Source organism: Flavobacterium saccharophilum (genome assembly GCF_900142735.1).
GTDB classification, from domain to species: domain Bacteria; phylum Bacteroidota; class Bacteroidia; order Flavobacteriales; family Flavobacteriaceae; genus Flavobacterium; species Flavobacterium saccharophilum.
Window position 1 is genome coordinate 115344 of the sequence record NZ_FRBY01000006.1, and the last position, 57671, is coordinate 173014.

Annotated in this window: 38 protein-coding genes and 2 tRNA genes (2 of these 40 cut by a window edge); 23 read left to right on the forward strand and 17 right to left on the reverse strand. The window is 34.4% G+C overall.

Features of this window, described 5'->3' with window-relative positions:
• Both BUA98_RS19055 and BUA98_RS19060 read right to left on the reverse strand, forming a co-directional pair.
• Positions 1–2806, reverse strand: the 5' portion of a protein-coding gene (locus tag BUA98_RS19055) for a translocation/assembly module TamB domain-containing protein (protein ID WP_072975132.1). Its footprint begins 2288 nt before the window's first position; the window shows 2806 of its 5094 coding nt (coding positions 1–2806); it begins with the start codon at positions 2804–2806; its stop codon lies beyond the left edge, outside the window.
• 189 nt (positions 2807–2995) lie between these two features.
• Positions 2996–3955 carry a GSCFA domain-containing protein gene (locus BUA98_RS19060; RefSeq protein ID WP_072975134.1) on the reverse strand — a complete coding sequence of 320 codons (960 nt, stop codon included), beginning with the start codon at positions 3953–3955 and terminating at the stop codon, positions 2996–2998.
• A gap of 384 nt (positions 3956–4339) precedes the next feature.
• Here BUA98_RS19060 and BUA98_RS19065 point away from each other — a divergent pair, with 384 nt between their 5' ends.
• Positions 4340–6085 (forward strand): ABC transporter ATP-binding protein, encoded by a 1746-nt coding sequence (locus BUA98_RS19065; protein ID WP_072975136.1) that lies wholly within the window; start codon positions 4340–4342, stop codon positions 6083–6085.
• Positions 6086–6223: 138 nt separating this feature from the next.
• On the opposite strand, the gene BUA98_RS19070 is transcribed toward BUA98_RS19065, so the two are convergent.
• Complete coding sequence (locus tag BUA98_RS19070) at positions 6224–6601, reverse strand: GxxExxY protein (protein WP_072975138.1); 378 nt, start codon at positions 6599–6601, stop codon at positions 6224–6226.
• A 109-nt stretch (positions 6602–6710) separates the two neighbouring features.
• Positions 6711–9341, reverse strand: coding sequence for an alanine--tRNA ligase (alaS, locus tag BUA98_RS19075; RefSeq protein WP_072975140.1), 2631 nt, complete (start codon positions 9339–9341; stop codon positions 6711–6713).
• A 267-nt stretch (positions 9342–9608) separates the two neighbouring features.
• Here alaS and BUA98_RS19080 point away from each other — a divergent pair, with 267 nt between their 5' ends.
• The 8 genes from BUA98_RS19080 (at position 9609) to BUA98_RS19115 (ending at position 17223) form a co-directional block, all read left to right on the forward strand.
• Positions 9609–10586, forward strand: coding sequence for a peptidoglycan DD-metalloendopeptidase family protein (locus BUA98_RS19080; RefSeq protein WP_072975142.1), 978 nt, complete (start codon positions 9609–9611; stop codon positions 10584–10586).
• A 47-nt stretch (positions 10587–10633) separates the two neighbouring features.
• Complete coding sequence (locus tag BUA98_RS19085) at positions 10634–10966, forward strand: MerR family transcriptional regulator (protein WP_026985753.1); 333 nt, start codon at positions 10634–10636, stop codon at positions 10964–10966.
• A 42-nt stretch (positions 10967–11008) separates the two neighbouring features.
• Positions 11009–11596, forward strand: coding sequence for a LemA family protein (locus tag BUA98_RS19090; protein ID WP_072975143.1), 588 nt, complete (start codon positions 11009–11011; stop codon positions 11594–11596).
• 84 nt (positions 11597–11680) lie between these two features.
• Positions 11681–12118: a TPM domain-containing protein gene (locus tag BUA98_RS19095; RefSeq protein ID WP_072975145.1), complete on the forward strand. Its 438-nt coding sequence runs from the start codon at positions 11681–11683 to the stop codon at positions 12116–12118.
• Between the two features lie 2 nt (positions 12119–12120).
• The gene (locus tag BUA98_RS19100; protein WP_072975538.1) at positions 12121–12957 is read left to right on the forward strand and encodes a TPM domain-containing protein; all 837 of its coding nucleotides are present in this window, start codon (positions 12121–12123) and stop codon (positions 12955–12957) included.
• A gap of 140 nt (positions 12958–13097) precedes the next feature.
• Positions 13098–13511, forward strand: coding sequence for an RrF2 family transcriptional regulator (locus BUA98_RS19105; RefSeq protein ID WP_072975146.1), 414 nt, complete (start codon positions 13098–13100; stop codon positions 13509–13511).
• A gap of 246 nt (positions 13512–13757) precedes the next feature.
• Positions 13758–16322 carry a TonB-dependent receptor gene (locus tag BUA98_RS19110; protein WP_072975148.1) on the forward strand — a complete coding sequence of 855 codons (2565 nt, stop codon included), beginning with the start codon at positions 13758–13760 and terminating at the stop codon, positions 16320–16322.
• 148 nt (positions 16323–16470) lie between these two features.
• Complete coding sequence (locus tag BUA98_RS19115) at positions 16471–17223, forward strand: DUF2490 domain-containing protein (protein WP_072975150.1); 753 nt, start codon at positions 16471–16473, stop codon at positions 17221–17223.
• Positions 17224–17356: 133 nt separating this feature from the next.
• Here BUA98_RS19115 and BUA98_RS19120 read toward each other — a convergent pair whose 3' ends face one another.
• From BUA98_RS19120 to era, 3 genes are all read right to left on the reverse strand, one after another.
• Positions 17357–20113, reverse strand: a complete 2757-nt coding sequence (locus BUA98_RS19120; RefSeq protein WP_072975152.1) for an outer membrane beta-barrel protein — start codon at positions 20111–20113, stop codon at positions 17357–17359.
• Between the two features lie 122 nt (positions 20114–20235).
• The gene (der, locus tag BUA98_RS19125; protein WP_026985745.1) at positions 20236–21546 is read right to left on the reverse strand and encodes a ribosome biogenesis GTPase Der; all 1311 of its coding nucleotides are present in this window, start codon (positions 21544–21546) and stop codon (positions 20236–20238) included.
• A gap of 384 nt (positions 21547–21930) precedes the next feature.
• Complete coding sequence (gene era / locus BUA98_RS19130; RefSeq protein WP_026985744.1) at positions 21931–22812, reverse strand: GTPase Era; 882 nt, start codon at positions 22810–22812, stop codon at positions 21931–21933.
• Positions 22813–22928: 116 nt separating this feature from the next.
• Here era and BUA98_RS19135 point away from each other — a divergent pair.
• A tRNA-Met gene (locus BUA98_RS19135) sits at positions 22929–23001 on the forward strand.
• A gap of 216 nt (positions 23002–23217) precedes the next feature.
• Here BUA98_RS19135 and BUA98_RS19140 read toward each other — a convergent pair.
• The 4 genes from BUA98_RS19140 to BUA98_RS19155 form a co-directional block, all read right to left on the reverse strand.
• Positions 23218–24009 carry a CPBP family glutamic-type intramembrane protease gene (locus BUA98_RS19140; RefSeq protein ID WP_072975154.1) on the reverse strand — a complete coding sequence of 264 codons (792 nt, stop codon included), beginning with the start codon at positions 24007–24009 and terminating at the stop codon, positions 23218–23220.
• Between the two features lie 173 nt (positions 24010–24182).
• The gene (locus BUA98_RS19145) at positions 24183–24863 is read right to left on the reverse strand and encodes a DUF6090 family protein (RefSeq protein ID WP_072975155.1); all 681 of its coding nucleotides are present in this window, start codon (positions 24861–24863) and stop codon (positions 24183–24185) included.
• Positions 24864–24932: 69 nt separating this feature from the next.
• The gene (locus BUA98_RS19150) at positions 24933–25640 is read right to left on the reverse strand and encodes a DUF6090 family protein (RefSeq protein ID WP_072975157.1); all 708 of its coding nucleotides are present in this window, start codon (positions 25638–25640) and stop codon (positions 24933–24935) included.
• A 41-nt stretch (positions 25641–25681) separates the two neighbouring features.
• A complete protein-coding gene (locus tag BUA98_RS19155) occupies positions 25682–26500 on the reverse strand; it encodes a DUF5694 domain-containing protein (protein ID WP_072975158.1) in 819 nt (272 codons plus the stop codon).
• Positions 26501–26793: 293 nt separating this feature from the next.
• On the opposite strand from BUA98_RS19155, the gene BUA98_RS19160 reads away from it, so the two are divergent.
• Entirely contained in the window at positions 26794–27489 is a 696-nt protein-coding gene (locus BUA98_RS19160) for a pseudouridine synthase (protein WP_072975160.1), read from the forward strand.
• A 102-nt stretch (positions 27490–27591) separates the two neighbouring features.
• Here BUA98_RS19160 and BUA98_RS19165 read toward each other — a convergent pair whose 3' ends face one another.
• Entirely contained in the window at positions 27592–29604 is a 2013-nt protein-coding gene (locus BUA98_RS19165) for a M13 family metallopeptidase (protein WP_072975161.1), read from the reverse strand.
• A gap of 661 nt (positions 29605–30265) precedes the next feature.
• On the opposite strand from BUA98_RS19165, the gene BUA98_RS19170 reads away from it, so the two are divergent.
• Positions 30266–30337 (forward strand) — tRNA-Glu (locus tag BUA98_RS19170).
• Positions 30338–30477: 140 nt separating this feature from the next.
• Here BUA98_RS19170 and BUA98_RS19175 read toward each other — a convergent pair.
• The 3 genes from BUA98_RS19175 to BUA98_RS19185 form a co-directional block, all read right to left on the reverse strand.
• Positions 30478–31122 (reverse strand): porin family protein, encoded by a 645-nt coding sequence (locus BUA98_RS19175; RefSeq protein ID WP_072975162.1) that lies wholly within the window; start codon positions 31120–31122, stop codon positions 30478–30480.
• A 68-nt stretch (positions 31123–31190) separates the two neighbouring features.
• Entirely contained in the window at positions 31191–37301 is a 6111-nt protein-coding gene (locus tag BUA98_RS19180; RefSeq protein ID WP_086065452.1) for a M4 family metallopeptidase, read from the reverse strand.
• 399 nt (positions 37302–37700) lie between these two features.
• Positions 37701–39320 (reverse strand): tetratricopeptide repeat protein, encoded by a 1620-nt coding sequence (locus BUA98_RS19185; RefSeq protein WP_072975164.1) that lies wholly within the window; start codon positions 39318–39320, stop codon positions 37701–37703.
• A gap of 401 nt (positions 39321–39721) precedes the next feature.
• Here BUA98_RS19185 and BUA98_RS19190 point away from each other — a divergent pair, with 401 nt between their 5' ends.
• The 11 genes from BUA98_RS19190 to BUA98_RS19240 all read left to right on the forward strand — a co-directional run bounded on the left by BUA98_RS19190 (position 39722) and on the right by BUA98_RS19240 (position 55537).
• Positions 39722–42034 (forward strand): family 20 glycosylhydrolase, encoded by a 2313-nt coding sequence (locus BUA98_RS19190; protein ID WP_159433480.1) that lies wholly within the window; start codon positions 39722–39724, stop codon positions 42032–42034.
• Between the two features lie 23 nt (positions 42035–42057).
• The gene (locus tag BUA98_RS19195) at positions 42058–43593 is read left to right on the forward strand and encodes an arylsulfatase (RefSeq protein WP_072975165.1); all 1536 of its coding nucleotides are present in this window, start codon (positions 42058–42060) and stop codon (positions 43591–43593) included.
• Between the two features lie 631 nt (positions 43594–44224).
• Positions 44225–47434 (forward strand): SusC/RagA family TonB-linked outer membrane protein, encoded by a 3210-nt coding sequence (locus BUA98_RS19200; protein WP_072975166.1) that lies wholly within the window; start codon positions 44225–44227, stop codon positions 47432–47434.
• Positions 47435–47455: 21 nt separating this feature from the next.
• Positions 47456–49147 carry a RagB/SusD family nutrient uptake outer membrane protein gene (locus BUA98_RS19205; protein WP_086065456.1) on the forward strand — a complete coding sequence of 564 codons (1692 nt, stop codon included), beginning with the start codon at positions 47456–47458 and terminating at the stop codon, positions 49145–49147.
• 128 nt (positions 49148–49275) lie between these two features.
• Positions 49276–51288 carry a hypothetical protein gene (locus tag BUA98_RS19210; protein ID WP_208858005.1) on the forward strand — a complete coding sequence of 671 codons (2013 nt, stop codon included), beginning with the start codon at positions 49276–49278 and terminating at the stop codon, positions 51286–51288.
• A 149-nt stretch (positions 51289–51437) separates the two neighbouring features.
• Positions 51438–52028, forward strand: a complete 591-nt coding sequence (locus tag BUA98_RS19215) for a Crp/Fnr family transcriptional regulator (RefSeq protein WP_072975168.1) — start codon at positions 51438–51440, stop codon at positions 52026–52028.
• Between the two features lie 436 nt (positions 52029–52464).
• Positions 52465–52773 carry a GNAT family N-acetyltransferase gene (locus BUA98_RS19220; RefSeq protein ID WP_072975169.1) on the forward strand — a complete coding sequence of 103 codons (309 nt, stop codon included), beginning with the start codon at positions 52465–52467 and terminating at the stop codon, positions 52771–52773.
• Entirely contained in the window at positions 52763–53632 is an 870-nt protein-coding gene (locus BUA98_RS19225) for a pirin family protein (protein WP_072975170.1), read from the forward strand. The genes BUA98_RS19220 and BUA98_RS19225 overlap by 11 nt, the downstream gene beginning before the upstream one ends.
• Positions 53633–53653: 21 nt before the next feature.
• Positions 53654–54178, forward strand: coding sequence for a YceI family protein (locus tag BUA98_RS19230; protein WP_072975171.1), 525 nt, complete (start codon positions 53654–53656; stop codon positions 54176–54178).
• Positions 54179–54217: 39 nt separating this feature from the next.
• Positions 54218–54856: an isochorismatase family protein gene (locus BUA98_RS19235; protein WP_072975172.1), complete on the forward strand. Its 639-nt coding sequence runs from the start codon at positions 54218–54220 to the stop codon at positions 54854–54856.
• A gap of 42 nt (positions 54857–54898) precedes the next feature.
• Positions 54899–55537, forward strand: coding sequence for a hydrolase (locus tag BUA98_RS19240; protein WP_072975173.1), 639 nt, complete (start codon positions 54899–54901; stop codon positions 55535–55537).
• An 83-nt stretch (positions 55538–55620) separates the two neighbouring features.
• On the opposite strand, the gene BUA98_RS19245 is transcribed toward BUA98_RS19240, so the two are convergent.
• Both BUA98_RS19245 and BUA98_RS19250 read right to left on the reverse strand, forming a co-directional pair.
• A complete protein-coding gene (locus BUA98_RS19245) occupies positions 55621–56523 on the reverse strand; it encodes an ROK family protein (protein ID WP_072975175.1) in 903 nt (300 codons plus the stop codon).
• Positions 56524–56600: 77 nt separating this feature from the next.
• Positions 56601–57671 carry the 3' portion of a glycoside hydrolase family 125 protein gene (locus BUA98_RS19250; RefSeq protein WP_072975544.1) on the reverse strand. 390 nt of this gene lie beyond the right edge of the window, so the window shows 1071 of its 1461 coding nt (coding positions 391–1461); its start codon lies off the right edge, out of view; its stop codon occupies positions 56601–56603.

The following is a 57671-nucleotide window of genomic DNA, read 5'->3' on the forward strand; positions in this document are numbered from 1 at the left end:
CAATAAAATACTGTTGCTTGTCTTTTGCATCTTTTACTTCCAATGCATAATCCAAAATATTATTTTCGATTTTTCCTGACAAACTTGTGAACGGAATTTTTAAAGAACCACTCTCAATTGTTGCTACAGAAATCTGATATTCCAAAGCATTTTCTTTGGCTTCGATATTTATTTTTCCGTCAGCGATGGTATTATCAGCATATACAATTCTCGGAATCGTTCCTTTAATTTCTAAAGAATCGGCTACATTATTGTATTTTCCTTCAATTTTAAGAGGCTCTAAACCCGTTAATTTTGGAACCAATTTGAAAAGAATTGGATCGTTGTCAACCGTCAATGTGAAAGCCAAACGTTGTTCATCCGATTCTCCATTGACTTTCGGATTTTTTAAATCGATGTATTTTGACAATGATTTTTTTACTGCAGAAACCAATGTGGTTAATTTGTATTTTCCGTCCACTTCAGCTTTCAAAAATTGAGAAGAAATTTTGATATTATTTCGGCTTTCATCAGAGAAAGCAATAACTCTAATGGAATCTAAAACAATTGGTTCTTTATCCTGTAAAACCTGAATGTTCGAAAGAAATACTTTTCCGTTTAGAAAATCAGGATTACTATTGGCAATATCAGCGTCGATATTTCCGCGTAATTTCATTGGTCCGGCGTGAAGGTGCAATTTTTCCAAATCGGCTATATCCAGATTTAATTTTAATTGAACAGACGGATATTTATCTTTTGTATTTCCACTTGCTACTAAATCAAAATTTAAATTAGGGTCTTTCATTCCAGATTTTACTGCGAAAGATCCGTTTTCAATATTTCCTTTTAAAGCTAAATCTCTATAGGTATATTTATTAAAAACTGCTTTCTGAACCAAACCGTCAAAATCTGCCTGAGCCGTTTTTGGATCTAAACCTTTTCCTTTTACTTTCGCTTTAAGCGTAATTTTTCCGATCGAATCATTTTTGATTAATCGACCTAAATCGAAATCTAATAAATAAACTGTTGCATCGTATTTCTCTCTTCTCTTAACGCGCTGGTCAAATAACGCATCGACTTTTGCATTTCCGAAACTACTGTTTAAAGCCAGATTGGTTTTGAAATTCTGTACCGAACCTTTGAATTTTCCCTGCATCCTCAACTGAGAAGGCAATTGAATATTTTTCGGAATGGTTCCTGCCGGCACAAATCCATAAATATCTTTTGAAGTACTTGAGAGTTTTTTAATATCTAAATCGTAATACGCTTTTTGAGCATCAGGCAGCCCTTTGATCTTCCCTGAAAGGGAAACTTTAGTGGTTCCAATTCCACTCATTTCAAACTGCGGAATAGTCAAATCTTTCACTTTTCCACTCAAGCGTGTATTCAAATACAAAATCGCATTTGGATTACTTTTAAACGGATTTGATTTCTGCAAATCGGGAGCAAATAATAAAATGTCTTTAAACCCGATTTTTGATTGCTGTAAATTCGCATCCAGGCTCAAATTGGCAATATCCTTTTTTAAGGCGTCAAGCGAAGGATAGGCCACTTTTATTTTATTCTGGAGAAGGGTTTGTGGTGTTCTTAAATATAAATCCTCTAAAGAAGCATTTTTGGGTCCGTAAAAGAAATTGGTTTTTAAAGACTGAATCTGTAATCCGCTTTTATCGTTCACAGCAAGTGATTTTATATTTCCTGAAATCATATCATTTCCGTAATATAATTTCTCGGCTTTAAAATTGAATTTATCCAAATCCATGTGACTATAATCAATTCCCTTAGAAACCGGTTTCGATTGCATATCATCAAATTTGAAAGCGATATTCTCTAAATTAACATCAGCCAGTTTTACTTTCCAGCCGGATTGCTTGATTGCGGTTGTATCTAAGCTTGGCGCCTGAATTTGTTTATCTTTAGCGCCTAATCTTAAATTCCCTTTTAGATTTTTTAACTCGAATGTATTAAAATCTAAAAACTGATTGTTCATATCAATTTTATTGACTGATAGATCAAGATTGCCCAGTTTTATTCCTGAATCTAATTTGGAATCTTTATTATCATATAACAGATCAATTTTTGATAAACTGATTTTTCCGAGTTTTAAACTGAAATCTTTTCTTTTCGAAATGGTATCAACTGTTTTCACAGAGACTTCAGCAATCTTCTCGACAACATCCTGATTCAAAACCACTTTTAATCCGTTCAAAGCAATATTCGGAATATCAAAATTCATTTTATCCAAATCGAATTCATTGAATTTCGTGTCAAAATGCGTCAGTTTTACACGAACATCATTTTTAGAATAATCATCTTTAAAATTGAATTTGATATTATCGAGATTTACTTTTACAACAGATATTTTGAAAGGCTTGCTATCCGGATCTTTTGGTTTTTCCGGTTCTTTTGATTCGAAAGCTTTTATGATATAATCGAAATTGAAATCACCGCTTTTATTTCTGGAAATGTTGGCTGTAGTATTTTCTAATGAAACCGAGTTGATTTCCAATTCACTGCTGACCAATTTAAACAAATCGACATCTACAACTAAACGTTTACCAGCCAGCAAAGTATCCTTCTTTTGATCTTCAAAATAAAAACCTTCCAAGACTACATCTTTTGGAAATTTAATCGAAATATGATCTAGAGCTACTTTGGTTTTAATCTTATCGTGCAGATAAGTTATCGCTTTGTCCTTAACGAAATTCTGCACCGATGGAACCTGAATTAAAATAATAACAAGCAATAAAAGTGCAATTATAGAGCCCACGCACCAAAGCAGTATACGTAGTGTTTTTTTTAGAAAATGAATGGTTTTCGTATTCATGCGTCAATAAAACACGTTAGATTAAAATTGCGTTATTATAAGGCTGTATTTGTACAGTTTACAAAATTGAAAAATTTAAACTTTAACAATTTACATAATTATGCTCAAATATTCTAGAATTTTACTGACAAATAATTATTTTCCTACTTTTTGAGGTTTGGCCACGAAGGCGCTAAGGCACGATTTTTTTTAGAATCTGATGTTAGGCCATTTTTCGCCTAAAGCATTTATTTTTTGCTGAAGTTTAGCAAGGAATTTTTGATGTTGTTCTGATTCGGGATTGAAGCTTCTGTGGCGAAGGCTTTTTTGAATTTCCGAGACTTCCTGCATTAGAGAAATACTTTCTTCCGTCATATAATTTTCGCTGAATTTATGCCAGATATAATCAATTGCAACTTGGTTTGGATGCAACATATCTTCTGTATAAAAGCGATAATCACGAAGTTCATCCATCATGATTTCGTATGAGGGAAAATAATTGTGAATTGTAAATTGTGAATTGTAAATTTTTAAAACCTGATGCAATGCTGTAAATAAATGCGATTTACTTAGTTGATTTTCTGCGAAACCATCTTTGATATGGCGGACTGGCGAAATTGTAAAAATGAAGTTTACGTTTGGATTTATAGTCTTAATTAAATCGACTGTATTTTGGATGCTTTTTTGAATTACATCAACCGGCAATAATTCTTTTGAGAATTGTTTTTGAGGGACTTTATGGCAATTGGCAACAATCTCGTCGCTTTCCAGATTTCTGTAAATCCAGGCTGTTCCGTACGTTATAATAATATGAGTTGCTTCTTTTAAATGCTTATTGGTTTCTGAAATCGCTTTATTTAAAGTTTCTAATAATTCTTGTCTGTCAGAATTGCTTAAATCTGAGTGTACTTCAAAAGAATGCCACCGCTCATTGTAAAAGAATACGTCTTTTTCTGTGAACTCTTTTTCGTTAACCGTTCTTTCAATTACTTTCTCAATAGAAACCGGATTGAAAATAATTCCAAACGGATTTGTTTCATTCTGAAATTTAAAATAATCAAATTTCTCCGCCATATTCTCTGCAAAACAAGAACCAAACGAAAGCACTTTCGAATTATAATCGATTGGATTATTTGATTTTGATAGCGGGATCTGGGTTCTGAACTGCATATTTATGACTTTTAAACAAAGTTAAAGATTACTGACGACTCTCTGTTTAAAATTGTGAAGAAAAAATCTCGCAAAGCCGCAGAGTCGCAAAGTTTTTAAAATACAGGTGTGCTTAAGTTTTTTAATCAAACGCTGTGTATTAACCAAATTCTTTTTTCAGATTTTTAGATTGAACACCATACACTTCGCGACTCTGCGACTTTGCGTGAAATTGATTAGAGTTAAAGTATCACAATATACTCTGACCCATTTGCCTAAAATTTATTAATGCTAAAATCAACGATAAAAGATAATCAATTATATTAGGTTTTTAATAACATAAATCAACTTCACTAACTAAAACTATTGCTTACTTTTGCATCTCCCATAAATTAAAATTCACTTATGAAATTACTATATTCTTATATAATCAAACATAAAATGCTTCTATTTTTTGCTTTGATTATGGCTTCTATCAACATTTGTTTCAGTTTATCAGACTCTATTATTACCGGTAAGTTAATGCAGGATTGCGGTGTAGGATTACACAAATATGCTGGAAATCCAACTGGTTTTATAAAATCTTTATCGTTCTGGCTTGGGCTTTCGCTTGGTGCTGCGATGATTTCCAGAATTACCAAAAATTTTCAGGATTATTTTACTAATGTTGTGATCCAGCGAACCGGAGCGCAAATGTATACGGATGGAATCAAGAAATCGCTTGATTTACCTTTTGCAGAATTTGAAGATCAGCGAAGCGGCGAAACTTTGAGTAAACTAACCAAAGTACGTTCTGATTCCGAAAAATTAATTACACTTTCGATTTCTTTGATTTTTCAAACCGTAATCGGATTTGTATTCGTGATCGTTTACGTTGCCCGCATTGATTATCGTATTTCGATTATCTTTTTAATCACAGCTCCAATTATTGCTTTGGTAAGTTCTTATTTAGGAAAAAAGATCAAAATTGTTTCTAAGAAAATCGTCAACCAAACCAATGCTTTGGCGGGTTCAACAACTGAAAGTTTACGAAATATCGAACTTGTAAAAAGTCTTGGATTAACTTATCAGGAAGAGAAACGTTTGAACTTAAATACGTTCAAAATCCTTCAGCTTGAACTGGAGAAAATCCGTTTTATTAGAAGTTTGAGTTTTATTCAGGGAACTACGGTTCACTTTTTAAGAACTTGTGTTGTTTTTACTTTGTATTATTTCTTATTTGGAAATAAAATTATTGTGGGAGATTTATTGACCATGGTATTTTTTACTTTTTTCATTTTTGGACCCTTACAGGAATTGGGGAATTTCATTATTGCGTTGAATGAAACGAAAGTTTCGATGGAGAACTTCAAAACCTTATTAAGTGCTCCAAAGGAATTCCGTCCAAAAAATCCAAAACACGTTGGAGCGATTCAGTCATTGCTTTTTTCTAATGTAAGTTTCCAACATAAAACGGCTAAATTCAAAGCGGTTGAGAACATTAATTTCGACATTAAACAAGGCGAAACCGTTGCTTTTGTCGGACCATCGGGTTCTGGGAAAACGACTTTAGTAAAATTATTGGTTGGATTATACACACCAGCCGAAGGTCAGGTTTTATATAATGATATTGACTCTACAGAAATTGATTTATTAGATCTTAGAAAACAATTAGGTTTTGTAACACAAGACGCACAATTATTCTCAGGAACAATTCGCGAAAATTTATTGTTTGTAAAGCCTAACGCAACCGATGAAGAGGTTTATGATGCCTTAAAAAGAGCGAGCTGTGAAAAGTTATTAAGACGCGCCGAAGACGGTTTAAATACCACTATCGGAGAAGGCGGAATTAAAGTTTCTGGTGGAGAAAAACAACGTTTATCCATCGCCAGAGCTATTTTAAGAAATCCTAATTTATTGATTTTTGATGAAGCGACTTCAGCATTAGATTCTATTACGGAAGAAGAAATTAACGCTACGATCAGAAACATTTCAGATAAAAACAGAATCACGGTTTTAATTGCGCACAGATTATCGACTGTAATGCATGCAGATAAGATATTTGTATTAGAACAAGGTAAAATCATCGAACAAGGGAAACATGAAGATTTAATTGTTGAAAGAGGTTTGTATTACGCTATGTGGCGTCAACAGATCGGGGAACGTAAATAAGTTTTTTTTAATCTCGCAAAGACGCAGAGTCGCAAAGTTTTTTTTTAAAGCTTTGCGACTTTGTTATTTAAACCAACTTTTTAAAAGTGTTTTTTTTAATCGCGCAAAGTCGCAAAGTTTTTGGCTGTGTACCTTTTACTAAAGATTATTAACTAATCTTGTAATACCAAATTTAATTAACGGCACATTAAAATTTATCAGCAAACCTAATTTCATTTTTGTTATTTTCAGATACGTCATAGTTTGTTTTGCATGAACTTCTGTTATTTTTTCAATTGATTTAATTTCTAAAATTAATTTATTCTCAATTATTAAATCGGCTCGAAAACCAATATCAAGTTTAATCTCATCCCAAACAACGGGAAGCATTTTTTGTCTTTCTACAAATAAACCCTTTTTAGTTAATTCGTAAAATAAAATTGCTTCATAAACTGATTCTAACAAACCTGGCCCAAGCTTCACATGCATTTTGTAACATACATCAACCACAATAGCTGATATTTCATTTTCAGTCATCTATTTAATTTAAAGTAAAAACTTACAAATATAAATTTATAAAGCAAAAAAAAGCCGCAAAGCTTAAAAAACTTTGCGACTCTGCGTCTTTGCGCGAATATAAAAAATTTTATTTCACAAACTCAACCGCGTGAGCCAAAGCCTCCGCGATTCCATCAACATTTTTACCTCCTGCAGTTGCGAAGAAAGGTTGCCCTCCTCCTCCACCCTGGATGTATTTTCCTAATTCACGAACAACTTGTCCGGCGTTTAAGTTTTTCTCTGCTACTAATTCTTTAGAGATGTAGCAGGTTAGCATTGGTTTTCCTTCTTCAGCTGTTGCTAGTACTAAAAATAAATTTTTAGACGAATTTCCTAATTCGTAAGCCAAGTCTTTTGCTCCTTCCGGATTCAAATCAACTTGCTTTGCTAAGAATTGAATTCCGTTGATTTCCTGCAATTCTTTAGCTAAATCATCTTTCATATTTTTAGCCTTATCTTTTAATAAAGCTTCCAATTGTTTTTTCAATTTAGCGTTTTCATCCTGCAATGAAATAACTGCTTTTATAGGATCTTGGGCATTTTTCAATACACCATTAATTTCTTTTAATTTATCCGCCTGACTTGCAAAATATTCTTTTACAGCATCAGCTGTAATTGCTTCGATACGACGAATTCCAGACGCTACAGCACCTTCGCTTACAATTTTGAAATACCAGATATCAGCGGTATTATTTACGTGAATTCCTCCACATAATTCCATACTGTCTCCAAATTTAATTGCACGAACATTATCTCCGTATTTCTCACCAAACAATGCCATTGCACCTTCTTCAACTGCTTGTTTAAAAGGAACATTTCTTCTTTCAATCAATGGCAATTGCTCCTGAATTCTCGCATTTACGAAATCTTCAACTTGCTGCAATTCTTCATCCGTTACTTTTGAGAAATGCGAAAAGTCAAAACGTAAATTCTTTTGGTTTACCAAAGATCCTTTTTGCTCCACATGCGTTCCCAAAATATGACGCAATGCCTGGTGCATTAAGTGTGTCGCAGAGTGGTTTGAAGCAGAACTTTTACGAATCGTTTTGTCTACAACAGCTCTGAAAGTTTCAGATAAATTATTTGGCAAATCTTTCGCAAAATGAATGATTACATTGTTCTCTTTTTTGGTATCAAAAATATAGATTACATCTCCGTTTGAAGCTTCAAAATATCCTTTATCACCCACTTGTCCTCCACCTTCCGGATAAAAAGGTGTCATGTTGAATACAATTTGGAATACTTCACCATCTTTAGCGCTTTCTACTTTACGGTAACGTGTAATTTTCACCTTCGCTTCCGTGTGATCGTAACCAATGAATTCTTCATCTTCATCATCAATCAAAATTTGCCAGTCTCCAGCTTTCACTTTTGAAGCAGCACGAGAACGCTCTTTTTGTTTTTGTAATTCCGATTCGAAACCTGCTTCGTCTAACTGCAATCCTTTTTCTGAAAGAATCAAAGCCGTTAAGTCAATTGGGAAACCGTACGTATCAAATAATTCAAAGGCTTTTTTACCAGAAATTGTTGTTTCTGCAGAATTTGAAATGATGTTTTCTAACAAAATCAAACCTTGATCTAATGTTCTTAAAAATGAATTTTCTTCTTCTTTAATTACGTTAGCACAAAGTGATTTTTGTATTCTGATTTCCGGGAAAGAACCTCCCATTTGTGTACTTAAAACTTCAACCAATTTATAAATAAATGGCTCTTTTGTATCCAAGAAAGTAAAACCGTAACGAATTGCACGACGCAAAATTCTACGAATAACATATCCTGCTCCTGTGTTAGAAGGCAACTGACCATCAGCAATAGCAAAAGCTACCGCACGAACGTGATCTGCAATAACACGAATTGCGATATTTACTTTTTCCTCTGCTTCGTTAGAAGCTTTAATTGTATATTTTGATCCTGTAATAGATTCAATTTCTTTGATCAGCGGTGTAAAAACGTCTGTATCATAGTTGGATTGTACATTTTGCAAAACCATACACAAACGCTCAAATCCCATTCCGGTATCAACGTGCTGCGCAGGTAATTTTTCTAAAGAACCATCCGCTTTACGGTTGAATTCCATGAATACATTATTCCAGATTTCAACTACGTGTGGGTGATCATTATTTACTAAATCTTTTCCTGGCGTAACTGCTTTTTCTTCAGAAGAACGAATATCAACGTGAATTTCAGAACAAGGTCCGCATGGTCCCTGATCTCCCATTTCCCAGAAATTATCTTTTTTATTTCCAAGTAAAATTCTGTCTTCAGCAATTAAAGTTTTCCAGATATCGTAAGCTTCCTGATCAAAAGGAACGTTTTCTTCTTCGCTTCCTTCAAAAACAGTTACATACAAAATGTCTTTATCAATTTTGTACACTTCTGTCAATAATTCCCAAGCCCAATTGATCGCTTCTTTTTTGAAATAATCTCCAAAAGACCAGTTTCCTAACATTTCAAACATGGTGTGGTGGTATGTATCTATACCAACCTCTTCAAGGTCATTATGTTTTCCTGAAACACGAAGACATTTTTGCGTATCGGCAATTCTTGGACTTTTTGGAGTTCCGTTTCCTAAAAAATATTCTTTAAACTGGGCCATACCCGAGTTGTTGAACATTAAGGTTGGGTCATCTTTAAGTACAATAGGAGCTGAAGGAACAATTGTGTGTCCTTTGCTCTCAAAAAAATCTAAAAATTGCTTACGTACGTCTTGTGATTTCATATTTTATTAATGTGACAATTTGATAATGTGCCAATTAGATAATTTGATAATGTGGCAATTTGATAATGTGATAATTAGATAATTTCAAACTAAAATTCATAGTTCAAAACAATAAATTACCTATTTAATACATTATCTAATTATCTAATTAACTCAATTATCTAATTGTTTTTTAAACTTGAAAAAAAGAGGCGAACAACTGAAACATTTACTAAATTTGTTCGACTAACTTATTTTACAAGCTGCAAAAATAGGGTATTTTAAAATATGGCGAAAGTAAAATATTATTACGACTCAGAAAATCTGGCTTATACGAAAATAAAAACCAGAAAAAGGGCGAAAGTTGGCTATGGATTGCTGTTTTTAGTAGCCTCGGCACTGTTTGGTTTCCTGGTTTTTGTTCTTTTAATTAATACTCCTTTTTTTGAAACGCCAAAAGATCGTTTGCAGGCACGTGAAATTGAGAATTTGAAATTACAATATGCTATTTTGAATAAAAAAATGGATGAAATTGACGATGTAACCGAAGCCTTAGAAAACAGAGACAATAATATTTACAGGGTTTATTTTAATAAAACAGAAATTCCGGATTCGATTCGAAAAGCGGGATTTAGAGATCCAAAACGATATAAAGATTTAGAAGGTTATAACAACTCACAATTGGTTTTGAAAACTACAAAACGAATTGACAAACTTTCGAAACAATTGGCGATCCAGTCCAAATCATTGGATGAAATTTTGAAATTGGCGAGCGTAAAAGGCAGTTTATTATTGGCCATTCCGGCGATTCAGCCCGTTCAGAATGAGAATTTGAAACGTGTTGCTTCGGGTTTTGGATATCGAATTGATCCTTTCACGAAAGTGCGAAAAATGCACAACGGAATGGATTTTACCGCCAATACAGGTTCTCCAGTTTATGCAACAGGAGATGGTGTTGTAGCAAGAGCTGATAATTCGGCTTCCGGATTTGGAAATCATGTGGTAATCAGGCATGGTTTTGGCTACGAAAGTTTGTATGCGCATTTAAGCAAATACAACTGCAGACCAAGCCAAAAAGTTAAACGAGGCGATGTTATTGGTTATGTGGGAAGTACCGGAAGATCTGAAGGTCCGCATTGCCATTATGAGGTTCATAAAGACGGAAAAGTCGTAAATCCGCTGAACTTTTATTACGGCAATATTTCGGCTGTAGAATATGTCGCAATTTCACAAATGGCGAACCAGGAAAACCAGTCATTAGATTAATACTTTAAAAAGTAGTATTTTTGGATTAAAATAGAAAATTAAGAAACATGCATATTGAGCTTTCAAAAGATAAAAGATATTACAGCATTGGCGAAGTAGCCAAAGCTTTTAATGTCAATGCATCATTGATAAGGTTTTGGGATAGTGAATTTGATATTTTGAAACCTAAAAAGAATGCCAAAGGCAACAGAATGTTTACGCCGGAGGATATTACAAATCTGCAATTGATCTATCATTTGGTTAAAGAAAGAGGTTTTACGTTAGAAGGTGCGAAAACACATTTAAAAGAAGGACAAAAGAAAACATTAGATAAATTCGAAATAATACGTAAATTAGAGACCATAAAAACACAATTAAACGAAATTAAGAACGAATTATAGTATATTTATTAAAAATTAGAAACAAACTTAAATTAAATACACATGAAAAGATTTTTGCCTTGGATTATTGGAGCTGTTGTTATCATTGGAATATACATGTGGGCTTCTGGAATTTATAATAAAGCAGTAACACTTGATCAGGAAGTGAAAGAAAGCTGGGGAAATGTTAACACTGCATATCAAAGGAGAAACGATCTTATCCCAAATATAGTTAGTACTGTAAAAGGATATGCTGAACATGAAAAAAGCACTTTAACAGCTGTAATTGAAGCTCGTGCTAAAGCTACAGGAATTACAATTGATCCATCAAACGTTACTCCGGAACAATTAGCGGCCTTTAATTCAGCACAATCAGGAGTTTCATCTTCTTTATCAAAATTATTGGTAAGTGTTGAGCAATATCCGAACCTGAAAGCAAATGAAAACTTCTTGAAATTACAAGATGAGTTAGCCAGTACAGAAAATCAAATCTTAACGGCCAGAACCCGTTTTAATGAGGCTGTTAAACCTTATAACAATAACATTAATACTTTCCCAAGAAATATATTAGCAGGAATGTATGGTCTTAAAGAAAAACCATATTTTGAAGCCTCTACGGGAGCTGATAAACCAGTTGAAGTAAAATTCTAAAAAATAATATTTTTGGTTGATGATTTTAGATTTCAGTTTAGTCTGGAATCTAAAATCTGAAATCTAATATCTAAAATAACTCCAATGTCAAAAGTAGAAGATTTTTTATCCAAAGAAGAGGAACAAATAATTGTTGAAGCCATTCGCGTGGCCGAAAAAAATACTTCTGGCGAAATTAGAGTACATATAGAAAAAACAAGTTCTAAAGCTCCTTACGATAGAGCTTTAGAACTTTTTCATGAATTAAAAATGGATGAAACCCAATTGCAAAATGGTGTTTTATTTTATTTTGCTGTTGAAGATAAAGCCTTTGCTATTTGTGGCGATAAAGGCATAAATGATGCTGTTGCTGATGATTTTTGGGATTGTACCAAAGACGCTATGACAGCACAATTTAAAGCAGGAAACTTTAAGCAGGGAATTGTTGACGGGATTTTAAACGCCGGTGAACAATTGAAAAAATACTTTCCGTGGTCTGAAGAAGACACTAATGAATTATCTAACGAAATATCAAAAGGTTAATGATGAAAAATTCCAACAATAAAATCCCAAATTCCAACGGAATTTTTCAATTTACTTTTTTGTTTATCGCACTTTTTATCTGCAATAGTATTTTTGCGCAGTTTACAATTCCGGAGAAACCAAGTTTTCAGACTTCGGTTTATGATTATGCCAACATTTTAAGTTCTACTGAAAAAGCACAATTAGAAGAAAAACTAGTTCGTTATTCAGATTCGACTACAACTCAGATTGTAATTATTACTATCGAAAGTTTAAAAGGCGAAGACGTAAGCCAACTGGCTACAAAATGGGGACAAACCTGGGGAATTGGAGGAACTGCGAAAGACGATAATGGTGTTGTAATTTTATTGGCAAAAAATGAGAAAAAAATTGCCATTAATCCGGGATACGGAGTTGAGGATCGTTTAACAGCAGGAATTGGCGGAACCATAATCAGAAATATTATTATTCCAGAATTCAAAGCAGGAAGTTTTTACAACGGATTGGACAAAGGAACTGATGCTATAATTGATGTTTTTAAAGGAAAATTCAAAGGAGAAAGAAAACAAACCAAAGGAAAAAGTTTCCCAATATTACCTTTCATTGTAATTGTTGTAATTGTATTAATTTTACTGTCTCGAAATAAAAGAGGCGGTGGAGGAAATTCTGGCAACAATGGCGGCGGAGGCCCTAGTCTGATGGATGTAATTCTACTGAGTAGTCTTGGAAGAAGCGGCGGAGGATTTGGCGGTTTCGGCGGAGGATCATCCGGTGGTGGTTTTGGCGGCGGAGCCGGAGGCTTCGGTGGGGGATTTGGCGGAGGCGGATTCTCAGGCGGAGGTTCTAGCGGAGGCTGGTAGCGTTTTTTGTTTCTTTTGTTTCAGGTTTGCTTCGCCAGTTCGGCTTGCAGCCTCGAGTCAAGTTTCAGGTTTTATACTGAAAATTAGTTTTCAGTTTTAAAATTATAATTCACAATTTATAATTCATAATTAAAATATAGATGTTATCACATAAAGCAAAATACGCCCTGAAGGCCTTACTTTATTTAGCAGAACAAGACGAAAATCACATTTCGAGAACGATCGAAATTGCTGATGGCGCTAACATACCTAAAAAGTTTTTAGAACAAATTTTATTGGATCTAAAACGAGGACGTTTTGTGAGTAGTAAGCAAGGAAAATTTGGCGGTTATTATCTGATAAAATCTAAAAATGATATCACTTTAGCTGAAATTCACCGTTTATTTGACGGTGCAATTGCGCTTTTACCTTGTGCTTCTTTAAATTTCTACGAGCCATGTTCTGATTGCAAAACCGAGTCAGAATGCAGTCTGCGTCACGGTTTACTTCTTATTAGAGACAAAACTTTAAAAGCAATGGAAGGCATTACAATCGCCTCATTGGTAAAGAAATAAAAAAATATTCTCTTAACCCTATCGATTTAATAGAATTTGTATATATTTGCCAAAAATAATTAACAAATCATTTACAAATTTTTATGAAAGTACATTCCAGTAAATCAGGTGTAACAAAAAATCTTTTGCAAAGTAATTATAGTCTATTCACAAGTGTGAAAAACAATTCATTTATGATGTGTATGTGTTGGTAAAAAAGTTTTTTTTAAATTTAAATTCTACTAATTACATATACTTAATATAAAAATGAAAAATCTATATAAAATATCACTTACAAGTATCTTTTTACTACTAGCCTTTACAACATCGTACGCACAAAATATTGAAGGTGTCGTAACAACATCCGAAAACATTCCATTAGAAGCAGTTAACGTTGTTATTAAAGGAACAACTTTCAGTACTAGTACTGATCCACGCGGAAAATTTTCAATCGATACCAAAGGAAAACTTCCGGTAACTATACTAGTTCAATATGTTGGTTATAAAACTACAGAAATAGAACTTAACGCTATTCCGGCAACTCCATTATTGGTAACTTTAAAAGAAGAAAATGAACTTGTAGAAGTTGTGGTTTCTTCAAGACGTAGAATCGAAAAAGTTCAGGATGTGCCAATTGCCATTTCTGTTATTACAGGAAAACAAGCAGAACAAACTGGTGCTTTTAACGTAAATCGTATTAAAGAATTAGTTCCTTCTGTTCAATTATATTCATCAAATCCAAGAAATACAGGGATTAACATTCGTAGTCTTGGTTCTCCATTCGGGCTAACAAATGACGGAATCGACCCGGGAGTTGGCTTCTATGTTGATGGTGTTTATTACGCTCGTCCGGCTGCTACGACTTTAGACTTTATTGATGTAGAGCAAATCGAAGTGTTACGTGGCCCACAAGGATCTTTATTTGGAAAAAACACCACTTCTGGAGCATTTAACATCACGACTCGCAAACCAAGTTTTACAACAGGTGCCGATTTTGAAGTGAGTTATGGAAATTATGCTTTCTTGCAAGCAAAAGCGTCTGTTACTGGTGCATTAGGGAAAAAAGTGGCAGGACGTATTTCGTTTTCAGGAACACAACGTGATGGTTTAATTGATAATGTGGTTACAGGAAGACCAACTAACACTTTAAACAATCAGGGAATTAGAGGTCAATTGCTTTGGACACCAACAGTAAATACCAATGTTATATTGGCAGCAGATATTACAACGCAGCGTCCAGACGGATATGCTCAGGTTGTTGCGGGTGTTGCTCCTACTCAAAGAGCTGCTTACCGTCAGTTTGATGCTATTATAAAAGATTTAAATTATCAGTTACCAAGCTTAAATGCTTTTGATCGTAAAATTGACCACGATACGCCATGGCGTTCAGGACAAGACATGGGAGGTATTTCGCTTAATATTGATACCAAAATTGGTGGCGGAACATTGACTTCTACTACAGCTTGGCGTTTTTGGAACTGGGATCCCTCAAATGATAGAGATTTTACAGGATTACAAGTATTAGCAAAATCACAAAACCCAACAAGACAAACTCAGATCACACAAGAAGTTCGTTACGCTGGACAGTTAACATCAAAAATCAGTGGAGTTGCCGGTGTATTTTTCATCGATCAAACTTCTCAGACAGACGGTACAGAAGAATCTGGTAATGCACAATGGAGATTTGCACAAAGTTCAACGAGCCCTTTATGGAAAACTCCGGGTCTTTTTGAAGGATACGGAATCAAAACCGATGCCAACATCAGAGCATCGAGTGCAGCAGTATTTGGCCAGTTAGACTGGGCTATTACAGAGCGCTTTCACGTTTTACCAGGTTTAAGATACAATTTCGACAAAAAAGACGCACATTATGCACGTACAACATATGGAGGTCTGCAAACAACCGATCCTGCGTTATTAGCTTTGAAAAAATCAGTTTACTCAGATCAGGCATTTGATTCCAGCACTGACAATACTGACTTTTCCGGAAATATAACTCTAACGTATAAAGCTTCTGACAAAATTAATGCTTATGCAACTTATGCGAAAAGCTACAAGCCAGTTGGTGTGAATGTTGCCGGATTGCCAACAGATTCAAAAGGACAGCCTTTGACCGATCTTGCTGTTATCAAACCTGAAAAAGTAAATCATTATGAAGTTGGAGTAAAAACTTCTCCTTTCAGAAATTCAATATTGAACGTGGCTTTATTTAATACAGAAATTAAAGATTACCAAACAAACGTACAGGCAGCTGAATTAGGTGTTAACCGTGGTTATCTTGCTAATGCAGATAAAGTACGTGTAAGAGGTGCTGAACTAGACGCAAGTTTTGTAGTGAATCAACACCTGACAATTAATGGTGCTGCAACTTATACGGAAGGTACTTATGTAAAATTTACAAATGCACCACTTCCTTTAGAAGAAACAGGAACTACTGTTGGAGGAGTTCAGGTAGCTTATAAAGATGTTTCAGGAACAGATTTGCCTGGTGTATCAAGATGGGCAGGATCTTTAGGAGGTGAACTTTCAGATAATGCAAGATTCTTTGGTAATGCTGGAAAGATTTTCTTGGCACTTGATTCCTACGCTCGTTCTGAATTCTCATCTAGTCCTTCTGCTTCAAAATATTTAGTAGTTCCAGGTTATGCGATTTTCAATGCTCGTTTAGGTTTCCGGGCATCTCAGGGATTATCAGTTCACTTCTGGGGACGTAACCTTTTAAACAAAGATTACTATGAGCAATTATTACCGGCCGGAGGAAACTCAGGACAATATGCAGGAGTAATTGGAGATCAAAGAACTTATGGAGTTACATTGAAATATTCATTATAAGAAATTATTTAAATTCCAAAATACAAAGCGAGGCAAGTTTAAGAACTTGCCTCGCTTTTTTATAATCACAAAAAAGCATTTTAAACCCATTTTAATCTTCCTGAAATACATTTTGATTTGTATATATTCGCAGCCTGAATTTATGTAAATGAAAATTCTTAGAATATTTCTTTTTGTTGGCCTCTTAAGTCAAGTGGGAATTGCGCAAAATAAACGCAATATCGACCAGCAAACGCTGACCTGGATTCGGTATTACAACATTTTACCCTTAACTGAGAAATGGGCTTTACACTCTGAATTTGATAATAGAAGTTTTTTAAATCCTATTCATGAAAACTTATTTGTGATCAGAGTTCAGGGAAGATACAGAGCAACTAAATTAGTCGATTTAGGTGGCGGCTTTGCCTTTTTTAATGTCAACACTCAAGATCCGCATTTTGATCCTGATTTTTCGGTTCCGGAATATCGTGCTCAGCAAGACATTACCCTGATCAATGATATTGCAAAAATCACATTCCACAATCGCTTTCAGTTGGAAGAACGTTTTATTCAGAAAGCAACCAGAACAGAATTACTTGATGATTTTTCTTTTTCTTTGCGATTCAGATACCGATTACAATCGACTTTTGATCTTTGGAAAAAAGAAAAACGAAGTTTAAAAGGCACTATTTCTGATGAAATCCTGCTTAATTTCGGAAAAGACAATAAGCAAAATACTTTCGATCAAAACCGACTTTATGCCGCATTGCGTTATCATTTCAATCCCAATATCGGTTTAGAATTAGGGTATCTCAAAAGCTTTCAGAGGCGCGCTAGTGGTATTGATTTTTATGATCGTGATATTATTCGTTTTACCGTTTATCATCGGATAAATAGGAAGCCTAAAATAAATAAATTTTAAAATTCTAACTCTTCAAATATTTCACTAAAACCTAAGGTGCTTTTGCGTTAGGGATTGAGGCGGTATCCTTTTATGAAGTGAAACGGAATAAAAGATATAGCCGAAAGCCCGACCGAAGGGAACGCCCAAATAATTATTCTTCTCTTTCTCTTTGTTTTCTTTTTCCGCCCTTTTCGGCTGCAAAATTTCCAATTTTATACGCTACTGAAAACATTACATAACGTTTTAAAACCGTATTCTCTTCGTCACGGATGGATGTCGCAGAAATTGTTCTGGTAGCACTTTGATTCTGGTTCAGCACATCATAAACTTTTATTTTGGCATACAGTTTTTTATCTAAAAATCCATAAGACAAACTCGTGTTCCAGAGAAAAAAATCTTTTTTGAAATCGCTGGAAATATTAGAATTATAAGTATAACCGAAATCATTACCGAAAATTAAATTTGCCGGCCAATAGCTTGTTGTTTGCAAATTAACTCTGTGCACTACATTTGAAGTTGCATCTCGTGTGTAATTCTCATATTTTGTTTCATTATAAGATAAACTGTAAGAAGGTGAAACTACCAGTAATTCGCCATATTCATAAGACAAATAAACTTTTGGTGTAACGGCTGTAGATTTAGCATTATACATAACAGCGTTTGTAAAACCTTTATCAAATGTATACGTTCCGTTTAGTGCCAGGCCATATCGCAAAACATGAGCATCTTTTTTAACAGACTGGTTCCAGTTTCCACCAACAGAAAACGTATATGTTCCGCTCGTATTTACATAAGTTGTTGTTCTTTTTCCACTCTCATCATAAAAAGAAGTTGAGTAAATATCTGTACTATAATAATCTCCTTTAGCATTCAAACTATATCCTGAACGTGTGCGGAAATCAAAATTTCTGAAGCTAAAATTAGCTGTGCTTTTTTCTACTGGTTTCAAATTCGGATTTCCTATAATTGTATTCAGCGGATTGCTCAAATTGGCAATTGGCAATAAAAAACTGGATGCCGGAAGTGTATTTGAATAATCGTATTTAAAAGCCAAATTTTTAGAACGGCTAAACTTGTACCTAAATTGAGCGGTACCAAATGGCAATGCATATTTTTTATTCAGATCAGTTTCTTTACCTAGATATAAACCATGATTATCATAAGCAATTATCGAAGTTTTAGTATCCAGATTTACTGTAAACTTATTTTTCTGCAACGTAATCCCGAATTTCGGGCTAACCGAATTTTGTCTTGAAGTGGTATAAGTCGTCAAAGATTCATTTATATCAGAATAAGATTGTGAACCCGCATCAAAATCAAAGGTTTTTTGATCCTTAATTTCATTTTTCCAATCAAAATCAGATCCAAATCTAATTCGCAAAGAATCGGTTATAGGTTCTGTATATTCAATGTCTAAAGAGTAAATATCATTCGTATTTCTATTGCTGCTCGTTTGATTTCGTTCATCATTTGGTTTATTGTCCTGATAAAAAATAGTCTCTGAAATGTTCAGCGCATCTGTATCGGCTTTTGTATTATTATTGTCAAATACAAAACTTAGGTTTCGATTTTTTTTCTCAAAAACTTTATTAAAATTAAGCGTATTGGCAAAATTAAGTGTATTATTTTCTTTGTGAGATTCGGCCGTGCTTTCGTTTAACGAAGCTCCATTTTCATCTTCAGAAAAACTGGACGACGACGAATCGCTATTGACACGGGTTTGATTAAATTTTGGCGTAAAAACAATTCGAGTCGTTGGATTGAGTTTATATTCTAACTCAAGATTAATCTTGTTTCCCGTATTTTCATTTCTTGTTTTGGCATCAGATTCGGTAAGAATATTTCCTGTTGGCAAAAAACTCAGCTGATTCGCTTTACTGTCATTATTAGTGATTGTGTTCGAAAAATTATAGCTGCTTGAAACTGCCAAATCTTTATACCAATCGTCTGAATAATTAATTCCGGCCAAATTAGACTGGGTAATTCCTTTTCCGCTTGTAGTACTTTCTCTATTGGCATTATTGTTTCTGCCGCCGCCCATATTATCAAACACATCGTCCATAGAAAAACCGGTCGAATTAATATTATTTGAAGAAGCTAAAACACTTATTTTTTGTTTATTATTGAAGAAATTCAGCATCAGACTGCTTTCATAACGATCATCTGAGCCATAACCGCCAAGCATTTTTCCGAAGAAACCTTTGTTTTTCTTTTCGTCGATTGTGAAATTTATGGTAGAATTATCTGAACTCGATTCTTGTTTCGCCAGTTCTTCTTTTTTTGTTTTGAAATCCGAAACCTGAACCTTTTTTATAATTTCAGCTGGCAAATTTTTTAAAATCATAGCGCCGTCTTTATCAAAAAAAGTTTTTCCATTGACTAAAAACTGCGTCACTTCCCTCCCGTTTACAGTAACTTTTCCGTCGTTATCAACATCAACCCCAGGTAATTGCTTTAATAAAGTTTCGACATTGGCATCCGGGCGGACTTTATATGCCGAAGCATTAAATTCTAATGTATCTTTTTTAACTGCAATTGGCGGAGCTTCCGTTTTAATAATTACATTTTCTAAAGCATTTACATTCTCAAGCAAATACAATTTTCCAAAATCTTTGCTTTCCAGAAGTGATTTCTGCTCTTCAACCAGCGTTTGATAACCCATATAATTGATTTTCAAAAAAACAGGTTTATCGATTTTTTTTGTATTGATGCGGAAAACACCATTTTTATCCGTAGTAGCATATTCAATCACTGTAGAATCTTTTACGGTTGTAAAATAAACAGTTGCCATTTCGAGAGGAAGCTGTGTATTGATGTCAATAACCGTTCCTTTGATCAGGATATCGTTCTGGGCATTTGCCGTGTAACAAAAAAGAAAAAACAATAAAAGAGAGAGGGATTTGGTCATAAATAGCTGGTTAATAATTATAAGACCAATAAAGAACGCAAAGGTTTAATTTTCAATTTTAAGATTTTCGAAATTTCTATAATCTCCAAAAAAAAATCCCCGCTAAAACGGGGATTTTTTTATTATTTCTCTCTAATATAAATGTCGATCGGCACTCCTGCAAAGTCCCAATTTTCTCTAATTTTATTTTCAAGATATCTTTTGTATGGTTCCTTAACGTATTGTGGCATGTTGGCAAAAAACACAAACTGAGGCGTTAAAGTTGGCAACTGCATACAATATTTAATTTTCACATACTTACCTTTTGTAGCTGGTGGCGGATAAGCTTCAATTACTTTCAACATGTATTCGTTGAATTTTGAAGTAGCGATTCTTTGTTTTCTGTTTTCAAAAACCTGAACTGTAGCTTCTAATGCTTTCAATAAACGTTGTTTCGTTAAAGCCGAAACGAACAAAATTGGCACATCAGTAAAAGGCATTAATTCTTTTTTGATTTTCTCTTCGTAATCGCGTGTTGACATAGTATCTTTTTCAACCAAATCCCATTTGTTTACTAAGATTACAACACCTTTACGGTTTTTCTCAGCCAGCCAGAAAATACTCTGATCCTGACCTTCAAATCCACGGGTTGCATCGATAACCAATATACAAATATCTGCATGTTCAATCGCACGAACTGAACGCATTACAGAATAAAATTCTAAATCTTCCTTCACTTTAGCTTTACGACGGATTCCCGCAGTATCTACCAAGTTAAATTCAAAACCAAAACGGTCAAATTTTGTATCAATTGCATCACGAGTAGTTCCTGCAATATCCGTAACCATGAAACGTTCCTTACCAATTAAGGCATTGATAAAACTTGATTTACCAGCATTAGGACGACCTACAACAGCAAAACGAGGTAAAACCACTTCTTCCTGAACTGGCTCTGGTTTTACTGGGAAAGATTCGATCAAAGCATCTAATAAATCTCCAGTTCCACTTCCTGAGATACTTGCAAATGTGAAATATTCACCTAAACCAAGGTTATAAAATTCAAGCGCATCTTTCTCACGCATTGCATTATCAACCTTATTCACAGCCAATAAAACTGGTTTTGTCACTTTACGCAATAAACGTGCAACAACATCATCCATTGGTGTAATTCCTTCTTCTACATCAACCACAAAAATAATAACATCAGCTTCGTCGATAGCAAGCTCCACTTGTTTACGGATTTCTCCTTCAAATACGTCATCAGATCCGCGAACATATCCGCCGGTATCAATTACAGAAAACTCTTTTCCGTTCCACTCGCTTTTACCATAGTTTCTATCACGGGTAACCCCAGATACAGAATCTACAATAGCTTCTCTTCTTTGTATCAGCCTATTAAAAAGGGTTGATTTCCCTACATTAGGTCTTCCTACTATCGCAACAATGTTATTCATTTTTTTGAATTTTTGATTTTAGACTTTAGATTTTTGATTTTAGTATCCCATAATCAATCACTTATATATCCAAAATGCTTTATTTTAATTTTTTGCAAAGGTAGTTAAAAAAAGTTGCTGAGATGCTAAGTTTCTAAGTACCTAAGATTTTTATTATTTTTCCTGTTATTTTGAGGTTTTTTTTAGGAGCAATTTCCTGCTATCCGTTTCAATCTTTTCTGCCGAACCCCGGCAAAAAAGGATTTCCACTTCTATCAGGGCTAGAGATTCGGGATATTAAGAACTTTTTCGTCTCAAATTTCAAAACCTAAAACAATTTACTCGTTCCAATTTCGCATTTCAAACTTGAAACCTGAAACTTTAAACCTGAAACAAAACAAACCTCTATTGATTATACCCGAAACGTTTCAACATATTAGCGTTGCTTCTCCAGTTTTTGTTCACTTTAACAACCAATTCAATGTGAATTTGCTTTCCGAAGAATTTCTCTAAATCTGCACGAGCATCGGTTCCTACTTTTTTAAGAGCCGCACCTTTATGTCCAATGATAATTCCTTTTTGGGTTTCGCGTTCTACCATAATGATAGAACGAATTCTGATAATTTTTTCGTCTTCAAAAAACTCTTCCGTAACGATTTCAACCGCATATGGAATCTCTTTGCTGTAATTCAACAAGATTTTCTCACGAATTGTTTCGTTTACGAAAAAACGTTCTGGTTTGTCTGTTAATTGATCTTTTGGATAATATGCCGGAGATTCTGGCAATAGAGAAATAATTCTGCTGAAAACTTCCGGTACATTAAAATTCTGTAAAGCCGAGATTGGGAAAATTTCAGCATTAGGTACTTTCGCTGTCCAAAACGCTACTTGTTCCTCTAATTGTTCCTGATTGGAGTTATCAATTTTATTCAACAACAACAAAACCGGAATTTTAGCATGGATAATTTTATTAAAGAAAGCTTCGTCCTTTAAGTCCTGCTCCCCTATTTCGACCATGTAAACCAAAATATCAGCATCTTCAAAAGCCGATTTTACGAAGTTCATCATCGACTCCTGCATTTCATAAGCCGGTTTGATGATTCCTGGGGTATCTGATAATATAAGTTGAAAATCTTCGCCATTCACGATTCCAAGAATACGGTGACGAGTTGTTTGTGCTTTTGATGTAATGATTGATAATCTTTCTCCAACAAAGGCGTTCATCAATGTTGATTTTCCAACGTTTGGATTCCCGATGATGTTTACAAAACCTGCTTTATGTGACATTTGCATATTATTTATTTTACAAAGGTAGTCATATCAACTCAATACAGAAAATAAAACATTTTTTAAAGTTTTCGTTGGATTTCTCAAAAAACGGCGTATCTTTGCACCCGAAACATCGCGGGATAGAGCAGTAGGCAGCTCGTCGGGCTCATAACCCGAAGGTCACAGGTTCGAGTCCTGTTCCCGCTACTAAGTAAAAGCTTCAGAGAAATCTGGAGCTTTTTCGTTTAAGCTAGAAACGCAAAAAGTCAAGAGACTTTTATCAGGTTTACAACTTATAAGAAACAAAAAAATTACGCAAAGTCTAAAGAGACATTTACGCAGCTTTTTTTGAGAACACTTGGAAGAGCAGAGGGAATTAAATGTTCTATCATTTTTGTAGAATCTGAACCGAAATTCATTTACTTAATTTTTTAAAGATTTGTTTGGTTGTAAACGATATAAAAATACACAAGCTATTAGAAAAAAGAGCGTAGTTATCAGGGATCCTTCAAAACCAAAATCTCCTCCACTTAAAAAAAATGGTTCTGCAGGAACATAATCTAAAATGCTTATTACCTTAATGCCACTGATACTACTACCCAATACACAACCAATCGAAAAATTCCAAAAAGCATGTATAAAACTTGTCAATACAATTGAATTGCTTTTTAAGTATATTATACTAAAAAAAACACCAGCTATCGCAACATTAAATAAACCTACAATATTAATATTTGGATTGAATAAATGAAAAAAGCTAAAAAATAGAGAAACTAGTATTACATCTTTAATTGAAATATCATTAACCAGAGTTTTATAGGGAATAAATCTGAAAAGAATTTCCTCTAATAATGCCGAAAAAAATATCAAAATAAAATAAATAATAATTTCAATATCCCAATTATAAAAATCGTATACCTTAATTAATTTAAACACAATTAAAAAAGAATATATAAACAAAGGTATTAAACAGGTAAGTAAAATTGTATTATTGTATAAACCTTCACCAACAAAATTAGTTTTAAAATTACTATATAATTTTTCTTTCTTGAATAAATATATTATATATATCAATTGAGGACAGAAAGTAGCTATCCATATTTTATAACTGAATGTTTTTGTATTTAAATCTTCAAAAGCAATAAAAAGAAAAGGTATAGATATACAAGAAATGACTAAAAAAGCTCTAATATAAAAGTTTACTATTTTTTTCATATTGAAAATTAAATCATTATCATCCGACACTCACTACAACGTTCCTAGGTAACGCTTCGTAAATATTCCCGCTACTAAGCTAAAGCTTCAGAGAAATCTGGAACTTTTTTTGGATTACTTTAAAAAAAACTTTGCTTTCATGAGCGATACGCTCGAGCCAACAGCACCAATTTTTACTTAGTTTCCTTTTCTATTTCTTTAATTATTTCTTTAGCAGCTTTTATTTGTTGGTCATATACTTGGACAATTTCGGTTGATATTCCTCCTAATATATTTAATCTGGTAATATTTGAGTCATCAATTAGAGACTCCATCCCCTTATCTGTGACTCTTAATGATGTTTCAACAGATAAATTACCAAAAAACTTTTCGGCATTAGCTAATCTAAGCATATTTTGCTGATAGTATTTAAGAATTGCTGATTTCAATTTTTTATTTTCTATATAGCCTATTTTTCCGCTTGACTTAAACCCATCATAATCACCGGTAGAGGTTTCTCTATTAATAAATGGTGGCAAGGGATTGATTTTTAATTTTTTAAACTCTTCATAATCTGATTTATACTGATTGACTTTTTCTAAATTTTTATTAAAGCTTTTCAGCCTTGTTGAATACGTTTCCATAAGAAGAATATCCTGATTCAAATCCTGATTCAAATCTGTTAAAAATTCTCTTGCCTCTTCTCTTTGATGACTTTTTTCACTCATACTATGAAACCAAATAGAAATCGTAACAGCAAAAACAATTATGCATATTTCTACGATAATTTCCTTTACTTTCTCTCCAAATGTGTGTTCTGTATTTTTCACAGTTTTGTAAATTTTTTTTGAATGTTTCGTTATTTCTTCTTGCATTTTGTTTTTGTAAAATGTTATTCTGTTAAAGTTGTACGCTCGCCAAACACTGGTTGTGCGTTCGTTTTTTTATTTATTCTCTTCCTTGTCAATTTCTTTTATAATTTCCCTCGCTTGCTTAATAGCATCTTCATAAGGTTTTTGATTGTATTTGGTAAAATCATTAATACCTGACAAAATTATCTTTGTCTTCTGTTTTAGCACAGTTTTATTTATATCCTCATCTTCTTTTCCACTTAGTAATAAATCTACATATTTTGAAGTGAGTTTGTCGTATGATGCTTCGACATGCACTATCTGTGGAATAGTTTGCTGATAATAACTCAAAATCTCATTTCTTACGTTTTGATTTTCTATAGTATTTATTTTTCCACTAGATTTAAAGCCTTCATATCGCCCATTATTTACTATTGTATTAATGAGATTTGTACCGGATTGGATCTGTTGATGATTCGCTTTAATACTGTCTATCTTTTTTGGTGTAAGATGCAAAGCAAATGATATTTGTTGCTGCGTTTTATCTAGTTTTTTTTTGGTCTCTTCTAGGTTTGAAATGTCATTTTGCAAATCTTCTTTCAACCCAATTAAAAATGTTTGCGCATCTTTATGTTCATGTCTTTCTTCGCTCCAGGAGTGAAGCCAAATTGAAAGTGAAACTGCAAATACGATGATTAAAATTTCAGCAAATACTTCCTTTGCTTTTTCTTTGAAAGAATGTTTTTTATTGTTCATCTCTGAATAGATTTTTTTTGAGTGTTTTATTATTTCGTCTTGCATGTTTTGGTTTTGTAATTTTAACTCTGGCTTTTGATGGCAGTTTATTTTAGTACGCTATTTACTTCAACGACTTCAAAATCGTCATTATTTTGCAGTAAGTGTTTTAATATCGGAATATGTCCTTGTCCAAATATTAGTATAACGTATTTATCCTTTGCATTTACTTGCGTAATTACATTAGCATAAATCGCTAAATTCCTCAAATACCACTCAGAAACTGCTTCCGCACCAATATAATTCTCTCCTGCTCCAACTTTTACCATATATTTTAAGTACAATGATAAATTTTTCTGCAAAAGTTCTTTTGTATTTAGATATTTTAGTATTCCGGTTATTGAATTTAGTTTTACGACACCATCTATTTCAGCCATAAAGTTTTTCGCTGTAGTACCTAATTCATTTAATAGATATAACTGATTTTTTTCTTTAGCCGTTGCAGCTAGTAAACTGTCCTGTTTCATTAGATACAAAACATCAACACAATTAATCTGTTTTAAATTTAATTTTTTAGCTAATCTAAAACCAATTTGCTCTCGTTCAGAAACACTTAATTTATACTTGTTTTCTAAATACGAATTATACAAACTATCAAATTGCTTTTGCTGCTTAAATGGTTTTTCTATCATCACTTTATCAGCATTTGTTCGTTTTAAAGTTTCGGTCAATTCTTCCAATTCCTGCTGTCTTTTCGGAGCTAGAAAATCGTCTGTTTTTAATTCATGCGCATCTAAATGAGGTGTTTCGAAGTGAATTGTCCCAATTAATAAGATCTTAGTTTTATGTTTAGATTCTTGTGCAAATGTTGTTGTTACAATTAAAAGCGTAATTAAAATTGTACAAAGTGTTTTAAGGAAAGTCATTTTTTTAGTTTATTTTTTTATGGTTGTCGTTATCCCAAATTACCCCTAAGATTAATTATTTCCATCGCCCGAAAGTGACGCACAACATCTTAGTTACACAGGATTTGGAATTGAAGAGGTGAGTTTTTCATTCGTTTTTTTGCAATGTCAATACTACTCAAAAAAAACAAGTAAGCATTACGGTTTCACGTAAAGTCCGTTTTTTTTGTTCGATCTGAAATAAAAAAAGAAAAGTATCGAATTAAATAAGTCATAAAAGCCATTTCAATCGAAATCTCCTTTACTTTTGCCAAATGTTAGAAATTCTTTACCAGGACGAATATATTATAGCAATCAATAAACCAAGTGGATTGTTGGTTCACAAATCATTTTATGCGCGCGATGCAAAAGTGTATGCTATTCAGGAATTGAGAAATCAAATAGGCCAACACGTTTATCCTATTCATCGTTTAGACCGCAAGACATCTGGTGTTTTGTTATTCGCTTTGAATAAGGAGGTTTTGAAAATTATGAATGATCGTTTTGCCACACGCGAAGTCGAAAAAAAATATTTAGCCATTTTACGTGGCTGGTCGCCTGATGAACTAACGATTGATTATGATTTAATCAATGATGATGACATTAAACAAAATGCCATAACCTACTTTCATCGTTTGCAAAATGCCGAAGTTGACTTAGAATTTAATAATCGACCAACATCACGATATTGTTTAGTAGAAGCGATTCCGGAAACGGGACGAATGCATCAATTAAGAAAACATTTCAAGCATATTTTTCATCCTATTTTAGGAAGTCGTCCACATGGCTGTAACAAACAAAATAAATTATGGCTGGAGAATTATAATCTGACCGGAATGATGTTGCATGCACATCAGTTAGTTTTTAATCATCCAATAAAGAATGAACAACTAATCCTAAATGCAAAGATTAATGAAGAGTTTAGCAGAGTTGGTACTGTTCTTAATCTAGATTTGAGTAAGTATAAATAGTTAGGATATTTTATAAATTTATAATTTCGAAGAAAAAAAATGCGCAAATTTCACCTATAAATTTGCGCATTTTTTCATGGAATACTTCGGAAAGTTCGATTATTACCAAATTGTTATTCTGTCTTTCACTGGTAAAAACATTTTATCTCCAGGTTGCACATTAAATGCTTCGTAAAAAGGTGTCGTATTCATTAGAGGACCATTAACACGCCAATTTGGTGGAGAATGCGGATTATTGTTAATCCACAAACGCAGGAACTCGTCTTTCATTTTTACTCTCCATATTTTGGCTATAGAAATAAAGAAGCGCTGGTCTGGAGTAAAACCGTCAATTTTTGTATTCCCTTGTCCTTCTTTAGTCATTTTAAAAGCATCATAAGCAACTGCTATTCCGGCAATATCTGCCGTGTTTTCACCAACTGTCATGGCGCCATTAATATGTAAATCGCCTAAAACAGTATAGGTACTGTACAAATCAATAACCTGTTGTATTCTTGATTTAAACTGCGCATAATCCTCTTTTGTCCACCAGTCTTTCAGGTTTCCATCTTTATCATATTGAGCCCCCTGATCATCAAAAGTATGGGTTATTTCGTGACCTATCACCATTCCGATACCTCCATAGTTAAGTGCATCATCTGCATTATTATCAAAATATGGGGGTTGTAAAATACCTGCAGGAAAAACAATTTCATTTGCAGTAGGGTTGTTATATGCCGTAACTGTTGGCACTGTAGTATACCACTCTGATTTATCAACTGGTTTTCCCAATTTTGCCAATTGAAATTGATAGGCAGCTGCAGCGGCCGAAACCATATTCTCAAAATAGGTATTTCTGGCTATCTGCACATTACTGTAGTCTCTCCATTTATCCGGATATCCTATCTTCTTAGTCATCGCTGCCAATTTTTCTTTAGCCTTTTGTTTCGTAATGGTACTCATCCATTCCAATTTATCAATTCTTTTGGCATACGCTTTTTGCAGATTATTCACGAGAACCAACATACGTTTTTTGGCATCTTCTGAAAAATACTTCTTTACATACAATTCACCCAACGCTTCGCCTAGGTAATTGTCCACGACATTCGCCATTTTTTCGCCACGTGATTTTTGAACAGCTTGACCAGAAAGCACTTTTGTATACTCAAATGAGGCATCTACAAAAGGTTTACTTAAATCATCTGCATATCTTATTATAGAATTTGCTTTCAAATAAATTTTCCAATTATTAATGGGGATCGTTTTTAAGAGCTTATTAAGGGCATCATAATAGGCTGGCTGACCTACATTAATGAAATCGGTTTTAGTTCCTAAATTATTTAAAAAAGTAGTCCAGTCTATATTGGGATGTCTTTTTACAAGATCTGTCACAGCCATTTTATTATAATTTGCCTGCACATCCCGAAGTTCGACTTTTGTTTTATGCGAAACGGCGAGTTGTTTGTCAATATCGTAAACCAAATTAGCATTCTTTGTAGCTTCTTTTGCATTGCTGCCTGTTTGTTGAAATAATGTAGCAAGGTATTTTTTGTATGATTCCTGTATGGCAACAGTTGATGAGTCTGATTTGAAATAATAGTCTCTGTCAGGCAAACCGATCCCCGTTTGATAGATTTGGGCAATGTTCATACTGCTGTTTTTATCATCTGGTCCTACTCCAAAACCTATAATAGAAGAATTATCTACTTTTTCTTCATTAACTACAAAGTTCATTAAGGACGGTAAATCATTAATTGCTTCAATTTTGGCAAGCAAGGGTTTGATCGGTGTATAACCGCGTTTGTCAATGGTTACAGTATCCATACCTGATGCATAAAAGTCTCCCACCTTTTGTGCTATACTTCCTGCTGGATTCTTGCTTTGTGAAATACTGTCCAATATTCCCTGCAGGCGCATTCGTTGTGGATAATTCATAAACATATAGGCACCAACTCCGGCTTGAGACGCGGGTATTGCAACAGAATCATACCATTTGCCATTTACATATTTAAAAAAATCATTGCCAGGTCGCAATGTGGAATCTATTCCAGTGATAGCAATATTTTTTTTCCCTTCATGTTTTGAACAAGATGTAAAAGCTAAGAACGCAATGAATAGTATTAATGAATTTTTCATAATCTAGATTATTTCTATTAAAATGAACCGAAAAACGTTTGAAAGCAGATATTCAAAATGTATATATCTGGAATAGTTAATTTTAGCAGAACAATATACGAATTCAGTTTTTAATTCTAAAGTTTTTATAAGAATTACCACTTATAAAATCAGAATTATAGGCCGGTATTTATCGTTAATGTAGTAATCCCCTGCCTACTAAGTGTTCCCCATTCCTACTGCGCAATCCCGAAAGACTTCGGGATGAACTTTGGTCATTATAAACAAATATAATTGAAAAATAAAGACAAGATAAAGTCGCTACTTCAAAGCTGATATCCTTTCTAACTGTTTTTTTATTAATCAAAATTTACGCAACTTTTCACAAAAAGTATTTCTGAAGAAGATCTAAATCTAGAGAATATTCTTTCAAAATATTTTTTTTCTCATTTTTTTTGAAACTCTTCTTTTTAATGAAAATATGAATGCAACTGTTTTTCTTCCATTTGTAGTCCAAAACAACGAATTATTAATCAAACAAATACATTTTAATTTTCCGAATTTATCTAAGATAGAAATTTAGAAATATGATAAATTCGGAAAGATTAAAAATAATTTTCTGAAAAATTATTTTTGTGTATTCTAAAATTATTTGCATTTTTGCACCCGCAATAGCAAAGCAGGCCCGTTCGTCTATCGGTTAGGACGCATGGTTTTCATCCATGTAAGAGCGGTTCGATTCCGCTACGGGCTACTAGCTAACACAAAGCTTCAGAGAAATCTGGAGCTTTTTTTATGCAGTAAATTTAATCTCATACAATTTATATTCCCTTTAAACAAAAAAAGCCACTCTTTTGAAGGAGTGGCTTTTATAGGATATAAAGAGTACTAACTCTATTTAAAAAAATAACCAACTGTTATTTGAAAAACTCTATTCTTCATATCACTATTAATAATGTAGGTATTTGCGCTTGCATCTTTAAATATATCCGAGTAAGAAATAGTATATCTTAAGTCTGTATAAAACTTATTTTTAAACTGATAACCTAATCCAAAATTTACAGCAGTATCGATACCATTTGCATAATCAGACAGATTGAAAGTTTCATGATTTTCATAACCTAAAAAATTGTCCTGATATTTGTTATTGGCTTTTAAAAGGATCCCGATTTGAGGTCCTGCCTGTACACTTAATCCTTTGACCACATAATATTTTAACATCACTGGAATATTTAAATAATTTAGCCCGATTGTACTCTTATAATGTGAATTTTGTACATCTACATCCGAATAGGAAAATTTCATTCCCTGTTGGCTGTACAAAACTTCTGGCTGAATTGAGAAATTTTTAGCCAGAGGAATTTCGGCCATAATACCGGCAGTAAAGCCTGTTTTATCAGACGAATCTAATTCGTTTTCATCAGAAGTAAGACTGGAAATATTTAAACCTGCTTTTACGCCTATTTTCACCTTATCGGTTTGAGCCGTAACAGTTGCACACAAAAGTAGTGTGCATAAAACTAGCATGGATTTTTTCATAATACTTGTTTGTTTTTAAGATTGGCAGCTCTAAAAACCAGAGCTGCCAGTTCTATCTGTAATTTTTGTTATTTCTTAATAATCTTAGCAGTATATCTTTTTCCGTTTACAGTACAATCCAAAATATAAACCCCTGTAATTAATTGGCTTACATTTATAGTTGATGGCATTGAAGTGTAGGAGTTGCTCCATAATGAAGTACCATCCATCGAATAAATTTTCATCTCAGTTTTACCTTCCACATCATCAGCTAAAAAGATATTTACATTATCAGCAGCCGGGTTTGGAAAAACTCTAAAAGCATTCGTTATTTTTCCGATAATTAAACCTTTGGATTCAATTGGTGCCGACATACGATTACATCCGTTACTATTTGTAGCTTCAAGTGTATAACTTCCTTCCCAAATTGTGGCAACCATTTTTTGAGTTGCATTTGGCAATGGTCTTCCGTTTAAATACCATTGATAAGATGTTGCATCAGCTGAAGCGATCAATTTATTTTCATCTAAAAGCTGAATTTCGGGAACAGTGTTTTCAAGAATAGAAATACTGGTTTTGAAAGTTTTACCCAAACCACTTTCATTAAAAACGGTTACATAATAATCCCCGCTTTCTGTTGCAGTGTAAGTTGGCTCTGTAGAACCATCAAACCATTCGTAAGCTTTATAATTACCTGGATTTAAAACTACCTCAGGACCACAAACATCTCCACTTACCAATTCAGATTTAAAAGTATCAAATACAACTTTTACTGTTTCAGAAACCGTACATCCATTCTTTAATAAGGCAGTTACACTATAATCTCCCGCATTAGTTACTTCAATACCATTAGAAGTGGCATCCGTATTCCATTTATAGGAAACAACTTCGAGTTCGTGTTCTAAAAAATTAGTTTCAGCATTAATATACAAGGTTTTATCTGCATATCCATGAATGACCGGTGTATCAAATATTTTGAAATCTGACGACACACCCTGGTATACATAATTTTTAACGATATTATTTTGTTCTATAATATCATTTTCCAATTTTGCATTAATCGTAAACATATGAGAATCTCCACCCTCATCTAATTTAGGCTGTTTTTTGAAAGTATACTCAATGCTTTCTCCAACAGGAATTCCCGATGTTACGACTTCCGAGATAGTTTCTCCTGTATTGAAATAATCTAAATCTAATTGAACAGCATTTTCTGTAATCGCTTTTTGTCCTTCATTCGTCAGTTTAACTTTTACTTCGCTGTTACCGCAAATATCTTTCGGAGATAAAATTTGTAATGCGACATCCAAAACCGCTTCATTTATTACCTTTAGATCATCCAGAACCAAATAAGAGAATCCATCAGATTTCGAGTGTCTAAAACGCAGCATTACTGACTTGCCAGCGTATTTGCTAATATTGATTATACCTTTTTTCCATTCAGTATCTGAGTAATTTCCCTGGGTAACATTTCTCCATATCTCTGTCCATTCACCATTTACAGGTTTAATATCAACAATTAAAATATCATTAACATTGCTTTGCATCGCATAATAAAATTCTAAAGCTGTAGTACTTGAAGACAATTTGTAAAGCGGTGAAACTAATTCACTGTAATAATAATAACCTTCCAATTGACTGTATAAAAGTTGTCCGTTAGTATCTCCTGTACGATCTTTTAGAGGAAGCGTCAAATAAGTATTATCAGGAATTGGAAGCGCTCTCCAAGGATAATTTTCATCACTTTGATTGGATACAAATCCTTTTGATCCAAATATTGAACCTTGGTTTATATTTGAGAAATTCTCCATGCTTAACTCAGAAGCTTTTTCAACCACCTGAAAAGTACCGGTTATAGTCTGCCCAATTACAGCAACTTCAGCAAGTGCTTTCAAATTAATTTCATAATTTCCTGCTGCTAATTTTGGAAGTCCATTGATGTTATAAATAATAGTCTGACCTACAAGTATCTCATCATTTTTTTCTACTACAACCGGAGCCCCTACAGCTGTTCCGTTTTGAGTGATTTGGTATTCAACTTTAACTTTATTAATTGTGTTATAAGATAAATTCTTAACACTTACAAAAAATTCGTGTGAGGGTGCATCTTCATAAACAGTTTCTGCCACACTAAAATTAGATAATCTTAAAAAATCTTTTTTCTCTGTAATTTCAATATTATCGACAGCAAAACCATTTGCAAATAATCCGTTGTCATTATGTTGAAACGCAATCTGTACACAAGATTTTCCTGCGTAAGGCGTTAAATCTACATCGTATTCCCACCACGCGGCATAATACGGCATATGAAAAACTTCCGTCCAGGTTACTCCTCCATCGGTACTTACTTTTACATAACCATCAGACCAATGCTGTGAATCTCCATAACCATCAAATGATAAATGGGCTTCCTTATAATTTGTTAAATCAAATACCGGCGAAACCAGCATATCGTTTGAAGCATCGCAATTACATTTGTCATCATTACTTGCCATAAAATGAGTATGATCTTCAAGAAACCATCCCGGAGATCCTAAATCTCTATATATTCCTTGTTGCCATCCCGCAGATCCCTTGTTTTCAGAAGTTCTCCATCCTTTGAATTTGCTTGCATCTTCAAAATCCATTTTATAAGGAAGCATAGCTACTTTCATATCTTCATTGTTCCAATTATCGTATGCAAAAGTCACAGCATTATTACCTTGCTTAACATCCTGTGTCATGTCTTCAGGGAAAACAGAGACAGAAATAGTATGCTGTCCAACAGTTGGAAGGCTGATATTTGAAATAGAATACGTTAAAGTGTCTTTAAACTTTGCAAAATTTAAAGTTGTTTTCTCAATTTTTGAAAATACTTCATTTTTGGCCGCATCAAGAACCTTGGTAGTCACATTTACCACCTGACTTGTTGTGGCAAAATTGTTTGTTATTGTAGCACTTACGGTAACATTCGTATTATTAACATCGCATTTTCCTGCGTCTAATTTGGCAGATAAAACTTCTAAGTCGTAAGGCGCATCTTTCACTAGAATATTATCTACAAACCCTCCTATAAAACCATCATTATAATCATCTGTTTTTACATGAAAACGAATTGCAACCTTCTTTCCGGCAAGATCATTCAAGCGTATTTGATACGGATCTTTCTTTAGTTGCGTATTTACTCCTGTAAACCAGCCACCTTCTGTATCATCAAGATGTACTGTTTCAGGATAATTAACATTCTCAACTTTTTTCCATGTTTGACCTTTATCCTCAGAATATTCAACAATTAAACCATCATATCCTTTATGAAATAGATAATATAAATCGAATTCTATATATGGAGAAACCACATTTGTAAAGTCAAAGATTGGTGATTCTAACACAAAATCAGAATTAAGATCCATTTTACCATTTGCTTTTATGTCTACGGTTGCCCAGATATATTGAGATTTCGTTGTTCTAAATGAAACAGGATAGTTCTGAAACAAATACTTTTGTGTTCCGCTTAATGCTTTAGTATTCCAGCCTCCAGGAGTTCTTTCAAATCCTTCAGAATACGGCAATTGTGTTACTATACCGCTGTATGCAGCATTTAAAATACTATTATTCGTAGTTACTGGATCCTGAGTTAAGGTAACATAGCCTTCATAGGTATGCAAACCATGTGCTGATAAATCGACAGCAGTATCAAAAGCAACTGTCATTTGAGATTTTCCCACAAAAGCGGTCTGTAATGTAACATCTTTCCAAACTGTAACACTTCCTGCTGCAGTATCTGTATATCCAACTTTTAAAACAGTCCCTGCTGGAATATCCTGACAACCTAAATTAGTGAAAGTAATTGAGGGTGTATAATTTGCCATAAGTGCATCACCTGTATACATTGGAAGATCCAATGCGGTTACTTTAATGTCAAAATCTTTTTCTGCAAGAGGGACAATTATATTTGAAACAAAAGAATATCCGTCTTTTGCACCAAATTCTACTACAGGTTGTAAATCAAGTTTTACTTCTATATAATTTGATACTCCGCCCAGTTGATAAGGAATATCGGCTTGAATTTTAAGTTTAGTTTCTTCCCCTACAGCTAAATCTTTGGCAAAAGCAACCTGCCCATCAGTTGTATAAAAAGTTGTCAGTTTGCCTAAGCCACTCGCCATAGCTCTTAATTTGAAATTTAAAACTTCATCCGCTTTAATGGCAGTAATCCCGGTATTTCTAACGGTAATATAAAAAGGCTGATCTCCTTTAAATGGTCCACAAGGTGTAGAAGGGTTTTCAACGGAAATAAGAACTATCTGCTTATCAGAATAAGCAGGGCCAACACCCACTGCGTACCAGGCATTAGTAATTTGTTTATATTCTTCAGACCCTAGACCATACAAATCTTCAGCAGCCATTAAACTGGCCATACGCATGTCGCTGAAATTTGAAGATGCCGATAAATATTCTGTAAGCGTTACATAAGCCAGTTTTTCAGCTTTAGCAAGACCAATAGGTTTTACGCTGTAACTGTTATTAATGTCATTAACTCCTTCTCCACCCTCTACTAAAAGGTAATACCAGTAATTGGTAATACCGCTGTTGATATGCACTCCTCCGTTATCATAAGTGATATTAGTCGGACTTACCCAATTTGTTCCTCCATAAGTATCAGGCTGACCCTGCGTTTTTGGGTCAGACATACTTCTTAAACTTCCGTGTGAATATAATTCGTCTCCCAGAAGCCAAATATCATTTTTAGAATCTTTGCCAGCATAAAATTCGATGGAAACACCAAAAATATCACTAAACGATTCGTTCATTGCGCCTGATTCTCCCTGATAAATTAAGTCAGCAGAAAATTGTGTTACAGCGTGTGTTAATTCGTGACCGGTTATACCTAAGCTAACATAAGGCGTGTTATCACCATCTCCAAATTGTGTCCATCCTCCAGTCCATGAGGCATTCTCCACTTTATTTCCTAAATGTGCAAGACCAAAAATGGTCATTCCTTTATCATCGACACTATTACGGTCAAACTTTTCCTGATAATAATCTACAGATTTTTGCAATCCCCAATGAATGTCAATTGCCGCTTCATCATGATCTTTATTATATAAATCATTCCAATTGTTATCCTCATCAATAAATTCTGTAAGTATTTCATCTGAAGGAGAATCTGCATGATTCATGTTTAAAGTATAAATTGGCACGCCAAATTTACCCTGCAAAGACTCTAAATGATATCCATCAGCATATTGTTTGGTATTAAAAGTAACATTTCCGGCATATCGTGCTTTACCTTTACCGATGTTTTGTCCTGCGATGTGAACATCTCTGCTTAAATCAATTTTAAGGATTACTTTTCCAGAATCTGCATCAACATAAATTGTATGGCTTGATTGCGGATTAGTAGCAAAAATATCATATTTCCAGGCCAGGTGATACTCTTTCAATTCTGAAGAGAAATTTGGTCCAACGTAAACCAATTCGCCTTCAGGTTTTGTCTTAATTTCTTTATGAACTAAAGCAGAGAGTTTTTTACTCTGCCATACATATTCCTTCGCATTTACCGTCTTAAGAGCATTTTCAAGAGCTTGAGAAGCATTGACTTTGTATTTGCTATTTGTCGGCAGCTTTTTACTAGTCTCTCCAAACGCATCAATCTTCGTTTTGCTTTCTCTGACCTTGTAAATAGCACCCTCAACAGGAATAGAATTATGTAATTGCTGATAAGTTGCCAGACTTCTGCCGTGTTTATCAGAAACGGATTTTAATTGCATTCTATCTGTACCGCTCAATTCAAAATCGGCTTTTTTAACCTCAAATACATTTCGTATGGTTAAGTTTGAAGATTTAGCAAAAGATCGGACTTTTGTAGTATCGGTGTTCTGAGCACTTTTAGCTGTTAAACTAGCAGCGCTTTTATCAAAAAGTTTTTGACTTGCTTTTAATTGTTTATTAACAGCATCACTTTCTTCCTGCGAAAGTGTCTGACCTTTTATGCTTTTTTGAGTTAAAAGAGGACTCGCTTCATCATCCTGACTAACATTTTGATCCGTTGTTTTCTTAGAAGCTTGATCCTTTTTTTGAAGTGCTGCAGGCGATTGTATTGCTGTCTGCGCATTACTACTTTTGTTTTTTTGCAAAGGAGACTGAGCCATTCCTAAGGAACAGACCAAAAAACCTAACAAAAGAAACAAATACCTGGGTTTAGAGTAAATCTGGTTCATTTTTTTAATTTAAAGGTTAATATTAAGATTGTTGATTAATAATTAAATGTGGTTAATAGGGTAAATAAGAAGCAACAAAAGCAAATCCTAGAAATCAATTTGGAGGTTGATTCTTAGAACTTGCTTTCGTTATTTTTTTTATAATTTTTAAGAGTGCGCTCTTTTTTGTTTTTGCTTCGTCTAAAAGTTCTTCAAGACTTTTAACGGGTTCCTTTTTTTTATTCGTATTCATCAAACCGTATTTATAATAGATTTGGCGAATATAGAATGACAGGATCGGGTACTAAAAAAAAGGAGTAATGCAAAAACACTCAGTGCTAAAAAAGGACTACTAATAAAACACTCATTTCAACATAATTACCAAATAATCAAATAATTAGATTTAAAATTACTTTAAAATTAATCATGCTTAAAAGTGTTTAAATAGGTAGAAAGATTTACTTTTTCATTGGTTAAATCGAACTTTTTGCGAAGGCGTGTCCTGGCATTTTCGATCGATTTAAAAGATTGTCCTGTTATTTGAGAGATTTCTTTTGTAGTTAAATCTAAATATAAAAGAGCACAAAGTCTGCGATCTTTTGGAGTAAGCGATGGGTAATCGACTGTAAGTTTATCAAAGAAAGATTTATGAACCTGCTCAAAGCTTATTTCAAATTCTTTCCAGATATCTGTATTTAAATCTTTTTCCAAACGTTTCAAAACAATATCAATTGCGTGCTGCATTTCCTTGTTTGTTGTTTGGAGTTTTATCTTCTTCAGATCGGTCAAAATCTCATTGATATTATCGGTACGATTAATTTCCGACATTGCTTTTCCGACCAAAACCATATTTTTTGCTTCAAGACTTTGCTTCAGTTCTTGTTGTTTGGCTTTTAATTTTTCCTTTTCCAGCTGATTTTTTATATTCGTATTTCGATATCTTATTAGCAGGATAATCAAAACCAAAATACCTACAACCATGATCAGCCCCACCACATAATATTTAAATCGCTTCTTTTCTTCCTCTAACGATCTTATCTGCGTACGAACTTTATAATCTTGCTCCAGTCTGATTCTTTCCAGGTTTACCGCCTTTTGCTCAATATTTATACTATCGCTAATGGTATTGTATTTCTGAAAATAAAAAACCGCATTTTTATAATCCTGCTTTTCTAAGTAAGCCTGATAAAGTATTTTATTCAGTCTTAAGCCAGAAAAACTGAATACATTACCTTTTGACAATTCTAAGGCCTGTTTTGCATTTGTAATCGCATCATCCAGATTTTTTTCTTCTAATTTGTATCCTGAAAAAGACTCATGAATAAAAGCTTTTAAGGAATTATCAATTGGAGTATTGATTAAAGAAAAAGCTTTTTCAAAGTAAATATTGGCATTTTTCTTGTCTTTTTTTGAAGCGTAAGCTCTTGCCAGATTGGTATAGACATACGCCGTTAAAGTATTATTATTTATGGTTTTAGCAATAAGATCTGCCTTATGGAAATAATATAAAGAGGAATCTACATTTTTACCCAGATAAATTGTACCAATGTTGTTTAAGATTTTTAACAGTTTATCAGATTCCTTTTTAGATTTTTGATAATGATATACATTCAAAAAATACTGGAGTGCCTTTTCTTGATTATTAGTTCCTGCGTAAACAATGGCAAGATTATTCTCCATCTTAAAGATTTCCTCCGTTTTATTACTGCTTTTATAAATTTCATAGGCTTTTAAGTAGTACTGAAGTGTAACATCTAATACATCTTTTGAACTATATATGCTACCGGCAGTTTTATAAACCTGAGCCAGAAGGAGCTCTGCATTAGCTGTTTTTTTTGCCTCCGCTTCAGCTAATTCCACGTATTTTACTGCTCTGTTCCAATCAGAATCCTGTAGTTTAATGGCAATTTTAAGGCACAGATCAACCTTTTTCTCATGATCATCAATGGTATTTAACCTATCGATTAATTCTTTTGTGGAGGACTGAGAATAAGAAATTAAAGTAAAAAAAATAAGAAGGAATGATAATAATCGAGCCATCGCGTAAAACTATAAAGATGGGTTCAAAATTAAGAAAAATAAATGTTGAATCTACAAATAAAAATTTGTACCAAGGCCAGAATCACTTTATAGTAACCATACTATAATTTAAATACAAAATAAATGTGCTCGAACACATTTTTGCTCCTTTTCGTTTTTTTATTGAAAAATAACCTATATATTCGTCATCAAAATCTAAAAATCCTTGCTTTATTTTCAAATTATAAGGATTCAAACCATGATTTTAATTCAATTTTTAACTTTTTACGAAATTAATTTAAGTTGAAATAATAGAAATCAAAACTAAGCTGTCAAAACAAAAATTAAAGATGAATTACAAACATTTTCTGATCCTTATAAGCCTTTTTTTCGTGTCAATGCAAGCACTTCCACAATCTAAAATGACGAAGTCAGATTCGATTTTTTTCGTCGAAAAAACTGTGTTTGCACCAACCGTTTCAAAAGCAACCTCAACGTACAAAACGCCAATATGTCCTGAAGGTTTTAATTTGGAATTGATAGGCTCAGATAATCTTTCGGTTATAACCAAATCAGGAACCGTTTTTACTCCGCTGCATGACATGGTGGTTCATCTTTTATTTAAGGCAATTAAAAAAGATAACGGTTCTTATATAGAAATTCCATTTGTTGTAAACGTTGAAGGAACTTACAATAATCAGGGAAAGAATGCAAAACCTTTTGTGATTCCGTCCTTGAGGGAATGGCATGGAGCCGAAGGGAATTTCATATTGACAACAAAATCAAGAATTGTAATCGATGCAAAACAGGAAGCAATACTCATGCAGGCTGCTACAATTTTTCAGGACGATTTAGATAAACTGTGCGCTATAAAGCCTAAAATTGTTATCGGCAAGCCAAAAGCCGGAGATGTTTTCATTTCGTTGGATGGGAAAAATGAGGAACTGGGAACTGAAGGTTATTCTCTTTCCATTCGTGATTATGTTTCTATTAATGCTGCTCAATATAAAGGGGCCCTTTGGGGAACACGTACCCTCTTGCAAATATTAGAGCAAGATGCAAAACATTGTTCTTTACCTAAAGGGATTTCAAGAGATTACCCGAAATATGAAGTAAGAGGTTTTTTATTGGATGTTGGAAGAAAATATTTCACAATAGATTTTTTGAGAGATTACGTAAAGTTGATGTCCTATTATAAAATGGGCGATTTTCAAATTCATCTAAGTGATAATGCCTTTGTAAAACATTACAACAACGACTGGGATAGTACTTACAGCGGCTTTAGGCTGGAAAGCGAGCGATACCCAAATCTGCCGACAAAGGGAGAATTCTACACTAAAAAAGAATTTATCGATTTACAACTATTGGCAGAGCGATACGGAATAAATATTATTCCTGAAATTGACGTTCCTGCGCATTCTCTTGCCATTTCTAAAGCTTTTCCGCAAATTGCCAGCGAAAAATACGGCAAAGATCATCTGGACATCAAAAACCCTGAAACGTACACCATTGTAGAAAATATATTCAGAGAGTATTTGGAAGGAGAAAATCCCGTATTCCGTTTTAAGGAAGTGCATATTGGAACTGACGAATATGCTAAGGAAGAAGCTGAACCCTTCAGAAAATTCACAGATCATTTTATAAAATATGTACAAAGCTTTGGCAAAGATGTGAGAGTTTGGGGCGCATTGACGCACGCTCAGGGTGTTACTCCGGTTACCTCAAAAGGTGTTACTATGAATGCCTGGTATAACGGTTATGCTGATCCTTTGAAAATGAAAGAATTGGGTTATCCTCTTATCAGTACACCAGATGGTTATCTTTATATTGTACCTGCTGCAGGCTATTATTATGATTATCTGAACCTGAAATATTTATACGAAAAATGGGAACCGGTAGCAATTGGCGATGTGGTTTTCAAGATGGGAGATCCTTTTATTCGAGGCGGAATGTTTGCCGTATGGAATGATGTTTCAAAAAACGGCATTACCGCTCAGGATGTTACGGACAGAGTTTTCCCGGCTTTACAGGTGTTAAGCGAGAAAATGTGGAGCGGAGAAAATAAAACGGTGAATTTCAGTGCTTTTTCAGATAAAGTTAAATCTATAAATGAAGGCCCTGGCTTAAATTTGAGAGGGAAAATTTCCGGTAAAGATGCTTTGGTTGTCAATTACGAAATGAAAGGCAACGATAAGGAAATCAAAAACATAAATCAGGTTCTCTATGAAAAAGAGGGGAACAGAAAAGTTTTAAATTTTAAGAGCAATAGCAGTCAGGTAAAACTTCCTTATCCCGAAATTGGATATAATTATACGGTTATTTTTAAAATTAATCCATCAGAAAATAATGCTGACGATGCGGTAATTTTTCAATCGAATCATGCGACTGTGAAATTAAAACAAGGTAATACGTCTAATTTTGGTTTTTCTCATGAGGGAAAAGATTACGATTTTGGAATTGCAATTCCTGAAAAGAAATGGAGCACTATTGCGGTTTCTGGAGATAATAATTCTACTACTTTGTATTTAGATGGTAAGCTGGTTAAAAAATTAGAACGTGAAAAAATTCCAATAGGCATCAAAACCGACTCGATTTACATCATGAAAACCTTATTTTTTCCACTAGGTCAAATTGGGGACAGTAAAAATTCTTTTATTGGAAAAATGAAAGATTTAAAAGTATTCAATCAGATTCTATCTGAAATACAAATTCAGGCTATAAAAGAAGAGGAATAACTATTTTATAAATTAGAAAATTTATGAATATCATTTTTAAAACAATACTGACTTGCCTGATAACGAGCGTACTATTTTCCCAACAAAAACCAAATATCATTTATATCTATGCCGATGATTTAGGATATGGTGAATTGGGCTGTTACGGTCAGAAAGTAATTAAGACTCCCAATATCGATAAACTGGCATCGGAAGGAATAAAATTTACGCAGCATTACGCCGGTGCGCCTGTTTGTGCGCCTTCAAGATGTATGTTAATGACGGGTAAAAATGCAGGTCACGCGTATATCCGTGGAAATTATGAGTTTGGCGATTTTACCGATGAAAATGAAAAAGGACAATTGCCTTTAGAAGCAAAGGCTTTTACGGTTGCCGAATTATTAAAATTGAAAGGCTATACAACAGCCCTTGTTGGTAAATGGGGATTGGGTTATAATGAAACTGAAGGAATGCCAACCAAACAGGGATTTGATTATTTCTATGGCTATTTTGACCAAAAGCAGTCCCATAATTTTTATCCTTCCCATCTTTGGGAAAGTTTTAGTGATGATTATCTAAAATTAAACAATAACAATATAGAATCTGGAAATTCCCTTTCAGTTAAAGGTTATACGGTGAAAGATGATTTAGGACAGCCTTACATCTATGTTCACAGCAAGGCATTAGATCCTAAAACAGCAACTCCGGCTGATTTTGATGCTTTCAAAGGAAAAGTATACGCTCCCGAAAAAATGACTGAAAAAGCAATCGGATTTATTGATAAAAACAAAGAGAAACCGTTCTTTTTGTACCTGGCTTATACGCTCCCTCACGTTTCTTTGCAAGCTCCGGAAGAATGGATTAAAAAATACAAAGGGCAATTTGATGAGCAGCCTTATTATGGAAACAATGGCTACGCTCCTACTCTATATCCAAAGTCAACTTATGCAGCAATGGTTTCTTATCTGGATGCTCAAGTCGGAATAATTCTTGAAAAAATAAAAGCGCTTGGATTAGACAATAATACCATTGTAATGTTCAGCAGTGATAATGGCGCAACGTTTAAAACTGGCGGTTTTGATCCAGCGTATTTCAATAGTATGGGTGGATTAAGAGGTACAAAAGGTGATTTATACGAAGGTGGAATTCGCATTCCGTTAATAGCAAAATGGCCAGGCAAAATTCCGGCTGGCAAAACGAGCGATTTGATTAGTTCGCAAATTGACTTTTTTGCTACAATAGCTGATTTAAACGGTCAAAAAAAGACCGATACTGACGGAATTTCATTTTTACCTGAATTAACAGGAAAATCGAAAAACCAAAAAAAACACGAATACCTATACTTTGAATTCTCAGAAAAAACAGGTCAGGTAGCAGTTCGACTTGGAGACTGGAAAGGAGTGAAAAGCAACATGAAGAAAAATAAAAATGCTCCTTGGGAAATCTATAATCTTAAAACCGACGAAAAAGAGTCTGTTGATCTTGCTTCCCAACATCCTGAATTGGTTAAAAAATTTGAAGAAATTGTAAAGAAAGAACATACTCCTGCGCAAATTAAAGAATGGGAATTCATTAACTAATAAGATAAAACTTCAGAGAGATCTGGAGTTTTTTTTTACTTTTTTTTAAATATCTATAAACCATTAAAAATCACATAATTAAAATCATAACATGCGAAAAATTGAGTTTTTAGAACAAAAAACTTAGTTTAATGATTGACATTTTTCTTTCCTTTTTCCTGAAATCCTTTCTTTTTATCGATTTAAAATCAGATTTGAATTTAAGCGCATAAAATTTAAGCAAGCTTAGTCTTACATATAAAACCTAATTTGATTACTGGTATGGTCATAAGGCCAATATTTTTTTATTTCCAATAAAATTTTCTGAAAAAGTAATTCTGATACTATATTATCCACTTTTAAAATTTTAGAAAGTGATCGTTTGTAGTAAAATATTTTATTCCGCTAAATAAAATATTACGCAAAAGACATTATTTCCTAAAAACCACCATTATTGCCTTATATTCATATATTACCCACTTTTATTTTCATATTACCCAAAAATACAACCGTTTTTTATGCATATTTTAAAAAACTGGTAGGTACTGGTATGTGCTGACGAGGAAACATTTCTAATTTTGGTTTTCACATTTATCCATCTTTCGCGAAAACGAGAAAGTAAATTACTAACCAAAAACCATTATTACAAAAAATGAAATTATTAATCAAAGACAAACCAAAAACCGTTTGGCTTACTTCTGAAATCTGGAAGTTTACCAAATTGACACCTGGATTTCTGTTAGCCATGACCCTGCAAGTTTCTGCAGCAACAGAATCAAAAGACACTAACTTTTTCCTGAATTTACATAACACTCCATCCACGGGGAGCACAGCAACAGGAGCAAAGAATGAAACTATTTTATCAAACTATCAAAAAACAATTAAAGGTACCGTAACGGGCTCAAAAGGAGAACCACTGCCGGGAGTAAACATACTTGTAAAAGGAACGAATAACGTTGTAACTACAGACTTCGATGGTAAGTTTTCAATCGATGTTCCAGATTCTAATAGCATTCTTGTTGTATCATTTACCGGTTTTGTAACTAAAGAAGTTAGAGCCACAGACGGTTTAAACATTCAACTGGAAGAAGAAAATCAAACCTTAAATGAAGTAGTTGTTGTGGGATACGGTACTCAGAAAAAAGCCTCTACAACAGGCGCAATTGCTTCTATCAAAGGAGGCGTTTTAACACAAAACGCATCTGCAAACGTTTCGAATGGTATTGCAGGACGTATGTCTGGTGTAATTGCCAATAACCGTTCCGGAAGACCGGGTGATGACAGCTCAAGCCTTTTAATTAGAGGATTTAACTCGTTTGGAGGCGGAACCAGCCCTCTGGTAGTCGTAGATGGTATTCCGGATCGTGATCTAAACAGAATCAATCCGGATGATATTGAATCGGTTACGGTTTTGAAGGATGCATCGGCAGCAATTTATGGTGTTCGATCTGCCAATGGAGTAATCTTAGTGACGACGAAAAGAGGTAAAGTTAGTGCGCCAACGATCAAAATTGATGGTTCTTATGGAATTCAGCAATTAACCCGTATGGACGAAAAAGTAAATTCATGGCAATACATGACGTATTACAACGAACTTAATGCTCACAAGGGAACCACACTTCCGTATGCACAATCTGAAATAGACAAATACAAAGCCGGAAATGATCCTAATTATACCAGCACCAATTGGCTTAAGGAAGTTTATAGAAAAGATGCACCGCAATCTAACGTTTCTATGTCCGTAAATGGTGGTACGGAACAAGTGAAATATTTCTTTTCTGGTCAATATTTAAACCAGGAAAGTAATCTTAGAAACAGCGACGAGCGTTACAGACAGTTCAATCTTAGATCAAATATTGATGTTAATATCTCATCCAACTTAAAAGTAAACCTTGATATTGCGACACGAAGAGAAGACCGAAATTACCCGGCGGTAAGTATAGGAAGTATTATGCACGAGACCGTTAGTATGTATCCATTTATTCCGGCCTATTGGAAAAATGGCTTACCCTCTTCAGGAATTTCAAATGGAAGAAACCCTATTTTAATGTCTTCTTCAGCTGCAGGTTACGATAAAGTGATCAACCTCATCGTAAACCCAAAAATAGGATTCGATCTTAAATTACCAAAAATTACCGAAGGCCTTTCTCTAAGCGGATATGCAGCATTTGATTATAATGTTCGCAGCGAAAAGAAATTCACAAAACCTTGGGATGCTTACGCTTACGACAAAATAAATGACAGTTACAATAACGTAAAAAACAGTACCAGTATAACGAGCGTTATGCAGGACGAGCAAATTACGAACCAAAATACTTATTTCGCAAAATTAGCCTACGATCGTAAGTTTAACAAACATTCCTTTAATGCTTTTGTTGGATACGAACAAACTACAACGGACAAAACGGAAACTTATGCTTACAGAAGAGATTTACTGAGCGATAAATTAGACCAGATTTTCACAGGAAGCACCAAAGGGCAAAATGCAACTGGCAGCGCTTATCAGGACGGAAGAGAAAGTTATTTAGGCCGCGTTGCTTATAACTTTGACAACAAATATTTTGCTGAAGTTTCTGCCCGTTACAACGGATCTTTCAATTTTCCATCTTCTACACGTTGGGGAATGTTTCCTTCTGTATCTGCAGGCTGGAAAATATCTGAAGAAGATTTTTTCAAAAATAATATTAAAGCAATTGATCAGCTAAAAATTAGAGCTTCATGGGGAAAAATGGGTAATGATGATATGAGAAGCGGCAATCAGCTAAATCAATATCTTTTCTTAACAAGATATCAGTTAATAACAGATCAACAGCTTTACAGCTATTTTGGTTCAGATTATACGCTAAACAACAGTATCTATCTTTCTTCTACTCCTAACCCTAATATAACCTGGGAAGTGCAGGATTCAAAAAACATCGGATTTGATTTTGGCTTTTTCAATAATAAACTGACTGCTACTTTTGATTACTTCAGCAATAAAAGATCTGATATTTTAACGGCAAGAAATGCATCTGTGCCTTTGTATACAGGTTTGGCACTTCCTAAAGAAAACATTGGAGAAACTGTTAACAGAGGTACTGACTGGTCTGTAAATTATGCAGACATGAGTCACCAATTCAAATACAGCATTGGTTTAAACTTTACTTATGCGCAAAGTGAAGTTTTGTTTCGCGACGAAGCGCCTAATATCCCGCAATGGCAAAAATCAACCGGAAAAGCTATCGACTCCTGGATGGTTTACCAAACAAATGGCATTTATCGCACACAGGCAGATGTTGACAATTCAGCTCATTTCGAAGGAGCTAAACCCGGAGATCTTTGGGTAAAAGATACAGACGGAGATGGCAGTATAACGACTAATGACCAGGTTAGAATTCCAGAATCGGCTACGCCAAAAATAGCTTACGGTATTCCGATGAGAGCGGAGTATAAAGGATTCTCTATCGACATGCTTTGGACAGGCCAAGCAAAAGCAAAACAAATGATTCTTCCACAAGCGCAGGGAGCTATCGTAGCACCGCCAACGTGGCTGTACAATGACAGATATACTGCAGATAATCCTGATTCTAAATATCCTGTAGCCTTCAATGACTCAGACAATAGAAACAATATTCCAGCTGACTTCTGGTTAAGAGATGCGTCTTTCTTTAGATTAAAATCATTAGAAGTTTCTTATGTTTTACCTGAAAATGCACTTTCGAAATTTGGAGTATCAAACGTGAGGTTTTATGCCGGAGGAACAAACTTATTTTCTTTCGACCATATGAAACAATACAACCTTGATCCAGAAACGAACAATACAACAGGAGTAAATTATCCACAGACCCGTATTTACAGAATAGGCGTAAGTATTCAATTATAATATCGCAAAAAAATAAAGATTATGAAAAATCATAAAACCAATAAACTAATAAAAAAGATGGCATTCCTCCTTGCCTCTTTCATCACCATTCTATCTTTTACTTCCTGTAGCGAAGATCCTCTGGACAAAGTTCCTTTGGATTCTTATACAGATGCATCCGTATGGACAGACCTGAAACTTGCTGAAGCTTTTGCAAACAATCTGTATACTGTATTGCCTAGCACACAGCACAACTGGAATGACAGAACAAACAGAAGTTGGGTTTTGTCTACGGCTTGCGACGAAGCTTTTAATAATTTTAACGATTATGATATTTGGAACCTAAATTCAGGGGCATTGACTCCGGATAATGCCGGTAATTTTGATATCTGGAAACCTACTTATGCTACCATTCAAAATTGCAATATCTTTTTATCCAGAATTGATGATGTTCCGGGAGATGAAGCCTGGCGCACCAGACTAAAAGGTGAAGTGTTATTTTTGAGAGCGTATGCTTATTTCAAACTAACCAGCGATTATGGAGGAGTTCCTTTGGTTACCGTTCCTTTTGATCTAAACAGTAATTTTAAAGTTGATCGTAGTACTTATGATCAATGCGTTGATTTTATCGTTACCGAATTAGATAAATCTGCTGAGTTATTACCTTTAACAACTTCTAGCCTTGGCAGAATTACAAAAGGTGCTGCGCTTGCCATAAAATCACGAGCATTGCTTTATGCTGCGAGCCCACAATGGAATACTACTAATGATATTTCTAAATGGAAAAAGGCAGCTGATGCTGCAAAAGCTGTTATTGATTTAAACATCTATCAGCTTTACGATAAAAGCTATGCTGATCTTTTTACCACTAATAATTCAGAGATTATCTGTTCTCGTTTGTCTAGTAAAGATCCTCAATGGAGTGCCTTTAATGGTGTAGAAATGTTCAATTCTCCGAGTGGTTTTCACGGATGGGCAAACTTTGCTCCAAGCCAGAGTCACATTGACGCTTACGGAACCGCAGACGGAAAAGACATTACGGATCCAACATCTGGTTACAATCCACAAAAACCTTACGTAAACAGAGATCCTCGTTTTTACAAAAATATAGTATACGATGGACGTGCTTACGGAAAACCGGAGTTTTGTCAGGACCGTTATGATGCAGGAAGTTCAAATAAAGCTGAATTTTACGAAGGCGGATTAGATTCTCCTCAGGGTTGGGATACGTGGAACGCCAGTAAAACACGTTACACATTTCGTAAATATTGTGATACAACATACAATTACAATAGCGAGACGCAAACCAATAAAACGTGGATTATTTCGCGCTTAGGCGAAATTTATCTGAATTATGCCGAAGCCGAATTCAAACTAGGAAACGAAGGAACGGCTATTCAATATTTAAACGCAATCAGACAGCGTGCAGGAATTACGGTTCCATTGACAGGTTTAACCGGTACCGCTTTAGAAAATAAAATTCGTAACGAAAGACAAGTTGAATTATGTTTAGAAGGATTCCGTTATTATGATGTTCGTCGTTGGAAAATCGCTGACGTAACCGAAAATAAACCTTTAATGGGCGTAATTATTACCAAAAATGGTGACGGTACAAAAACCTATACATACACAAAAGTTCAGGACAGAATTTTTAAACCTCAACATTATTTATTGCCAATTCCGAGAGATGAAACGAACAGGACAAGTCTCGTTCAAAACCCGGGTTATAATTAATTTGTTTCTCTTTTTTGCCCCAAAACAAAGCGTTAGTTTATCAAAAAACTAATAGTAAATTAGCAAACCCACCCTTTCAATTGTGTGGGTTTGTTTTTAAAATTTTAATCACATTAAAAATCAATTTAATGAAGATCGTATTTAATAAAAGTCGAAAACCTATTCTATTTGCCGTTATAGCTTTTTGCTTTATGACAAGTAAAACATTTTCGCAGGAAGACAACCGTTGGAAAATTGATGCTGATGGTGCTATTTCCTGGCAAATAAACAACAACATTCCGCATGACGACCATATCGAAATGAGTGGTAAAAAAATCTCCTGCGTTCTAAGATATGGTGTCGCAGCAGATGGTTCTTTTCATGCAACCCGCAGTCTGGTTTGGCCTATGCTGAGAACGATTCCGAATAATACGCACGCTAGTTTTACACGCCGTTTTGCACAAGATGCTTTTGATCTGGTTACAGTAAATTATAAACCTATTACGGAAGAAAAAGTACTTTCATTATCGCTTAACGGAACTTTGTTAGTTAAAAGTAAATCCGGTAATTCCCTTGAACTAACCAGACAATTTTTTCCATCGACAACATTAGCCGGTTATTGTGAAATTTACACGCTTAAAAACACCTCTGATAAAACCTGCATTGTCGAAATTCCAAAATTAAATACGGTTTATACTTCTGATCCTGCGAAAGGAACAGAAGGCAGTTATGCTGTAAATGTGACTCTTTTTAATTCAGGAAATTTTAATCTTCAGGCAAATGAAACCATTAGCTTTTCTGTTTTCTATTCTGGAGCTAAAGCAAACGAACAAGTTCCGACTGTAAATGCAGAAGAAGAAAAAAACAAGCGTATCAACTTAATTCATGAAATATGGGATAAACTTATATTAGAAACTCCAGATCCGGTTTTGAATACCGAATTTGCTTTCGCGAAAATTAGAGCTTCAGAAAGTATTTTCGAAACCAAAGGCGGTCCTATGCACGGTCCCGGCGGAGAATCCTATTATGCGGCCATTTGGGCCAATGATCAGGCAGAATATATTGGCCCCTTTTTTCCTTATTTAGGATATGAATATGGCAATCAGGCATCACTTAATGCGTATCTGCAATTTGCGAAATTCATGAACAAAGAATACAAACCTATTCCGAGTTCGATTGTTGCAGAAGGAACTGACATTTGGGATGGAGCCGGGGATCGTGGCGATGGAGCAATGATTGCCTATGGCGCTTCACGTTATGCGCTTTCGAGAGGAAATACAAATGAAGCCCAGCAATTATGGCCGTTAATTGAATGGTGTCTGGAATACTGTCATCGAAAACTAAATTCGGACGGTGTGGTAACTTCAGATTCTGATGAGCTTGAAGGGCGTCTTCCGGCAGGAAAAGCGAACCTTAATACTTCTTCTTTATATTATGATGCACTTAATTCGGCAGTTTATTTAGGGAAAGCTTTAGGAAAAAACGAAGCTCAACTGAAAGCTTACAAAGCTGAAGCAGAAAAATTAAAAGTAGCGATTGAAAAATATTTTGGTTCTAAAGTCGAAGGCTTTGAAACCTACAGATATTATAAAGGAAATGATATCCTAAGAGCGTGGATCTGCACTCCGCTTACTATGGGCATTTATGATCGAAAAGACGGAACTATAGATGCGTTATTTTCACCACGGCTATGGACAAAAGATGGTCTTGCCAGTGTTGCCGGTGACAAGATATTTTGGGATCGTTCTACTTTATATGCCTTAAGAGGTGTATTGGCTGCCGGAGAAACGGACAAAGCTTTGGACTTTTTACATTATTATTCAAACCGACGTTTATTGGGTGACCACGTTCCTTATCCTGTAGAAGCTTATCCGGAAGGAGATCAACGCCATCTTTCGGCAGAAAGCGGTTTGTATTGCAGAATTTTTACTGAAGGTTTATTTGGAATCCGACCTACGGGTTTGCATAGTTTCGATTTCACACCACGCCTTCCTAAATCCTGGCCCGTTATGAAGTTGCGTCATGTATTTGCATTCGAAAGAAATTTTGATATTACAGTAGAAAGAGTCAATCAGAAACTTAAAATAACAATCACTGATAGTAAAAAAACAGTTTTCAATAAGGTAATTAAAGATGGAGATACGGTAAATATTACTCTTTAAGTACTAATTCTTTTTAAATATTTAGTAAGAAGAGCTTCAAAGAAATTTGGAGCTTTTTTTATGTCAACTTTACTTCTTTTTAATTCAGAATCTAAATCAAATTTATTTGATATTTTTTTGTAATTTAAAAGTTCTAATCTTTACACATAATGCTGGAACAATTTAAAAAATATATCATAGATAATACTGGTCTCTCAGAAAACGAGTATAAAGAATTAGAGCATTTGGTTTATTCACTAGAAGCAAAAAAAGGAACTGTTTTATTAAAGGAAAATCAAATTTGCAACAAGGCTTTTTTTGTTTGCAAAGGAATGTTGCGTTCCTATACAGTAGATGAAATGGGAAAAGATCATATTATTCAGTTTGCCTCTGAAAATTGGTGGATCGCAGACAGAAGTAGTTTCTATTTTGATGAGCCGTCGGAATTATTTATTGATGTAATTGAAGATGCTGAAATCGTTTACATCCATAAGGAATTTATTAAAACCGCAGAAAAACTTTCTAAAAACTTCGTCTCTTTTAATACACTTGCACTTCAAAAAAATATTCGACAAATGCAGAAAAGAATAAATTATTTATTGGCAGCTACTGCTGAAAAAAAATATTTAGACTTTATCGAAACGCATCGTGAGATTACTTATCGACTACCACTTCAAATGATTGCTTCCTATCTTGGCATTACTCCCGAAAGCTTAAGCAGGGTAAGAAAAGAACTGGCCAGAAAAAACTTCAAACCCTAAATTACCTTACCCAATAACTTTTTAATTTACCGCAAAGCGCGCAAAGTATTTTTTTTTGCTGTGTTTGCAGGATATCTTTATTAAGCTCGCAAAGCTTTGTACTAATCTCGCTTTGCGGTCTCTAACGTAAAGCCTCACAACTGAATACCAAATAGATACAAAGCGAAAGGTATAATTTTCTTTGTATAACTCTGCGTAAAATCTCTGCGCAGCTCTGTGGCACAGCTTCCTATTTTTTTTCCGCGCAACACTGCGTTAAATCTCTGTGTATCTCTGTGGTTAAAAACAATTATAATACTCTTTTATGGTTTTCCGCAACATTAAAAGTTGATCCGATTTATCCATTGATAGATTTTTATCCTTTTGTATTTCTTATCATAGATCAAGTACTTCCTCTTTTATCCATAGTAATTTTACAATACTAAAAAATTACACCATGGAATATGAAGTTATAAACAACGAAAAGGATCAACGCTTCGAGATTCATTTAGATGGAAAAATGGCGTTTGAACAATACAAATTATTTGATGGAGGCATTTCTTATATCCATACCGAAGTTCCACCTGAATTAGGAGGAAGAGGACTAGCCGCTTATATAGCAAAATATGTTCTCGATTATGCAGAAGCGCATCATCTTAAAGTAAAACCTTATTGTCCTTATATCAAAGCTTATATAGACAAACATCCCGAGTATCAGGCCAACTCATTATTTCACAATAAAGAATCACAACAAAATGAAAACTAAAAAAATAGAACAAATATTTTCACCACCAGCACCACATATGGTTGGTGACGGATTTAGAGTACATAATTTTATTCCGTACGGAATGAGCATGGAAAGAATGAGTCCCTTCATACTGATGGATTATAATTCTAAATTTTATTTTCCGCCCACCGATAAATTAAGAGGAGTTGACGTACACCCGCACAGAGGTTTTGAAACCGTAACGATTGCCTATAAAGGAAAAGTAGCGCATCACGACAGTTCTGGAAACAGCGGTGTAATTGGCGAAGGAGACGTACAATGGATGACTGCTGCGTCTGGAATTTTACATAAGGAATACCACGAAGAACAATTCAGTAAACAAGGTGGTGATTTTCAAATGGTACAGCTTTGGGTAAATCTTCCTGCAAAGGATAAAATGACAAAACCCAAATATCAGGGGATTACTAATAATGAAATCAACAAACACCTATTACCAAATGGTAATGGTCTAATAGAAGTTATTGCAGGTGAATACAAGGAAACTTTAGGAGCAGCCACAACTTTTACTCCTGTAAATTTATTTAATGCCAAATTAAACAAAGGCGCTTCTGCGACTTTTAATTTTCCGGAGAATTATAACACCGCTCTTCTTGTAATTGAGGGAAGTATCAGAGTCAACGATCATAAAAATGTATCCGCAGATCATTTTTTGCTTTTTGCAAATGAAGGAGAAGAATTTACCATTGACGCACTTGAAGATGCTGTAGTACTTATTTTAAGTGGAGAGCCTATCAATGAACCAATAGTTGCCCGTGGCCCTTTTGTTATGAATACACATCAGGAAATTATCCAGGCAATGAACGATGTAAATATGGGAAAATTTGGGTATCTGGAATAATTAATAACTAAATAAAAACAAATGGAGAATCAGACAATATGGAGAAATGATAAAGAGCATTCAAGACTTGGTTTCACCGTTACACATATGATGATTAATGATATTGTGGGACAGTTTAACAATTTCGACTTAAAAGTAACCGCTTCAAAATCAGATTTCAGCGATGCTTCTTTTGAATTATCAGCAGAAACAAATTCGGTATTTACAAATTCAGAAGGAAGAGATGAAGATTTACGGGGACCTAATTTTTTTGATGTCGAAAAATACCCAACGCTAAATTTTAAAAGTACTGCCATTAAAGAGTACAGTACAAACAATTACAAAGTTACTGGTAATCTAAGTCTTCACGGTTTTACAAAAGAAATCATTGTCGATTTTATTTACAGAGGAACAATGTTTAATCCAAATTCAAAGAAAATAACATCCGGATTTCAGGTTCTGGCAACACTAAAACGTTCTGATTTCAAAGTCGGATTAATTTTGCCTTTTGACGGACTTAAAGACGATGTACTTATAAAAATGGATGGTGAATTTCCAAAGGATTGATTTTATAAAATTTTAGTAATAACAAATAAATTTAAAAAAATGTCAGTAGTAACAAGAATTAATTCAGATGATGTAGCAATTCTGCTTATCGATCATCAAAGTGGTTTATTTCAAACCGTAAAAGACATTGATGTTACCTCATTGCGTAACAATGTCACCACATTAGCTAAAATTGCAGCAATAGAAAACATTCCTGTGATAACAACGGCTTCCGAACCAAATGGCCCGAATGGTCCTTTAATGCCTGAAATTCATAAGTATGCTCCGCATGCAGTTTATGTACCCAGAAATGGAGAAATAAATTCCTGGGATACTCCGGCATTTGTTGAAGCTGTGAAAAAAACAGGGAAGAAAAAATTAATTATTGGAGGAGTTTTAACGAGTGTATGTGTCGCTTTTCCATCCATATCAGCTGTTTCAGAAGGCTACGAAGTCTTTGCTGTTATTGATGCATCAGGAGATATGAGCACTTTGTCATCACAAGCTACAATTGCGAGATTATCCCTTGCAGGAGTAATACCAATAAGTACAACAGGTGTATGCAGTGAAATTCAAAAAACATGGAATCGTCCTGAAGCTTTACAATTTGCAGAAGCCTATTCTACTGTAATGCCAAATTATCAGGCCGTAATTGAAAGTTTCTTAAAGGCAGAAACGGTTGGAAGTTCAAAAAAGTAATGCACGACGAACTTCAATAAATAATAATAAAAAATAGAAATCATGAGCAGCTTACCTATTCGCGATCAAAAAAATGATCACCTCTTAACTCCGGAAAACGCAGCATTAATCATTATTGATTATCAACCGGTACAAGTCAATTCTATTGCTTCAATGGACAGACAAATCCTAATTAATAACATCTGTGGTGTTGCTAAAATGGCCAAAGTTTACGATTTACCTATTGTACTTTCGACCGTGAATGTTCAAACCGGATTTAACAAAGAAACGATTCCACAATTAAAAAGAGAATTAGAAGGTGTTACTTCTTACGACAGAACTACTATAAATTCATGGGAAGACAAAGAATTTCTGGAAGCCGTTAAAGCAACGGGAAAGAAAAAACTAATAATGACCGCTTTATGGACAGAAGCCTGCCTGACGTTTCCTGCGCTTGATGCCTTAAAAGAAGGTTACGAAGTTTATATTGTAGCCGATGCCGTAGGCGGAACTTCGCTGGAAGCACATAATGCGGCATTACGAAGAATGGAGCAAGCGGGGGCAATTCTGGTGAGTGTACCGCAATTATTTTGTGAATTGCAGCGTGACTGGAGCCGTGCTGAAACAGCTCAGGAATTTATGCAACTGTTTATTAAAACTGGAGGTACAGCAGGAATCCAATTTTCTTACGATAGGGATTAATCCGGACTAAGTTTGCCTATATAATATTTCCAACAAATTCTAAAGACTTTAGAATTTGTTGGATTTTATAATTAAAGAGAAAATTACACTGTAAAAAGCATACTTGCTGCTCCTAATAAGGCAGCAACTTCATTATCTGTAGAAACAGAAACCGTAATTTCAAGACCTGATTCTTTTACTTTTTTATTGAAACTTTTCAGGAAGAATTCGCTCGAATTCGCAATCTTTCCACCAATAATAAAACTATCAGCTTCGAATTTTTCTAACCACGGAATTACTACTGCAGCTAAATCTTCTCCCATTTTTTCAAATACTTTTATAGCCACCTCATCGTCGGCAACAGCAAGATTAAAAAGTTCTAATCCATTGTTGAGATTTTTACCGGTCAGGTTTTTATACGCTGACAAAAGACCTCTTGCCGAAACATAATCTTCTGCCATTCCTTCTTTAAAAGGAAGATTGTAGATTTCACCATCCGCTGGAACCAATTCTCCAGAAACAATTGAAACGCCTTTATCAATAAAACAGACTCCAAGTCCGGTTCCAAGCGTTACGGCAATTACCTTTTTAGAAAGATTTGTTGCATCTTTAAAAACCTCCCCTTTTCCAAAACAAACAGCGTCATTTTCAAACAGAATCGGAAATTCGTTAGAAAGATTAAGCGAGCCCTGAAACAAATAGCGAACATTTAAACCATAAAAATGTTCATATTTTGATTGGTCCTTAATCCAGCAAAGTCCATTAGTATAATCAAACGGCCCAGGCATACAGATAGCAAGGCCTTTTATTGCTTCTACTTTTGAATTTTCTACTGAAGTGCGAATCGCTTTTTCCCAAATAGACATGACCTCTTTCACAGGCAAATTAGAATCAAATGATTCTTTATGCAATGAAAAATCAATCACTTTCATGTTTACAATATCTATTATCGCTGCGGTAATATGCGTTCCTCCAATGTCTATTCCTACGGCATATTCTTTATTCATCTTATTTTCCTGAATTGGACTATTAAACAATTAAGCTTCAATTCTTAATCTCTTATAGTTATTTTATATTTTTACTTTTAGATATTCTTATCTTTTAAAATCTGAGGATATTTGTTACTTGTATGAACAATCATTTCTCCAAAAAGTGTATTCGCCCACGCAAACCATTTTCTGGTAAACTTCGTCACATCATCTTTATGAAATGATTCGTGCATAAAACCAGTATCTGCATTTGTCTTGATCAAATTGCTAATACAGTTTTTTATTTCTGTTTCATCGACACTGGTAATTGCTCTCAAAACAATACTCATTGGCCAAATTGTATCAGCACCAGTATGTGGTCCCCCGACGCCCTCGCCCGCTTTTCCTTTATAGAAAAAAGGATTGTTTTCTGAAAGCACTACTTTACGCGTATTCAAATAAAGTGGATTATCCGGCTCAATTGCACCAAGGTAAGGCAATGATAATAAAGAAGGAACATTCGCGTCGTCCATCATATGAAAACTTCCGTAACCGTTTACTTCAAAAGCAATGATTTTACCAAATTTCGGATGATCAATAATTCCGTTTTCTTCTAAACCTTTCTGAACCTGTTCTCTTAATTCTTTGGCTTTAGCTACTAAATCTTTATCTAACATTGACGGCAAAGAGAAGATTTCGATTAAATAACCCAAAACCTCAATTGCAAACATATTACTCGGAATCAAATAGCCAAATAAAGTACTATCATCACTTGGCCTGAAAGTTGAAACAATTAAGCCGCAAGGTTTTACCGGATATCCGTAACCGCCTAAAGGTACGCCGTCTGTTGCCCAGGCCGTTTCACGCTGAAAAGTATAAGGTCCTTTATCATGCCAGCGCTGTTGTTCTTTGAAAGTCTGCAATACCAATAACATTGCTTCTTTCCACTTACTGTCAAATAAACTTAAATCGCCTGTTTCCTTCCAATAGCCATGTGCTAATCGAATAGGATAACATAAACTGTCTATTTCCCATTTGCGTTCATGGATTCCAGGCTGCATTTTGGTCATATCGTTTTTCCATTCGCTGACTTTGGTAAAATCTTTGTAAAAAGCATTCGCATAAGGATCCAGCAAAATACATTTCGCCTGACGGTTGATGACGCCTTTTACCAATTCTGCGAGTTT

Coding starts and splice junctions, on each gene's coding strand:
- BUA98_RS19060 (WP_072975134.1), bottom strand. CDS start 3,955: ATGCAGTTCAGAACCCAGATCCCGCTATCAAAATCAAATAATCCAATC.
- BUA98_RS19065 (WP_072975136.1), top strand. CDS start 4,340: ATGAAATTACTATATTCTTATATAATCAAACATAAAATGCTTCTATTT.
- BUA98_RS19070 (WP_072975138.1), bottom strand. CDS start 6,601: ATGACTGAAAATGAAATATCAGCTATTGTGGTTGATGTATGTTACAAA.
- alaS (WP_072975140.1), bottom strand. CDS start 9,341: ATGAAATCACAAGACGTACGTAAGCAATTTTTAGATTTTTTTGAGAGC.
- BUA98_RS19080 (WP_072975142.1), top strand. CDS start 9,609: ATGGCGAAAGTAAAATATTATTACGACTCAGAAAATCTGGCTTATACG.
- BUA98_RS19085 (WP_026985753.1), top strand. CDS start 10,634: ATGCATATTGAGCTTTCAAAAGATAAAAGATATTACAGCATTGGCGAA.
- BUA98_RS19090 (WP_072975143.1), top strand. CDS start 11,009: ATGAAAAGATTTTTGCCTTGGATTATTGGAGCTGTTGTTATCATTGGA.
- BUA98_RS19095 (WP_072975145.1), top strand. CDS start 11,681: ATGTCAAAAGTAGAAGATTTTTTATCCAAAGAAGAGGAACAAATAATT.
- BUA98_RS19100 (WP_072975538.1), top strand. CDS start 12,121: ATGAAAAATTCCAACAATAAAATCCCAAATTCCAACGGAATTTTTCAA.
- BUA98_RS19105 (WP_072975146.1), top strand. CDS start 13,098: ATGTTATCACATAAAGCAAAATACGCCCTGAAGGCCTTACTTTATTTA.
- BUA98_RS19110 (WP_072975148.1), top strand. CDS start 13,758: ATGAAAAATCTATATAAAATATCACTTACAAGTATCTTTTTACTACTA.
- BUA98_RS19115 (WP_072975150.1), top strand. CDS start 16,471: ATGAAAATTCTTAGAATATTTCTTTTTGTTGGCCTCTTAAGTCAAGTG.
- BUA98_RS19120 (WP_072975152.1), bottom strand. CDS start 20,113: ATGACCAAATCCCTCTCTCTTTTATTGTTTTTTCTTTTTTGTTACACG.
- der (WP_026985745.1), bottom strand. CDS start 21,546: ATGAATAACATTGTTGCGATAGTAGGAAGACCTAATGTAGGGAAATCA.
- era (WP_026985744.1), bottom strand. CDS start 22,812: ATGTCACATAAAGCAGGTTTTGTAAACATCATCGGGAATCCAAACGTT.
- BUA98_RS19140 (WP_072975154.1), bottom strand. CDS start 24,009: ATGAAAAAAATAGTAAACTTTTATATTAGAGCTTTTTTAGTCATTTCT.
- BUA98_RS19145 (WP_072975155.1), bottom strand. CDS start 24,863: ATGCAAGAAGAAATAACGAAACATTCAAAAAAAATTTACAAAACTGTG.
- BUA98_RS19150 (WP_072975157.1), bottom strand. CDS start 25,640: ATGCAAGACGAAATAATAAAACACTCAAAAAAAATCTATTCAGAGATG.
- BUA98_RS19155 (WP_072975158.1), bottom strand. CDS start 26,500: ATGACTTTCCTTAAAACACTTTGTACAATTTTAATTACGCTTTTAATT.
- BUA98_RS19160 (WP_072975160.1), top strand. CDS start 26,794: ATGTTAGAAATTCTTTACCAGGACGAATATATTATAGCAATCAATAAA.
- BUA98_RS19165 (WP_072975161.1), bottom strand. CDS start 29,604: ATGAAAAATTCATTAATACTATTCATTGCGTTCTTAGCTTTTACATCT.
- BUA98_RS19175 (WP_072975162.1), bottom strand. CDS start 31,122: ATGAAAAAATCCATGCTAGTTTTATGCACACTACTTTTGTGTGCAACT.
- BUA98_RS19180 (WP_086065452.1), bottom strand. CDS start 37,301: ATGAACCAGATTTACTCTAAACCCAGGTATTTGTTTCTTTTGTTAGGT.
- BUA98_RS19185 (WP_072975164.1), bottom strand. CDS start 39,320: ATGGCTCGATTATTATCATTCCTTCTTATTTTTTTTACTTTAATTTCT.
- BUA98_RS19190 (WP_159433480.1), top strand. CDS start 39,722: ATGACGAAGTCAGATTCGATTTTTTTCGTCGAAAAAACTGTGTTTGCA.
- BUA98_RS19195 (WP_072975165.1), top strand. CDS start 42,058: ATGAATATCATTTTTAAAACAATACTGACTTGCCTGATAACGAGCGTA.
- BUA98_RS19200 (WP_072975166.1), top strand. CDS start 44,225: ATGAAATTATTAATCAAAGACAAACCAAAAACCGTTTGGCTTACTTCT.
- BUA98_RS19205 (WP_086065456.1), top strand. CDS start 47,456: ATGAAAAATCATAAAACCAATAAACTAATAAAAAAGATGGCATTCCTC.
- BUA98_RS19210 (WP_208858005.1), top strand. CDS start 49,276: ATGAAGATCGTATTTAATAAAAGTCGAAAACCTATTCTATTTGCCGTT.
- BUA98_RS19215 (WP_072975168.1), top strand. CDS start 51,438: ATGCTGGAACAATTTAAAAAATATATCATAGATAATACTGGTCTCTCA.
- BUA98_RS19220 (WP_072975169.1), top strand. CDS start 52,465: ATGGAATATGAAGTTATAAACAACGAAAAGGATCAACGCTTCGAGATT.
- BUA98_RS19225 (WP_072975170.1), top strand. CDS start 52,763: ATGAAAACTAAAAAAATAGAACAAATATTTTCACCACCAGCACCACAT.
- BUA98_RS19230 (WP_072975171.1), top strand. CDS start 53,654: ATGGAGAATCAGACAATATGGAGAAATGATAAAGAGCATTCAAGACTT.
- BUA98_RS19235 (WP_072975172.1), top strand. CDS start 54,218: ATGTCAGTAGTAACAAGAATTAATTCAGATGATGTAGCAATTCTGCTT.
- BUA98_RS19240 (WP_072975173.1), top strand. CDS start 54,899: ATGAGCAGCTTACCTATTCGCGATCAAAAAAATGATCACCTCTTAACT.
- BUA98_RS19245 (WP_072975175.1), bottom strand. CDS start 56,523: ATGAATAAAGAATATGCCGTAGGAATAGACATTGGAGGAACGCATATT.